This is a genomic window from Bacillus pfraonensis (assembly GCF_050768835.1).
GTDB classification, from domain to species: domain Bacteria; phylum Bacillota; class Bacilli; order Bacillales; family Bacillaceae_G; genus Bacillus_A; species Bacillus_A pfraonensis.
The window spans coordinates 1-44918 of sequence record NZ_JAHCDO010000038.1 but is presented as its reverse complement, the minus strand read 5'-3'; the positions used below and the strand labels follow the sequence as shown (position 1 = coordinate 44918).

Genomic DNA, 44918 nt, shown 5'->3' with positions numbered 1-44918 from the left:
TATAGGGAAATATCCACTTATAGAAATAGGGATATTTCCCTATAATGTAAAGGAAGTTATAGCGGTAATATTTAGTATATGCAATAGAATTAGTAATTTATATTACTCCAGTAATTTTTCAAAAGCGCTCCCTGTACTTCCATTTTTGATAACAAAAGTAGGACTATAGGGAAATATCCACTTATAGAAATAGGGATATTTCCTTATATTATAAAGGAAGTTATAGCGGTGATATGTGGTACATGCAATAGAATTAGTAATTTATATTACTCCAGTAATTTTTCAAAAGCGCCCCTTGTACTTCCATTTTTGATAACAAAAGTAGGACTGTAGGGAAATATCCACTTATAGAAATAGGGATATTTCTATATTATAAAGGAAGTTATAGTAATGACATCAGGACTATTTCATTGTAAATGAGACGATCTTTAAGATCTTTTGCATTAGCAAAGTTCATTTCAGTATCCATGTTATCCAATTTTAGGGTGCTATTTTTTGAATAAAATCTAGATTGTCAAACGAATTTATTATCATTTGACAGATGTTCCGAATGAGAAAGCTCACTACGGTGCGACAGGCCCTTCTTTAGGGATGGGAGTGTCAAATATATCACTCTAGTTATTTTCTAAAAGAATCCCTATATCGGTTCTGGTGCAAAAATGTTAGTTAGAAGCATAGAATAGCAATTTTCTCTACATTTCTATCCTATGAAGCTAAGCAAAACAATTTATGAATAAGTTCCTTCTGTTTTTGGACGGACTTGTCCGGTAAAACCACTTGTCCTTTCTTCATCATATGCATGGCTTCAACACCACACAATATAGAGATTGCTGTTTTAAATGATTTTAATCCTAACATAGAACGAACTCGCCTTTTAATAAACCGGTGGTCTTGTTCCACTATTATTGAGATATTTAACTTGCCTTAGTTGCATGCCTTCAGGCATAGGTTTTTCTTCTTTCAACTCTTGAATCGCTACAGGATAGGCTGGGTTCTTATCTACTGTTATCACGCGAGGTTTAGAAACATACGAAAAAGCTAAGGCTTTCTTGAAAAAGCGCTTGGCTGCTTGTTTATCTCTTGATTTACTTAGATAAAAATCAATGGTATTCCCCTCTGAATCGACTGCACGATATAAGTACACCCATTGCCCTTTTACTTTAATATAAGTTTCATCGACTCTCCACGAGTCATTTGTTGATTTAAGATGATGGCGTACTTTCTCTTCTAATTGAGATCCATATTGATGAACCCAACGCATAATGCTTGTATAAACCAGGGATAATCCCCGTTTCTCCATCATTTCCACCAAATCACGAAAACTTAAGTTGTACCGCAGGTACCATCTTACTGTTAATAAGATTAGTTTAGGCTGATAATGCTTCCATTTGAACAAATTTTCTTTTTCTATACCAATCACCCACCCTGTCTAGAGTAATAGTATCAGTATATCCAAGTTTTATAGATTTATTGTAATTATCTTGAAGTTTTTGCCCCAGAACCCCTATATCAATATTTAAGTTCACGAAATTAATAATATAGGGAAATATCCACCTATAGAAATAGGGAAATTTCTATATTACAAAGGGATTTATAGCGGTGATATTTAGTACATACAATAGAATCAGCAACTTATATCACGCCAATAATTTTTCAAAAAATGCTCCTATACCTCTGTTTCTGATAACAAGATCAGGATATAGGGAAATATCGACTTATAGAAATAGGGAAATTTCTATATTGTAAAGAAATTTATAGCGGTGGTATGTGGTACATGCAATAGAATCAGTAGCTTATATCACGCTAGTAATTTTTCAAAAAATGCTCCTATACCTCTGTTTCTGATAACAAGATCAGATATAGGGAAATATCTACTTATAGAAATAGGGAAATACCCATATTGTAAAGAGGTTTATAGCGGTGATATGTGGTACATGCAATAGAATCAGCAGCTTATATCACGCTAGTAATTTTTCAAAAAATGCTCCTATACCTCTGTTTCTGATAACAAGATCAGATATAGGGAAATATCTATATTATAAAGAAATTTATAGCGGTGATATGTGGTACATGCAATAGAATCAGCTGTGGATTTGAAATAAAGTCGCATCGAATAGAAAAAAAGATGTACCGTTTTGAAAAAAGATTAACTATTTATAAAAATTGCACCGTTGTATCCTTTTGTTTTACACATACCAGGAATAACAAGCATTAATCTCAATGGCTGCTTAGTCTTTTTAATACTGTCTACTTGACAGGGATAAGACCACCTAAAGGTCTTTTTTGTTAAGTGACAATAAAGTTGTTACATTTACAATAAAGTCGTTTAAAAACAAATAAAGTTTCTTTAAAAGACGGGATTGAATTGGGACTTTATTCCGTATTTTATTTTTTGATGTATAATAAAATTACAATATTACGATGTTTTATTAGTACAATGAAGGGCAGAAAGGGAGTGTGAATTTACTAATGGAGTTAAAACAAAATGTTGAAAAATGTGTGATTTTACTTCACGAAATTTACGGAATCAATCAACATATTCGATATTATGCAGATTATTTTTTTCAAAATGGTTATGATGTATACATACCAAATCTATTAGGGAAAGATGTACCATATTCTTATGAAAATGAAGAAGTAGCCTATCATAATTTTAATCAAAATATTGGATTTGATGCTGTACTTCAACAAATAAAGAAACTCATACGTGATGTTGAACAGTCTTATAATAAAATTCAGATTGTTGGTTTTAGTATAGGGGCAACTGTTGGTTGGCTATGTAGTGATGAGCCATCAATTCAAAAGGTAATTGGTTTTTATGGTTCTCGTATTAGACAATATATAGAAATTGAACCAAAAGCTGAAGTTGTTTTATTGTATGGCGATAAAGAAAAGTCCTTTGAACCAAAAGAATTGAAAAAAGTGTTAGAACAAAAAAGTAATGTGTTTATTGAAATTGTAGAAGCAGAGCATGGTTTTGCAGACCCTTTTTCTAGTAAGTATCAAGAAGAAATAACAAAACAAATTATTGAACGTTATTTATTATAAATGGGGGCTATGTTAAACGATGCGCTTTCCGAAATGAAACAACTTTATTATTCATTTAAATGAACGACAGCAACAAATAAAACGTATTTTTTATCAACTTTAAAACCACCTACTAAATTAACTTGTAGGTGGTTTTTGCATCTCTAAGTATATAATTAAACAATTTTAATATCTTTTCACATTTTTATTAATTAGAAATCAATCTCTTCGTTATCTTCTTCAGAAATACCACCAAGTACCACCTTAGCGTCAATAATTTTACCTTCTTGGGGTACAGGCTCTTCCATCTTTAAATCTTCCTGTTTCTGTGCGGGAACAAATCCATTAGTAAGTAGAAGATCCAATTTATTTTCAACTGTATCTAAGAGATTTAATCTCTGTTCTACAGTATCTAATTTCTGCAGTAGTTGCTCATAACGTTTTTTATTTTGTACCAGTTCAACAACAAATGTTGTTAATTGTCTACTATTAGCTTTTTCATTAAGAATCCTATATACATCTTCAGGCATATTATCAGCATGTAATGCCATTTTTCTACTTTTAGCCATTATCAGCACGTCCCTTTATTCTATGCTAATTGTCCCTTCATTTCATCAATTACTTTTAATTCTAATGCAGCTAGATTAATTGTACGTGAAGTTGGAGCAAATACCTCTTTTTCGCTATTTTGAATAATATCGTTCAAGAAGAAGTGATTGTTTTTAGCAGCCATTTCAGACATATGATTCAATAAAGCGAGACGGATGTATGGTTCTAAAACAGGTGCTTCGCCTCCGATATAAATGAATTTCAATACTGTATTCGTACTAGTTGGGATGAATATATCAAGAATTTTAGCAACTAAAATCCTTGCATATTCTTTCAATGCCTCTACAATTTCATTTGTAAAATCATATTGTTCACCAGTATTTTCATTCGATAGTACGTACTTTTGTACTTTATAATTATTGACTATAAATTTCTCTAATGTTCTTAGATCCTTAAAGTATTGAATCAATTTTTCTTTTCTAAAGCGTTCTAGGTATCCTAAGAATGGCTCAATATCGATAACTTGGAAAGAATCTCTGTGCTTAGGTGTAGTAAGTCCTTTACCTAATCGCACAGCATCTGTAGAACCGCCGCCAATGTCAGTTAAAACTACTTCATAATCATCAAACCTCTCAGATTCATATCGCTTTTCAATACTGATTACATTTGTATTCTGATCTTTTGAAACCATTTTATATTTTAAAGAATGTCTAGCAACTTCTGATTCATTTCTACATTTGGCTGAATTGACTTTAATAGTTAGTTCTTTCTCCATTCCTGGCGTTAACACTTTAACTTTATGTTCACCGATAAATCTTTCTTCCATTTTTTTATGGGCAATGCTAAATTTCTCTTCGCGTTTTAAAAGCCAAATTGGAAGCATCATACTCATGTGTTCAATTTCAACTTCATTATCTTCTTGCTCAGCGTTAAGGGCATGATAATATGCAATTGCTCCTAAAAAGCTTACGTATGGGATAGGACTATTAATTTTATCGTGCATCTTATTTACATGCGAGTTTGCCAACTGATTATCTTCAGCTAATTGCCCAACTAAATAGAAAGACTCTTCACCTTCGATTTCAGTGGAAATTAGTAATCTATCTAGTAAATCCTCTGGTCTAGAAATACGATCAACAAGTAAATCCTCAGATTGTTTCTTTGAAATTTTAACTACATTCGTTGCAAGTTCAATATAATAACCATCAACCATGAAATTATTAAAACTATTTCCGAAATCCGCTACTTTTCTTCCAATTTTCATTTATAATTCCTCCTTTATACATTAGGTACGACTTAAGTGCTACTTTTGATCATGCTTTAGCACATTTCATCAAAAATAAAAACATTTTAAATAATAAGTACGACTTGAATCGTACTTATTATTTAATGAACCCATATACTTAAAAAATTCAAAATAAACAAGGAAATACCTTCTTTCAAACGAATAAGACACATAACAGTTAGACGCCGACATGTCGGACATAAATGATGATGAATAACAGTAAAGCAACAACATGACCGACATAAATGATGATCAATAACAATGTAATGACAACATGACCGACATACATGATAATCAATAACAATGCAATGACAACATGTCGGACATCGATAATAACAAATAACGATGAGGGAGGACGATGGAATGGATAGGGAAGAACCGTATAAGAAGACATATTCCCTTGCAGATATAGCAAGAATGCTTGGGAAGCCACGGACAACTCTTCAGGCCTGGCGGGATCAATTTAAACCATATTTACCAACTGTCGCTGGGACGAAGGGGCGAACACTGAGATATGAACAGGAAGCATTAGAGTTGTTTAAATTAATTGCTAATATGAAGGATGCACAAGAGCCACCGGAAATAATAGAACAGATGTTAAAACAAAATGTTGATTATATTGTAGTAGAAGAGAGTGATGAAGACGACGAAATAACGAAGCCAATTATTCAGACGATGTATGAAAGTATGAAAGAGGTTTCTCTATATTTTCAAGAACAAAAAGCTATGAATATGGAACTTTTAAAGCGTATAGACCATTTAGAACAAACTAATCAAATGTTACTGAATAAGGTTGATGAACAACAAAAGAATATTGATGGGAAAATAAATAACAGAGATCAACAGCTATTAGAAGTAATTCGTGAAATACAAGAAACTAAGAAGTTAGTTGCATCTACTCAACAAGAAAAATCATGGTTTGCTAAATTATTTAAAAAATAACTTGAATAATACGTAAAAAGGTAGGGAAGCTTGTATGTTTTTGCAAGCTTCCCTACTTTTTTTATAAATTTGATATGTTTCCCCTTTAGGATAGAATACTATATTTATTAAATCTTGTTTAAAAAATAAAACCATTATAAACATTAGAATCTATTTTAGAGGTGTTAGGCTAACTGTATCAAGTGATTTAAGATTTTACCTTAGTAAATTACAAGGTTAATTTATGAGTAAATGATGAAATTTTCAGTTTTATATAAGTGGAAATTTCACACCTAAATATTTTAGAAAAAGAGAAATAATTATAAGATCTGAGAGATGTTTTGAATTTCTTTTTGGGGAAAAATAGTACGTTGCTTGGGGATTATAAGAATACATGACAAATAGCCTTGCTAATTAACTTTTTTTTGAGCAAGGCTAAGTTCTAGATGTTTTTTAGGACTTTAGAACGCCCATTTTTTGTAAGACCGAATCCATTTTCTTGCTATTAAGCCAGTCTATAATTGGAAGTTTGCTTTTAGATTTTTGTGCATGTTCCATATTGGTTAAGGCTTCTTTTGCTTCAAAATTTTTACGCTCTTTTCTTTGTTTAGATTTTTCAGCGAACATTTTAGCTCCAGCAGATGTTGCGAACGGACAAAAATTAAAAGCAGTGTTAACTGATATTTTAAATATATTTATTGCTACCATCATGGTATTCCTTTCTCTGAAACTATACATGATTGGAACTGTATTTATTAATGACAAGTTAGATGGCGTGGCATATGTTCTTGCATTAGTTTCATTTAGTATGGCTGTCATAGATGGACCAAATGTGGTAGAACGGTTATTTGGAATAGATATTGGATTAAAGAGTAGTTGGGGCGTATTAGCTGGTGGTTTCGCATTTGGCAAAGGACTTGGCAGTATCGCAAATTCTAAGCCAATGAAAGGTCTTGCAAATATGCTTGGCAAGGGGGCTACAAGTGCAGCAAAAGGCACCGCACAAGGAGCAGTGAAAACAGCGAATGCAGCAGCTATGACAGTAGGAGGTATGGCTGGTATTATTAGCGGTTTAAAAAAAGATAACAATGATGGGAAGAATGAGTCCTTACAAAATGAAATGAAGAAAGCGGAACAAAAGAAAGGGCAAGGGAATCCTTCAGAGAATAAACAACAAAATCAATTGAAGAAGGAAGAAGAGAAAAAGAATGGTGCAAATGCATCTACTCAAGAAGGCGTGAATCAAGAAGGAAATGCAAAACCTGAAGTAGCAAGTACTCAAGAACCTGGAATGACAAGCCTTCAAGATGAAATAAAGGAGGCTGGTATAAAACCTGAAGGAAACCAGGGAACAGCAGGAACAGAAAAACCTGGTGCAACTGAGGGAAGTCCAACATCAAAAGGAAAGCCGGAAATGAATCATGGTAGCCAGTTATCGACAAGTACAGAAAAACAAGGAACAGATCAAGGTAACTTAGTAACGGCAGGAACAATTAAGGGAGGAAGTAGCCAGGCAGGAATGGAATCGCCAAGTTCTACAACAAATAATGAAGGTAGATCTTCAGTAGAAAGTTATAGACCAATAGCAAGTGAAAGTAGTTCGACAGTAGCAGAACTTTCAAGATTAGCAACAAGTGAGGGAAGTGCATCTTCGGTAGAAAGTTATAGTTCGGTGATGGGAGGATATAGCGAGGTATCGGTGGCATCGGCTAGAACAGTGAGTAGTGAAGGACGTACATCATCAGAAGAAAACTACAGACCAGTAGCAAGTGGAGGAAGCGAGGCATCTATGGAATCGCCAAGAACCGTAACGGCAGGAGATGGTACACCTTCAGAAGAAAATTATAGAACCATAACAACGGGAGGGAGTCCGGCACCTATCGAATCATCAAGATCAGCGGTGAGCGTGGGAAGTACATCATCAGAAGAGAGTTACAGACCAGTAGCAAGTGGAAGAAGCGAGACATCTATAGAATCGCCAAGAACTGTGACAACAGGAGGAAGTTCAGTACCTACAGAATCGTCAAGATCAATGGTAAGCGTGGGAAGCACATCTTCGGAAGAAAGTGCCAGACCAATAGCAAGTGAAAGTAATCCAGCACCTATCCAGCATGAGACACGTACATTAGGACAATATACGACAGAGAAGGTGAAACAAGGTGTTTCGTCTACTACATCGTCCGTCAAACAATCAGCAATCGGAATGAAAGAAAAGATTAGTAATTCTCAAACGGTCATTAACACAAAACGTTTTTATGAAATGGGTCAAAATACAGGAAAGGGTTGGAGAGAGATTGTAAGCAAAAATAGGAATAAGAAAGGTGAAAAATAAGCGTAAAAACATACGCTTATTTTTTATGTTCAAAAGGGAGGAAATACAAATGAGAAGTTATCGTATCCCAAAAGAAATTAGCACGGAACTAAGGATTAATAAGGTGTTGTACCTATTAGATTTCTTTTTATTGATTGGATTATTAGTTGTGACAATGATTCTAAGGAATTTTGTACATGATTCTTTACAGCTCCCCTTTTGGCTGTTCATGGGGAGTATCGCAATTCTCATGATTTGGAGACCAGGTACAAACCCTGGGAAGCGAATGTATGAAGTACTACTTATCACATTACTAAGAAGAAAAGGTGTATATTGCGCTATTGATAAGGATCAATAAGGGAGGGGTTATATATGGCACTTTTCAATGAAAAAGAGTTAGAACAACAAGAAATCACAAAGAAAGAGGAACCAAGAATCAAAAAGAAAACATTTCGTTTTAATGAGAGAGAATTAGAGCAGTCATCTCTCTCTAAGCCAAAAGAAATTGTTAAAGTGATTCGGGAAGAAGAAAAAAAGGAAAAGAAGTCAAAAGCAAAACAAAAACAAAAGAAAAAAACAGTATCAGAAAAGCAACCCATACAAAAGAAAAACGCTAAGTTCGTAAGCTTTTTCTCTAGAAAAAAGAAAGAGGCACCACCAAAAGTGAAAAAAAGTATTGCGGAAATTATGCAAGTTGTAGACATGACAGAGGATGGCATTTTTGAACTAAGAAATGAAGAATTCTTAGAGATTTTACAGGTTGAAGGAGAGGATATGTACTCTAAAAATAACGAAGAACAAGCATTTGTTATTTTTTCTCATGCTTATTTCTATCAAGCATATAAACATGCGATTAAACTTGTCTTTTTAAACTTTCCATGCCAAACAACGGAACAACAAAAATATATCAATAAGAAAATTAGAGAATGTGACAATCCCTTATATGAAAGAATCCTAGTTCAAAAGTTAAAAGAACTGAAATTTTTAGAATGGGGAAGAACCAATCGTGAAGCCTTACTTTTCATTTATGGAGACAGTGAATTAATTGTAAAAGAGCGTGTAGATGCAGCAAAACGCTATATAAAACGTTCTACGGAACTATTAGATATTGACGAAGACAAAAAGCTAGAAGTTCTGTTCAAGTTGTTTAATCAAAATGCAAAATTGGGTACCAAAAACATTTAAAAGTGAGGGGGAAGTCATTATGTTTGGACTCAAAAAGAAACCAGCAAAATCAAAAGAGGAAAAGCAAAAAGAATTAAAAATGAAAAAAGGGTATAACCCTTATTTATTAGCGAGAATCCAGCCCCAAGGGGGCGTGGATTTTAAAGATAGTTTTGTCCGAACAGGTGATGGATATGGAACATGTATACATGTATATGACTATCCAACAGAAGTAAATGACTTTTGGTTAGAACAAATTATGAATATGCCAAACGTTATTACAACACTAGATGTAATGAGTGATAACCGAAATGAAGTTGTTCAATCTATAAATAAATCCATGAGTGAACAGAGTGTAAGGCATAGTACAGCAAAAGATAATATAGATCGGATTGATGCACAAAATGAATTTTTAGAGCTGGAAGCTCTCTATAAGGATTTAAAGCAAGGGGAAGTTATGAAACGGATTCACTTACGTATCTATGTATCTTCTAGAACGATAGATGAATTAGAAAAACAAGTGAAAGAAATCATGGAAACATTAGAATCCTACAACTTTAGAGGGGCTGTTTTCTTAAACGAACAAGAATATGAATGGGATGCATTAGTCACGAGCTTTGATGTACAAAAAAACTATGTAAATCGAAGAAAAGGAAAAGAAATTCCGGCTGTCAGTTTAGCTGGTGGGTGTCCATTTCACTTTTCGTATTTGCATGATCCATATGGTACGTATTATGGAACAACTAAAACAAAAGGGAACGTCATCTTCGATATTTTTCATAAAGACAAACAAAGGAAAAGTTACAACGGGGTAATGATCGGAAAGCCTGGTGCTGGAAAATCAACATTACTAAAAAAGAAAGCAGTAGATAATGCAAGTAAAGGACATTTTATTCGCATTTTTGATGTGGTAGAAGAATTTACAGATACAGTAAATGAATTAGGTGGAAAAACGATTGCATTAGATGGTTCGCAAGGACAAATTAACCCACTTCAAGTATATAAGACGGCTGAAAGTGAAGAGGTTAGTTTCATTCAGCATTTATCTAAATTGACAACTTTTTATCGTTTTATTGCACCTGAAGCGAAAGATGATGAGATTAAAGAGTATGAAAACTTACTTAGAAAATTATATATCCGTATGGGTTTGTGGGATGAGAAAAGGGAAATAAAAATGAAATTACAACAAAAAAACCAAAGGAGTATCCAATATTTACAGACTATTTAAAGTACGTTCGTGATGAATTGTATGAAGACTTTTCATCGAAAAAACATCATGAAAACTTAGGTGAGAGTAGAAAACATCGCTTGGAATTAATTGAATTAAATATCGTAAATTTAGTGGAAGCATATGCACAATTATTTAATGGTCATTCTTCCATTGAGGACTTTAAAAAGGAACAAGTTGTATCCTTTTCCTTACGGAATATTTCAAGCTTTAAACCAGAAGTGTTCCAGGCGCAAATATTTAATGTATTAAATCTACTTTGGGATGAAATGATTTCAAATGGCGCACCTCAATTAAAAGCGTTTAATAAAAAACAAATTGACTTTGAAGATGTTGTTCGCTATTTCATTATTATTGACGAAGCACATCATATCATAGTGCGCCCGTAAGGGACTTATACGATTGCCTGAATAAGGCTAGAGAAGACGACTCTCTATTGTCAACCACCTTATCCTAAGGGGAAACCCAAGGGGGAGTGTAGCATGGTGTGTAAAGGCACAAGTCAGGTAAACCATACATCCTGCGACTGAGTGTCGAGACGAAAAGATTGAGAAAGAATAAAGCTGGATTGCCTGAACCCCAGTGCAAGGAGAGTAATGGTGTTCCATTACCTATTATGGTTAAGAGGTAATGTTGATAGGGTTAGCGTATTTAATGATTGCGTCTAACAAAAGTGCAGAGTATTTGGTTATTGCTCTGCATGTCGTCCAATATATCAATCCACGCTCAATATAGAGTGAACGCACGAACGGGGGTTCCTAACTCAATCGCAAGTATCGGTAAGTTGCTAAACGGGGATTACCTAAGTCGGAAAGCCTGAATAAGGCTATGGTACAACTGGTATCTGAATATCCGATATGGTAACGGAGTTCTCGTAGTAGTCTGAGCTAGGGAAAGCCTAGTACATGGCGAAGGGGAACAGTTTATCCTATCTAAAAAATAAAGGAAGGTTATGGTGGATGCCATGAGAAGACCTGAATTGATTTTAGACGTCCTAAGTAAAAAAGCCAGAAACAAGGATTATGTATTTGAAGGCTTATACAAGAATCTCTATAATCCTGACTTCTTCCTAAAAGCATATGGAAATATCTATGCAAAAGAAGGGAACATGACAGAGGGTACTGACGGCAAGACTATAGACGGCTTTAATCTCGAACTTGTTGAAAAGTTAATCGAATCGCTCAAAAAGGAATCTTACAAACCTAAACCTGCAAGAAGAAAATATATTCCTAAGAAAGATGGTAAGCAAAGACCGTTAGGGATACCATCTTTTAATGATAAATTAGTCCAAGAAGTTGTGAGACAAATCTTAGGAAGTATCTATGAAGTACGCTTCTTAGACTCGTCACATGGTTTCAGACCTAAGAGAAGCTGCCATACTGCTTTGATGGCAGTAAAGGGAAAATGCTCAGGTGTGAAATGGTGGATAGAAGGAGATATTAAAGGCTTCTTCGACAATATCAATCATCAAACATTGATAAATTTACTAAGAAGGACAATAAAGGATGAAAAATTTATCAATCTAATATGGAAATTCTTAAAAGCAGGGTACATGGAGGATTGGGTATTCAATAAAACTTATAGTGGAACACCTCAAGGAGGGATTGTAAGCCCAATACTAGCCAACATATATCTCCACGAATTAGACTCTTTCATGGAGATATTGAAATTCAGCTTCAACAAAGGCAAAAGAAGGCGAAACAATCCCGAATACAGCAGCCTAAATAATAAGGTTTGGAACCGTAACAAAAAAATACGGGAACAAAAATTGAGCGAAGAAGAAATAAAACAAGTTGAAAAAGAAATTAAAGAACTGTCAATGGCAAGAGAAAAAATATCGTCAGAGGATCCAATGGATGAAAACTTTAAACGATTGCAATATATACGATACGCAGATGATTTCGTTGTTGCAGTTATAGGAACAAAAGAAGAAGCTAAGGAAATTAGAGATAAAATCGCCAGATTTTTAGATAATACTTTGCAATTGGAACTTTCAATGGAAAAGACTCTTATAACCCATGCGAAATCAAAGCGAATGTCTTTTCTAGGATATGAAGTTAGTGTAGGAGGGAACAAAAAAGTCACTTCTTCAAGTGGAATTACACGAAGAAGTCTTAGTGGCATTCCTATGCTACATCTACCGCATGAAAAGATGAGAGACTTTTTATTTAATAAAAAGTACATGGTAGAAAAAAACGGAAACTGGAAAGCTACCCATCGCAAGGATTTGATAGGGAATGATAATTTAGAAATTATAGCGACCTGCAATGCGGAAATAAGAGGATTCTACGAGTACTATAAATTGGCGGTAGATGTGAGAAAGCTAGATGGTGCATATCACATTATGAAAACGAGTTGTGCCATGACACTAGCCAACAAATACAAAACTTCTTGTCACAAGATTTATAGAAAGTTTAGCCAAAAGGGAATCTTTGGAGTCTCTTACGAGACAAAAAAAGGAACAAAATTTCGTCCCTTCTACAATGAGGGTTTTAAAACAATTAAAACTCCTACATTAAAAAGCATAAGATTATTTGACTACGAAATAGATTCTAAGCCCAACGAAATGGAATATAAAGGACGCACTTCTCTAGAAGAAAGGTTACTTGCAGACAAATGCGAGTACTGCGGAAAAGAGGAACCATGCGAAGTTCATCATGTGAGGAAATTAAAAGACCTCAAAGGTAAGAAAAAATGGGAAGAATTTATGATAGCTAGGAGACGAAAAACATTAGTTCTTTGTAAAGATTGCCATGTTAAACTTCACGCTGGCAAAATGGATTAGGGCGAATCTAGGATAAATGGCGAGCCGTATACTCTGAGAGGAGTACGTACGGTTCCGAGAGGAGTTCTTGAAAACCTACTTCTGCGAAGAAGGAAAGGCGTCGGGTTCTTACTCTACAATACAAAAAAAGAAAGTGCTCATGCACTACGATTTTTAATTAAGTTTAGCCGGGAAGACCGAAAATATTTCGCAGGTCTTTTATATGCGAGTCATAGTATTCGAGATTTTGTACCGGATGGATCGTCACAAGAAATGGTAGATGAAATTAAAGTATTATTCGAGCTTACACAATACAAATTTATTATGCAGCAAGATAACAACAGCTTAGATATGTTACGAAGAGTATTTGCAGGACAGCTAAGTGAAAGTGAAATTGCAGCCATTCCACATTTACCAACTGGTGATGTCATTCTCAGTATCGGGGCTGTAAAAAATATTCACTTCCATGTAGAAGTAACGGACGAAGAATTGATGTTATTTGGTGGAGGTGCTTAATACCATGCATATTGTTTTAAAGTTAATACCGAAAAAATGGCTTATCACTTTAGGGTTACTTGTGGTGGGTCTTTTTGCACTTCTTTTAATGGGAGTCATGAGTATTTTTATAACCGCAATGGGGAGTGATAGTGGTACGGAAAGCGGTGAGATTACGTACACAGGTGAAGGGCAAGTGATGAATGTTTCACCTGAAGTTTTGAAATGGGAACCAACAATAAGAAAGTACGCAAAAGAGTTTGGAGTGGAGGCTTTTGTTCCCTTAATGTTAGCTCAAATGATGCAAGAGAGTGGTGGGCGTGGCAATGATCCTATGCAATCATCTGGTGCGACACGTTTCTCTATAAGTACGCAAGTACGAAATGAGAGTGTTGCTTAATTAAAAAGCAATAACAACTAATATATCGAGAATTGGAATGAAAGCCTTCATGTTGAGCTGAAACAATTCCATTAATACTCCTACATGCATGAGGAATTAGTAGATGAGTCATGTATGAAGCTAGGTGAAGTCGCCTGAACCGGCCTAAGTGACTATTTCCAGTCATATGGCTTGGGATAGGGCGGATGGCTGAAAAGATAACTATGGTGAGAATGTCCAAATAGATGGACTGACGAATTTGCGAATGTACGGGTCTAAAATTGCACTATATTGAAAGATATAGCATACGACAGTATGGTGAAATACCGAAAAGTAAATATCTGATGGGTTGAAATTCGGAGTAGAAAACAATGATTCTACAATTTCACAGGCTCATAGTAAACACCTAAGGTTATCATGGATAGCTAGATATATTGGAACGTGGTAAACAAGAAACAGCCAAATCAAACAGCTACTACTGGGCAGGTGGATATAAGGTGAATCCGAAATTCCTTTATTCTTGTGAAAGTAGGGGCACAGTACCGATGAAGCGGTGATAACAAGTCGTGGAGGGATAGCCCCAAGTCTAATTTTTACATGTTTTGATTTGTAGAAAAATGAAGTTCAACGGTCTGGTATGAATGTGGGCAAAACACCAAGGAGGTGTCCACAGTTGAACGCAACAATGAGATATTGGGAATATTACAACATGCAAGAAACGTTTGATAAGTTATATGAAGACAGCCAAGCTGGAAAATCATTTCACGGATTATATGAAAAGATAATTTCAGAAGCTAATATTCTACTAGCTTATCGAGCCATTAAATCGAATAAAGGTTCAAAAACAGCAGGCACAGATTCATTTACAATTGATAATTACAAGCCAATGGATAAAACAACCTTTTTAAATATGGTTCGTAATCATCTGAATCAATACAAGCCTAAAGCTATAAAAAGAGTATTCATTCCCAAACCAAATGGTGACAAAAGACCTTTAGGAATTCCAACCATGTTTGACCGACTCATTCAACAAATGATTCGGCAAATATTAGAACCGATTTGTGAAGCAAAGTTCTATGAACATAGCTATGGATTTCGACCTTTAAGAGGTACACGACATGCTATTTCAAGAGTGATGTATCTAATTAGCCGAAACACCTTTCATTACGCTGTCGACATTGATATCAAAGGGTTCTTTGACAATGTGAATCATACGTTGTTATTAAAACAACTATGGAATATGGGAATTAAAGATAAAAGAGTGCTTAAGCTGATTTATTTGATTCTAAAAGCGCCGATAAAAGGCGAAGGAATTCCGCAAAAAGGCACACCACAAGGAGGAATACTCTCGCCGCTACTATCAAACGTGGTTTTGAATGACTTAGACCAATGGATAGCACGACAATGGCATCATTTTCAATCTGACTATGAATACACAGAGCCTGCCAATCGAAGTCGTGCGCTGAAAAGAACAAAGTTAAAGCAAGGATACATTGTGCGTTATGCTGATGATTTTAAAATCATGGCAAAAGATTTCCGAACAGCGCAAAAATGGTTTATCGCTACAAAATTGTACCTAAGAGACCGATTAAAACTTGATATTTCAAAAGAAAAATCAAGAATCATCAACCTTAGAAAAAATAAATCTGAATTTCTTGGGTATTCATTATATGTCGTCCCTAAAAGGAACAAATGGGTCTGTAATTCCAGAATTTCAGAGAAAAAGAAGAAACAAATAAAATCTGAAATAAGAAGGCGAATTAAAGCCATTCAGCGATCAACAACTCGGAAAAATGTACAATTGTATAATTCTTATGTTCTAGGTCTGCGTAACTACTTTAGATATGCAACACATATAAACATTGATATGAAAAAACTCGCATTCAATGTATCCTTAAATATTTTCAATCGTTTAAAAAATATCGGGAAGTATGGATTACCTATTAATGCACCACCAATATACAAGAAATTCTTCAAAAATAATTATCGAACATTCAATGTTTGTGGAATCTACCTATACCCATTATCAGATATCCAAACGGCAACTATTTGGAATTACACCCAAAGCCAAACTCCTTATTCTAAAGAAGGTAGGCGTATTGCCAATCATAAAGAACTAGATAGAGGTGTATTGAGTGAGATAACTAAATTGCTTACTGTAGATATCATGGATAGAAGCCTAGAATATTTTGATAATCGTATATCAAGATACTCTATGGTAATGGGGAAATGTGAGATATTAAAAGAATTTTTAATGGCAAGTGAAGTGCAATGCCATCATTATGTTCCATTAGAATTAGGAGGAACAGATGAATATAAAAACCTGAGAATTATCCGAAATGATATTCATAGGTTAATCCATGCGATTGAAAGAAAAACGATTGAGAAATATTTAAAAGGACTACTTTTGACTGATGAACAGCTCAAAAGAATAAACCAATATCGAAGAGCTTGTAATTTAGGAGAAATCAAACATGTAATAAATTAGATGGAACGCCGTATGAGGTGAAAGTCTCACGTACGGTGTGGTGCGGGGGAAAAGTTGGAGATAACTTCAAAGACTTACCTATCGCAATAAGGAGCGTATAACACTAAGTACTGTAAAGCACCAAACTGTATTACGGATCCTGATTATTCCATTTGGGCGGGAGTACAAGAATTTAAACATGCAATTGAGCGAGCGGGTGTAACGGGACCAGGTGATATGGATCACATTAAAACCGCCTTGCAAGCCTACAACTTTGGAACAGGATTCTTTGATTTTATTGCAAAAAACGGTGGAAAATACACAAAAGAATTAGCGATTCAGTTCTCCGCAGAAACCTATCAGAAAGTAAAACATACGGGTATATATCGTTGTGTAAGACCTGAGATGATACCCTATGGGGCATGCTACGGCGACGCCGTGCGCCCGTAGAGGGAGCAAGAGAACATGGTGATTGCAAACCATTAGGTCTTCCCTAAATGACCTAGCATCACTTGACTAACCTTGGAGGGAAACTGAAGAGGGACAATAGCATGTCAAGAAAGCCGTAAGTTGATTAATCATCGAATCACGACTGAACGGCAAGATGTGAAGTATGGATAAGGATGAAAGCTAAACTGCTTGAACGATAGCACAAGGAAGGCTACCGTAACTCATTTCGGAAGATGGTTATATACGGAATGTGGTAGATGACATAGCGATAAGTGTGTCGTCGCTATGTTTAGGGACATTTACCATCCTCCACTATACGTGGAAACGTGTGAAAATCGCATCCGAAACCATATGTGCAAGTCTCTTGTCTTCTAAACGGGGATTACCTAAGTTGGAATGCCGAAAGGCTATTGAGGATGACTTCAAGGCTCTGCCAAGAAGTGTGGCTCATGAATATCTAATAGGGTAACGGAGCCTTCATAGTAGTCCGAGCTAGGGAAAGCCTGGCACATGGCGAAGGAAGGCAGTCTGTCCGCTTAAAAATGAAATTGGGGAGGTGCGAAAGGCATCATGCAAAGTCCAAAAGTAGTGTTAAGCAACCTGCAAAAACAGAGTCAAAAGAAAGAATATAAATTCCGAAGACTCTATCGAAATTTGTACAATCCAGAGTTTTATCTCACTGCATATGACAATCTAAGTAAAAATGATGGAGCACTCACAATGGGTGTAGATAAACGTTCTATTGATGGTTTTTCAATAGAAGTTATTGAAGGACTTATAGGAACTCTTAAACAACGGACATACCAACCGTTTCCATCAAAAAGAGTATATATCCCTAAGAAAAACGGAAAGAAAAGACCATTGGGTATACCTAGTTTTGCGGATAAATTGGTGCAAGAGGTTGTGAGAATGATATTGGAAGCTATATATGAACCTACATTCTCTATATCATCACATGCTTATCGAAAAGGAAAAAGTTGTCACACGGCACTTCAAGAGATCCAAAGAACGTTCACTGGTAGCAAGTGGTTCATTGAAGGGGATATTAAAGGTTTTTTCGATAATATCAATCATCATACCCTGATTGGCATTCTAAGAAAACGTATCGAAGATGAGGCATTTATTGAACTGATATGGAAATTTCTTCGTGCTGGATACATGGAAGAATGGAGATTTCATAATACCTTCAGCGGTGCACCACAAGGAGGTATTATCAGTCCACTTCTTTCTAATATCTACTTGAATGAGTTAGACCAATACATGATGGATTTTATACAACAATTCAATAAAGGTAAAAAGCGGAAGAAAAATCCTGACTATGAACGAAAATATACTCAAATGAGAAGCTTGATTCGGAAGTATAAAAATGCATTAGAAGAAGAACAAATGGAAGAAGCACAACAACATTTAGAACAGGCTAAAGCGTTAAAGAAAGAATTACGAACAATTCCATATAGTAATCCAATGGATTCAAATTATAAGCGTCTTACTTATGTTAGATACGCTGATGATTTTCTAATTGGTGTAATTGGCTCGAAGTACGATGCAAGAAATATTAAGGAAACATTGACTGAATATCTAATGGAAACACTTCAATTGGAATTGTCACAAGAAAAAACGCTTATTACCCATGCTTCCGAAAAACATGCAGGATTTCTCGGTTACAACATTCGTATTTTCAGAGGAAGTGAACCTCGAAAAGATGCGATTGGAAGAGTATGTAGATACCTTAATGGAAAAGTTCAATTGAAAATGCCTCACGAAGCTTGGGTCAACAAGTTAAAGAAATACCAAGCTATTAAAATGAGTGCCGATGGCACTTGGATGCCAAAAGAAAGAGGATACTTCATTCATAATGAAGATTTAGAGATTGTCGCTCAATATAACAGTGAAATAAGAGGATTGTACAACTATTATCGGCTAGCAGAAAACGTGAGCAATCATATGCATCGTTTTGCTTACTTTATGTATTACTCTATGCTAAAAACATTTGCATCTAAGTATAGAGTTAAAACAAAAGAGATTCGAAAACGCTATGAGAAAAATAGACGATTTACTGTCACATATAAAACACCTCGAGGAGAAAAGCAAACCTACTTTATTGAACGTAGTTTTCCCCGAGAGAAACAGTCAAAAGAAGCGAACTTGGATTTAATTCCAGATACAAAATATGTGCTAAGTGAAACGAAACTCTCTGATCGAATCAAAGCAGAACAATGTGAATTGTGTGGGAAAACGAATACCACAATTCATATGCATCACGTAAAGAGATTGCAAGACATTAAAAATAAGCCGAACAAATCCTTTCTAGAGAAACGCATGGTTTCAAGGAATCGTAAAACCATAGCGTTATGTAAAGAGTGCCACGTTAAAAGGCACAAAGGAAAAGTCTAGCAGGAGACAGATGGAGAGCCGGATACATTGAGAGATGTAAGTCCGGTTCGGGGAGGAGCACTTGAAAACCTACTACAGTAATGTAGCAAGGCGTTGGGTGCTTACTCTACTTATATGTTGATGCCGTGTTGAAATATTATATACCTGGCGTACCAGTAAATGGTGGTGGAGGAAGCGCAGGAGGCGGTTCTTCAGGTTCACAAGTTGCTGATGTGGGACGTCAATGGATTGGACGTTCTACCTATGTATTTGGTGGTGGACGAAAACAATCTGAAATTGCTGTAGGTATATTTGATTGTTCAAGTTTTGTCCGCTGGGCATTTGAACAAGTGGGGATGAATGTGGGTTCTGTGGGACTGGTGAGTACAGAAACTTTGAATAAAATTGGTACACAAATTTCACCAATGGAAATGAAAGCTGGTGATGTTATTTTCTTTGATACGTATAAACACGATGGTCATGTTGGGATTGTCATTGACCAGAATACATTCATCGGTTGTCAAACAAATAAAGGAGTTTCAATCGAAAATCTATCGGATGCATATTGGAGTCGAGTCTTTAAAGGACATGTGAGACGTTACTAAGACTATAACAAAACTGGATAAGAGATTACAAGTTAAGGAGGCGGAATGAGTGAGTGAAACGAATGAAAAAGATAAAAGAAAAGTCTGGTTTGTAACGCTTGCAATTGTTATTGCAGGCGTTACTTTTTTGAACATCTTTTTGTATTCTCGTAACGATGAAACGGGTGATGTAAAGCAATTAAAAGTTCGTAACCAGATGTTACAAACTGAAAATGAAGAACTGAAAAAGAAAGTAAAAGAAACACTTCCTTCGGAACAGGAACAAGAACGACAATCGTATCTTTCGGCAGTAGAGAAGTTTATTCAGTTATCCTTTCATCGAGAAAAGCAGGGGTATGAAGGACGAAGAGAACAAGCAAAAAAATTAATGAAGGATGAAGTGTTTCAGCTCTTTTATCCAACGGATACATTTGAAATGGAGGACACATACGTATCTAAGCCATCTGATATGAAGTTATATTTACAAGACTATAAAATTGGTGCTTCTCAGGTAGAAGTGATCGCAGAATTTCAAAATACTGTGACGATTGGTGCGAATGGAACAACAGATAAAACGAAAAATGTGATGAAAGTAACGGTGCAAAAAAATCAAGAGAGTTGGCAAATAACCAATGTAGAAGAACTAGCAGTTCAAATCGTTACATCTTAAAAAAAGTGAGGTGTTGAGTAAATGGAAGTTGTAAACAATGGTGTGAATTTAAGACGTAAAAAATCATGGATATATGGATTGATTGTAGGATTTATGTTTTTTGGTTTTTTTGGCTTTTTTACTTCGAAATTATATTTACCCTATGAAGAACCAGTCTATCATACAGAGCTGAAAAAGCCGGTTACGTTATTTGGAAATCGAATCATGACGATAGAGAAAAGAGCGTATGATCCAGCTTCTCATACGATAGAAATGTTTCTTCATGTAGAGGGAGGAGATGGAGAAAAGTATCAGTTCCAGGCACAAGAAAAAGCAAATCCGAATCTTCAATTACCAGTAAAAGTGGTGTACCAAGATGATGAAAATATGGTTGTACAAGTGAAAGAACTATCTCCAAAATGGCAAGCAGTTGCGCTCGATGTATTTGAAAAAAATAATCGAGATGTAACAGTAGAGACAAAGCAAAAGGCTGAAGGAGAAAATGAAACTTCAAAAGAAGATGAAAAGCAAACATTCTTAAAATCATTCTTCGCTGACCAAAAGAAAACAGAAATAGAAGAGGGTATTTCACAAAAGAGTAAAGGTAAGTATGCAAAAGTATTTATCGGTATGGAACAAAAAATCTTAAAAGAAAAAGTAAAACAATATGATGAAGCTATGAAACAAGAAACATCTAAACAAACAGAATGGCAAAAGCAAATCACAGAATGGAAGAACGATTCTAAGTACCAAACTGAAACGGAAAAAATGGAAACGGATGCGAAAATCAATTCAAAAGAAACGAATATTAGCCAGTCAAAAGAGAAGGTTGAACTATATAAATGGGAGCAAGGGCAAGTGAAAGAAAAGATTAAAAAATTAGATGAGAAAGCAAAAGATGTAGAGCGTTTGTGAAAAAAGTGTAGTGTACCTTGAATGTACTTTCAGGGTTTTTAGGTGTACCTTGAGTGCACTTTTAATAGATTTTCAGTGTACCTTGACTAAACTTTGGAAGATATTTACTGTACCTTGAGTGTACTTTTGGTTGCTTTTCTTGTTCCCACGGTTTCGCTAGGCTTTGCCTAGCTTCACACCCTAGGTGGGAACAAAAACCCCTTATGCTCTTCTCACTATTTTTAGTGGAGATCCCAAATTTAGAGGAGGAAACGAAAATGGAGGTCAGAGTTCGAAATATGAACCCGGTTGCCGTGAAACGTATTGATGAAATTGCAAAGGCGAAAGGGTTATCCAGAGATAAATTTTTGAAAGGGCAACTTGAGACATTGGCGTTTTATCGTGAACAACAAAATCGTGAATTGTATCTTCAACAGTTGCTAGAAAAAAATATCTATGCAATGGAGAAATGTTTTGAAGCAGTCGAGAAGATGAATGCCTTTTTAGAAGTCATGACACAGGATGATGAGTTATGAGTCCGGTGACAAGTCCTACACAAACAAAGGTAACACCGGGCGTAGTGACTGTGTCTAAGTTTGTTACAGCGGATGGAGAAAGTTTTCAAGATTATGTAGAGTATATCGACAGAGAAGAAGCAAAAAAAGAAGGGCAAGCACACAAAAGAATGTTTTCTCTATATCAAGATTACATGGGGAATTCTGAGAAGACCTCTGCTCTTTTTACAGAGCAAAGTAACTGTTTAAGTAAAAAGGAAAAGAAAGACCTTAAAAAGATGTTTCAGCTTGCTCAAAAGAATAAGAGTATCATGTGGCAAGATGTGATTACGTTTGATAACCAATGGCTTGCAGAACATGGCATATATGATCCGAAAACACGTACAGTAGATGATAAAAAATTGATGGATGTTACTCGGTTAGCAATGAAAGAAATGTTGAAAAGAGAGAAGTTAGAACATACAACGGTTTGGTCGGGAGCGATTCATTATAATACGGATAACATCCATATTCATATCGCAACAGTGGAGACATTTCCAACGAGAGACCGTGGCAAGCGAAAACAAACAACATTAGATGCAATGAAAGCGAAAGTGGCTCAAAATATTATGGATCGTGGGCAAGAACAAAAACAGATAAACGATTTGATTCGCAAGAACATGGTGGCAAAAAAGAAAGAAAATTCTACATTAAAATGGCGCAATCGAGAACTAAAGCCATTGTTTAAATTTATTTATCAGCGTTTACCAGAAGACAAAAGGCAATGGCAATATAGCTACAATACATTGCGTCCTTTACGCCCTCATTTGGATGCCTTAACGCAAAAATATGTTGAGAAGCATCATAAGGAAGATTATAAACAGTTTCTTCAAAAGTTAGATGAAGAAGTGGAGGTATTAAAGAGAGCGTATGGAGAAGGCCCTAGTGATAAGAAACGATATGAAAATTATAAGGAGAATAAAATAGAAGAGCTTCATAAGCGAATGGGTAACGCATTTTTGCAAGAGATGAAAGTATACGATAAAGAACGTCAGCGTATCGATAAAATGTTAGAACGAAAACCCAGAGAGCGAAGAAACTTTCAGCAAAATGTTTCGATGCAGTATGCGCTAAGAAAAATGGAAGGTGCGTTCAAAAGTGAATATGAAAGTTGGAAAAATCAACGTTACTATGAACGTCTTGAGAGAGAAATTCAACAACAAAATGAGAGGGGATATGAACGATGAGTAAGGTAAGGCGTGTACTAAAGTTAGAAAAAGAAACTGATGATTATCTTATGGCATTTAAAGAAGAGCATAAAATTAGATATAACGGAGTTGCTTTGGCGCAAATCTTTAAAGAGCATAAAGAAGCGAAACAACAAGAATGGTCGCTTCGATATATTACAGAAGTCGTGACAAAACACCTTCATGAAGTATTAAAGGAAGAGTTAACAAAAATTCGACTTGGTACGAATAGTGCTGATAAAAATACACAAATGTTAATTGAGTTTATGAATGGCATCTATGAGCATGAACAGTATCAAGGGGTTTGTACAACTGATATTGCAGAAACTGAAGCAACAAAACATATAAGAGAAGTAGTAGAGGAAAGAATTGCACATAAAAGACAAAAGAAAATGGATTATCAAGCTTCGAGGGGGCAAACAAAAGAAGTGTTTGTTCCAATTGAGGAGGTGAACCTATAGAGCTACTTGAAGAGATTGTGAGGAAGAAAGGTCAATACAATGAAAAGGAAAAGGGGAAAAAGAAATGTTACTATTTCATGAAGATATTGAACTTGGAATTATAAAATTTATTGGCGAAAGAGAAGTTACTTTTCACGTCGCAAATCAAGAAGTAACAATCCCATTAACAGAAGAGGAAGAACAAGAGTTATTCGATTATATTGAGCTTCCAGAAAATGATTTATTGATTCCCATCAACATGAAAACTCATAAAATATGTGTTCCAACAGACTTAGAAACTTGGAATGAAGAAACGATGGATGAATTAATAGAAGCTTCATCAAAGGGAGCGGAAAACAATGAGTAAAAAGCGTTCCCCTGTTTCATTTGAAGAGAAAAAACAAAAGGTAGTAGCACTAACAAAAAAGATGGAAAAGAGCATAGAAGGTTATTTTCGTTCACCAGAAGATTTAAAGGAGTATTTGTCATTTATGGCAAAGTTTTATCGTTATTCACCATCCAATATTGCATTAATACAGAATCAATTTAAGGGATCCAGAGCCGTGGGTTCCTTTTCTTTTTGGAAAGAAAAAGGTTTCTCCGTTAAAAAAGGTGAGAAAGGCATTCAGATTCTAGTTCCGAACCAGACGACAACAAAATTCAAAGGTAAAGATGGTACTTGGAAACCCGTTGCGAAGGCAAATGAAGAAGAGAAGAAGCAAATTGAATCTAAAAGTGTAGAAGTGAAACCAGGTCGCTTATATTTTTCTGTCGGCTATGTATTCGATGTGTCACAAACGAACGCGAAAGCGGAAGATTTACCTCGTATTTTTCCAAATCGTTGGCTAGAAGGAACTGTGAAAGATTATAAGAGTTTGTACAAAGGAATGGAAGCTATTGCAGAAAAGAACGGTGTGAAAATTATTGAACTGAAACATGAGCTTGGGGTTGCAAAGGGGGTGAGCTATACCCTAACAAAAGAAGTTGCTTTAAATCCACGAAATAGTGAATTACAGAATGTAAAAACGCTCCTTCATGAGCTAGCGCATGCCAAACTTCATACAGCCGAAACACACATGAATTACACGGCACCTGAAAAAGAGTTTCAAGCAGAAATGACAGCTTATACGGTTTCTTCGTATTTCGGAATTGATACCAGCGAGTATTCGTTAGGATACTTAGTCAACTGGACACAAGGAAAAGAATTAAAAGAGAAATCAAAATTACTAAAAGAAGTACATGAAACTTCTACTGAATTTATTGAAACCATTGAAAACATTTTGGAAAAAGAGAAAGAACAAATACAAGAAAAAGAGGTGGAAAGTATGGGAAATGTAAAAGAAACACCTGTTCATTTGGTAACGATTGAAGTCTTGGATAAGGATAAACAAGATGAGGAAGTTGCAAGAATACACATGATGGATGCCGTGACAAAAGAAATCAACTACTTATCAGTATGGAATCCTGATAAGTCTGATCGAGGCGACTTATATGTTTCTTTAATGGAGAAAAGCGGTAGTCGAGAAAATGTCTATTTAGACAACATTTTGAAACCAGATGTATATGAAAAAGTTCAGAATTCCATCTTCGACAGAAAAGGCAATCAATCGTTTCTTCTACATGAAAAGGATGCAATCATGAGCCTAGATGAAATAGTAAAGGATGAACGATATGGTGTTTTGGTAGATAAAGCAGAGGAACAAAAAAATCCATCATTTAGTGAAAAAGAAGTGGAATTGTATAAAGAGATGAAGAAAGAAGGATATGCGCCCATTGGCTTTCTTGAACAAAAATTAAATCCACTTCCTCACACAGCTAAACATGTTACGGCTTCGATGGAAAAAGAATTAAGTGAAAAATATGAAGCATTTAAGCGGGCTCAATCTAATGAAACGGTGAACGATATTGACAGTATTATAAGCCGTGTACAAGTGGAAGAGCGTTATTTTGCAACCAAAAATGTAGCAATTGATAATGAACTCATTACCCAAGAATCTGTTAATCAGTTAGAAAGTAAAGTACAGGAAAAGTTGAACAAAGAAGGAGTTATGGTTACAAAGCAGACCGAATCGAAAGTGGTTGATCGGGAAAAGCAGTTTGAACCATTCTCGAATTTTGCACAATTCCAAAATGTTGCAAAGAAAAAGAAACAAGAGGTGGAATTAGAACGATAGATGGCTTGTGTACACAATTTAATATAGAAACAATATCATCACTTATCGTTGAGAACGAGAAGTGATTTTTTATTATAAAGGAGGAAGTGAAAAGTGAATATACAAGAACAACTGAAGCAGGATGAAATCAGAGAAGCCTTATATGAACAAGCACTTAAGATGACTGGTAAATCAAAAGAAAGGTTTCCTGAAGGAAATATGCATGAAAAACAAAGAGGAGTGGAACCAGGTGTTACTCGTTTTGCAATTCCATCTGTGACAAGCGCAATGGACTGGGGACAAGGAGATATCACAATTGATATTCATCATGATACGGGGAAAGTAAAAGTATATGAACAAGAAATAGATGGTGAGAATTGGTCAAAATCCTCTCTTCGACTTACAGGAGAGAAGCAGTTGTCTGATGTGGTGAAAAATTTGATAAAACAAAGAGCGATTGAGCGGCAAAGAATGGATGAAACAGCCAATCAAAAGATGGAAAATCAAGTAGAACAGTCTTTTCAACCACTAGAGCCATTAGACGAAAAAAATCATGTGGTGGTGATACCTAAAGAAATGTCCAAAGAGTCTTATAAGGATTCATATAAGGAACACGTTTTAGAAGAGCTTGCTCCTTCCCAAGAAGAGAAACAATACAAAGAACAGTATAAGATTGAAGTACTAGTAATGCTAGGAAGTGAGAAAGAAAAGGCACCTCATCCAAAAGAAGAGAAAAAAGAAGCCCGCCTAGAACACCAAGAAGAAAGACATACGTAAAGTCGGGAAGAGCGTGTTAAAGAAATGAAAGAGTTTGAGAAGACACATTCATATCCTGAAGTATACCGGTTGAAAAAGGAAGCTCTTCAGGAGTTAAAAGGAATGAATCTAACAGATTCTCAGCGGGAAAAGTTGTCCAGCATTGAAAAAGCCTTAGATCAAGAAAAACAGGAATATGATAAAAACAGTAAAAAAGAATCGAGCCAGGAGAAAGAACCGAAAAACCAAAATAAATTCGCACAGCTTTTTCATCGGTTTAAAGGTGTGAAAAAGAACGAACAGCCAAAAGAGGCGGAAATGGAACATGCTAGATAGATATAGGTTGAGGAGAGTACTGTGAAACAGTGCTCTTCTTCTTTTTAAAAGCGAAAGGAGAGAAAAGAATGGTAAACATTGTTGAAATTGTAGACATCGACTATACGGGTGTATGGGCGGAAACAAAAAATGCTGAAGAATTGATTTTTATTTCTTTTCCAAAAGAAAAAATTCAAATGGCACGTGAAATATTGTCAGAGAAAAAGCAAATGTATGTGTTTTTGCAGAAAGATTGGGAATGGAGAAAGATGTCATGAATCCATGGATATTTGCTGGTTGTATGTTGCTTGTAGTCGTGGCATTGAACATTTGTTTATGGATGGGGCAATGTGTGATGAAACGCTTCAAAATGCGGAGAATCAAGCGTCAAAATTAAAGATGTTACATACATGGGGAGGAATGGGTAATGGGAAAAACATTATTTATTGCGGAAAAGCCGAAAGTTGCATACGAATTATTGAAATCACCACGTTTTCGAAATGCAGAGAAGCATATGGGAAGTAAGCCGTATTTTGGTTACTTTGAGAACCATCAGTACATTATTAGTTGGTGTTCCGGTCATTTATTGGAGCTGAAGCATCCAGAAGAAATAGATGAAAAGTACCAAGAATTTAAGTTTGAGCATTTACCGATTTTAGTAGAACCAGAGTATAAGGTGAAACCGGATTATATCGAACAAATCAATATTCTAGTAGATTTATTGCAACGCCAGGATGTAGATCATGTGGTCAACGCGTGTGATGGAGACCGTGAGGGCGAGCTGATTTATCGTGAAATGTATGAATATGCGGGCGTAAATAAACGACAATCTCGCCTCTGGCTTGCTTCGTATGAGCCAGCAGAATTAGAGGCGGGGTTGAACCGATTAGAGCCAGGGGAACACTATGACGGACTTGCAAATTCCGCTAAAGCGAGGCAATACCTAGACTATCTTCTCGGAATCAATGTGACAAGAGGATGTACAACGAAACTTGCTAAAAATCAATTCTTATTGGCAACGGGGCGTGTGCAAATGTGCCTGTTACATGAGATTTGGCAACGTGAGGTAGCCATAGAGAATTATAAGGAACAAATCTACTACAATCTAAAACTCATCACAGAGAATGGATTAGAAGCGGTTATGAAGACAGAAGATCAGTTATTAGATCCAGCTCCCTTACAAAAGCTTGGTGAAAAATTAGTTGGTACAGCACTAACAGTAACAGAGTTTAAAGAGAATACGAGAAAAAAGAAACCAAAATTGTTATATAACCTGACGGATTTGTATAAAGATGCTCATGCGAAATTAAAGGTAAGTGCAGAAACCGCTAAAAAACATATTCAGAGTTTATATGAGGAAGGATGGATTTCCTATCCTCGTTCATCGTCCAGGCATTTGCCAACAGAAAAGGTAGGTAGAGTACAAGAAGTATTCCAAGCTTTGCAGTCTACCAATTATGCGGAGTTGGTGCAACTTGTAGATACGCATACCATTACAGAAAAACATGCCACATTTAACGATGAGCTTGTAGATAGTCACTTTGCCATCATCCCGACAACAAAACCATATGACGGGACCAACAGAAAACCATTAGAAATTCAATTATATAATCTTATTGTAAAGCGGTTTATTGGAAACTTTATGTCACCGGCTGTTTATTTGGTACGTGAGGCACAGTTTATGGATCTTGACGAAAATATATACAGTACGAAAGAGAAAGTTTTACAGGAAAAGGGATTTTTAAGCGTATTTCATGAGGACATGGAAGAAGGTTCTGTGGAAAGCTTTCAAATCCCTTTTTTGTATGAAGGGGACTCATTTCAAATCGTAAAACATGACTTAATGCAGTCGAAAACAAAGAAACCAGCATTCCATACAGAGAGCTCCATTCTAACGTTTATGGAGACCGCCGGTCGTAAATTGGACGATGCCCATTTAAAAGAGTTAATGAAAGGAAAACGGATTGGGACTGTTGCGACAGAAGAAACCTTTATTCCAAAACTTGCAACGAGAAATTACATCACAGTTACCAATGGCCAAATTCGTACTACGAAAATTGGTCGTGCATTTGTAGAGACATTTCCGGTAGATGAAATCAAAAATCCAGCGTATACGGCTGAAATGGAAGGGATGATTCATATGATCGAAAAGAAAGAAATGCCATACGGTGAGTTTGTAGAACAAACGAATACATTTGTAAAAGATACAGTTGAAAAATTAGGAGAAACGGGTGAAAAAGTAGCGGACGAAATGATTCGGAATTGGAATCAACAAATTGAAGTGTGTCGTTGCTCATGTAAAAAGGGGAAAATCCTTCATAAAGGAAATTTCTATGGATGTAGTAATTATCCAGAGTGTGAGATCCGTATGCCAAAGAAAATTAAAGAGAAAGCGATTCCTGAAGCACAAATAAAAAAGCTATTTGAAGGTAAGAAAACGGATCTATTAAAAGGTTTTAAATCTGGTGAGAAAGAGTTTTCGGCATATTTAGTATTCCGAGAAGGCAAAGTACAATTCCAGTTTCCAACGACGGAGGAGTTGTCTCTTGGTAAGTGTCCAGCCTGTAAAAAAGGAGATATTCTTCACCGAAAAACATTTTTTGGGTGCTCAGAATATAAAAATGGTTGTCAGTTCATGTTGCCAGCAAAAATCAAAGAAAAAGCGATTCCTCCTTCGCAATTAAAAAAGATTTTGAAGGGACAATGTTCAGACTTCATTCAAGGATTTAAAGGAGAAAAGGGTGAATTTACGGCGGCACTCTATTTGGATAAGGAGGGGCTAAAGTTTCGATTTCCAACGATAGAAGATCGTACACTAGGGAAATGTCCGCTATGCAAGAGCCGAGTCCTTGTAGGGAAATCTCATTACTTATGTGAGCAATATAAAAAGACTTGTGAATTCATTATTCCAGGGGTCGTGTCTGGAAAGAAAATTAGTAGTAACAATGTGATCAAAATATTAGAAAAGAACATGACCGATCAAATCAAAGGGTTTGAGTCCAAAAATAATGGGAAGAAATTTGATGCTCGGTTGTCTTATAGCACACAAGAGAAACGATTAAAATTCTTATTTGGAAAATAAACGATGTAGAGAACTGATACAAACAGTTCTCTTTTTTATTCTTAACATTATGCACAACAAGGGGGGCTAACATGACATATCGACTAGCAGAGGAGGAAGTCATGAAAGCAAAAGATGTGGATCTGTTATCGTATCTAGAGGCCAAAGGGGAGAAATTTCAAAAGGAAGGCAATTATTATCGTCATACCGAGCATGACAGCCTAATTATTCGAGAGAATATGTTTGCATGGAATAGCCGAGGAGAGAAGGGGTATGGGGCGATTAGCTTTGCCAGGATGTACTATGGTATGACTTTTCAAGAAGCTGTTCGAGACGTGAATCTTGGTGATTATCCTACTTTTACATCTTCTAAGGAGGAAGAAGCAAAACAAGACGAACCATTTCGGTATCCAGGACACTTAGAAGTTCAGGATAAACAAGCTATTAAGCACTATTTAACCGATGAGCGGAAAATTGACGCTCGTTTAGTAAATTGGCTGATTGGACAGGATTTGATTGCACAGGACAAAAAGAAGAATGTTGTATTCAAATGGCGAGAACAAGGTGGGACAGGAAATATAGTAGGGGCAGAGCGTCAAGGGACGGTTAAGATGGCAAATAAACGAGGTTCCTTTAAACAAATTTTGCCGAATGGAAAACCACATACTGGATTTATGGTGGATGTTGGAAAACCAACATCCATTTATTATTTTGAGAGTCCAATTGACCTTCTTTCCTATTGGACGCTACAACAAAACCGACTACAAAATGCAAGGTTAGTCAGTATGAATGGACTGAAGATGAAAACTGTTTTACGTACATTTAAAGAGGCAAAAGATGAAGGATTTCCCGTGAATCGTATTGTCCTGGCGGTAGATAATGATAAAGCGGGGAAAGAATTCACAGAAAAGATAGGAGCTTTAACAATCAATCCACGTGTCCAAATGCACCTTCCTTCCCAAGAAAAAGATTGGAATGATGTACTGAAGAAGGTCATACAATCAACAGAAAAACAGCAACAATCTCATATACAATCGCAAGGACAGCAAAAGAAACAAGTAGTATCAATACAGAGAAAGGAGATGGAACGAAGTGTCTAAATCAATTGAGCCATTAATACCAGTTGTGCCTCTTTCCAATATAATACAGGTTTTAATTTATGGTTTTGTTTTGTATGTTCTCTTTCGTATTTATATGTTTGTTCATCGAATCATTCGAGAAAAAAAAATGCTGAAGCATATGGCGAAGTCGGGCATTTATTTTATAGACAAAATGGATGGGTTTCAGTTTGAGGTCTACCTAAAAGCTCTCTTTCAAGAACTTGGATACCGTCCAGAGGTCACCAAACGTTCTTGTGACTACGGAGTCGACGTCGTATTAAAAGGAAAAAATCGTATTGTGATCCAGGCGAAACGATATGGGATAAAGAATCGAGTAGGGATCCGAGCTGTACAAGAAGTATATGCAGGGAAAGCATATTATAAGGCAGAAGAAGCATGGGTTGTAACCAACAGTTTGTTCACGAAACAAGCTGAAGAATTAGCAAATGCTTGTAAAGTGAAACTAATCAACCGTCATGAGTTGCAGGCATTGATTTTTAAAGTGAATCCAGAACAAAAAGCAGAAGCTGTGTATCAGCAAGTTGAACCAGCAGAACGAAAATGTCCCATTTGTAAAAATCAATTAGTCATTCGATACTCAAAAAAAAATGATCATAAGTTTTTTGGTTGTACTCAATTTCCATCTTGTACGCATACGGAAGCAATTAATAGATGAGCTGAAAGGAAGAAATTCAGCTCTTTTTTTATTTTATTCAAAAAATGAAGTTCTTATCAAAAAACGAACTCTCAAATTCCTTTGTATCGAGTTTTATTATTAGATCTAATGTAATAAGTACTAGACAAGTTAAAACCTCATTTAAAGGGCTTAATAATCCTTAAACGAAATTTAGAAGTATTCTTTGTTAATTTATATAAATTTGAACTCATGTCACATAACAAAAAGATAAAATTCAGAAAATTTAACAATTAGACCTTGCAAGGGCGTGGAGGAAGAGTTGCAATGACCTTATAAGAGCGAAAATGATTAGGGGTGGTTCCAATGAGAAAGGTATCAACGGAAGTAATCCAAGACTTAAGGTATTTTCGTAAAAAAGGGCAAATTGGTTTCGATCTTAGCAACTTTAAGTATTATCAAATGTTTTGCAATGCATTAGAAGCAACGGGTACTTCGTATCACTTGGAGGTCAATGAATTAGAAGGAAATATAATCGTAATTAAAATGATATAAGGAAAGGAGAATGGAGGATGAAAATCAATACGCCAGAATGGTTATTCCTAAGTAAGGAAATTAAGGTGAAACTGATTCGTTTAGCTATTTTAGAATTAAGATTTAAGTATCAAAAATAAAAACCCTCTGTTGCAAAAGCAAACAAAGGGCATTTGAATGAGTATCGTACGATGAAGGGAATCTAGCACATTCCCTTCATTAACAGTATAGCATAAAAGGAAAACAACAAAGGAGATATTCATGAAAGAGATTGAAAAGTACATGACGCCAAGTGAAGCATCATTTCTTTGGGGGATTCCTCGTGAGACATTAAAACATAAATTTAGCCCTTCAGGAATGAACGAAAAAAAAGTAACAGAATTACAACGCATGTTAGATGAAGGGTTAATTAAGTATTTTTTACAACCAGGAGGGAAGCGGAAGGAATGGATCATTAGTCGTCAAGCTATGTATGAATGGTTTGGTGAACCAAAAAGATAAATTGAATTAAGGGAGGAAATAAATATATGTCTTTAAATCGTACAATTTTAGTTGGTCGTCTCACAAAGGATCCTGATTTACGTTACACGCCAAATGGGGTTGCGGTCGCAACATTTACGCTAGCTGTGAATAGACCGTTCACAAACCAGGGACAAAGAGAAGCTGACTTCATTTCAGTGGTTGTTTGGCGTAAACAAGCTGAGAATGTAGCAAACTATCTAAAAAAAGGTAGTTTAGCTGGTGTAGATGGTCGTCTTCAAACACGTAATTATGATGGGCAAGATGGGAAGCGCGTATATGTGACAGAGGTTGTTGCAGAGAGCGTACAATTTTTAGAGCCACGTAATAGTGGTGGCGGAGAACGTAATTCATTTAATCAACAGCCAGTAGGAGCTTGTTTTGGTAATCAAGGTTCGAACTCATTTAATCAATCTAGTAATTCTGGATTTAAAAAGAATGATGATCCATTCTCTAATTCAGGTCAACCAATTGATATTTCGGACGACGATTTACCCTTCTAACGTTAAGTAGATCTTTGTACAAAAGGAGGAAGCAATAGATGGAAGATACAAAGAATCCCTTTTCACAAAGGTGTAAAGGGATTCTTATTATGATTGTAAGCTTTTGAATCATAATGTTTTTCATGTACGGAGAAATCCTGTTACAATAAAAAAATGGCATAGGGTATGAGAAATATAGAGCTATAGAATATATTAGGGAGAGATTTCATGAAATCAACAGGAGTAACTCGAAAATTAGATAATTTAGGACGTATCGTTATACCAATGGAGTTAAGACGCACGCTGGAAATTGAAGATAAGGCACCATTAGAGATTTATGTAGAAGATGAAAAGATTATCTTGAAAAAATATGAAGCTAATGGTGCTTGTGCAATAACAGGTGAAGTATCTGATAAAAATATTGCTTTAGCAGACGGAAAGATTACGCTAAGCCCGACAGGTGCAGAGCTTATAATAGAGGAATTACAGAAGAATCTTGTAAAATAATTGGCTCCTTTCAGAGGAGCTTTTTCAAGACAATCACAAATAATTTCACGTACCGTATCTATTAATAAACAAAATAAAGATTTTTACCAAGGGATTCTTGCTCTCCTCTGAAGTCGATGTGCTACGATAGTTCTATATTCTCATTTTGACAGTAATAGGAGGCGTGTCTATGAAAAATCATATAAAAGTGAATGGACAGATTCGTCAAACAAATAAGAAATGGTCGCATCTCAGACAACAACAAAAAGAACGCATTTCTAATTGGCTTCGTAGGGAATATACAAAATTTGTACAACTGAATCATAGAAGACCTAAAAAATACGAGCATGATGAAATTCTTGGTAAAGTAATGGATCGAATCGAAGAACGTGAAATTTGGATTCCATATGGGGAAGTAAAAAGATATTATTTAAGTAAAAATGGTAAATGGTTTCGAAAAATAGAAAAAGAATGGGATGAACAAACATCCAATAATCAAGAGCAGAAAACACTAGAAAAGAAGAATCCTTAAAATCGGAGTTCTTCTTTTTATTTTTTATAAAAAACTTTTGTTCCCATAATTTTTTAAATTTCTCTTGTAACCCTTATCTCTATTACTTTCGTGCATTTCATAAAAATGTTCCCAAAATCTTTAGTTAAAAAAATATTCTGAAAATACATTTACACTTGCGACACTTGTAATATATGATATTGATGCGAGGTGAATTTCCAATTTTTTTCACAATAGGAGGATGATGGGATGAAAAAGAATTTTCTAGCTAAGGCTGGTATATTTGCGTTAGCAGCCGGAATAATTTTGCCTTCAACGGTTGCACATGGTGAAAGTTTCTCTTCTTCTATATCAGCATCTACAGAAAGTATAAACATTAATGAAGTGAGTAGTGAAACACCGATTTTTGATGTTTACGACAAAGACAAAAATCTGATTAAAACCTATACTAAGGGGGAAATAGATAAACTAAATCAGTCTCTTGTACTTAATCCATTAGTTGATTCTAATGATAATAAACTTAAAGAGGAGACACTTGTAACTCCTTTAGCTATGAATGTTTATAATTTTCAACCAACTAGTTTTAGTTCATATAGATGGATCAACAGTGGAATGTCATTTTATCGACCTCAAAGTGTACATGTAGTAGCATCAAATACCGTCAAATTAGGAGTAGAAGTATATAGAAATGATGTATATGAAGGAGACGTAGTCCCTAGAGGTTCTTTTAGTGGTGGGCTAAACATTCCTATTTCCCACCTTACAGATGGATGGCATAATTATTACAAACTTTTACTTAGAAATCATGGTGGAGGAACAGTTAAATTATCAGGTGGACAAGTATATTATAAGTAATTTTTTTATCAAATATAGAAATAAATAGTATAAGTTAAAAAGACTAGGATTTATTTTCCTAGTCTTTTTAATTTAGTAGCGTCTCTTTTTATTTAAGGTATCCGTATTAACATATTAGTTGAGTTTTTGTTTATCTTGACTAAAAATTTCAATAGTATATGAGTCATTTTCAATCCATTGTTTTACTTTCTTTGTTTTAAGTAAATCAGATATCTGTTTTTCAATTTTCTTTCCCAACTCTTTAGCCTGTGGATCAGAACTGTGTATAGTAGAATTTATAGCAAGGATAAATGGTTGGTTCGATTCGAAATTAATTGACCGAATTCCAAAACCTTTGTATTCATTTTTGGTAAACACTTCATCAAAAATAGAACTATAAACTTTGCTCCATCGCCTCTCTTTCTTTACAATGTCCATATTTCTCTGACTCACATTAATTGTATATGGTCTAACATCTTGATTCTTTAATTGAGTGTTAATCGCTTTTTCTAACTTATTTGTATTTACAGTATCAGCTATTTCTAAGTCTACTGTTCTTGGTGTATCGCCCATAGAGGCACTAAGAAAGTCCTTTTCATCTACCGTTTCCACAATGGTGTCCATAACTTTTTCTTCTTCACTTTTTGCTTCTTCTTTATCGTTCTGTTGACATGCCCCTAATAAAATAGCTAATACAAGAGGAAGAATTACCCCTTTTCTTTTTTTCATTTCAATCTCCTTTCTCATAAATGCTTTATTATATATTTGAGTCCTAGATGGTAAAAACATAATAAAAGTGTAATCAATCTAATTTCCATATTTGGTTAGATATTCTTCAAAGCAAACGAAAAACCTTCACTTAATTTTTACAGGTATGAAAAACAATGTACATAGCAATACCGCACTCGCTAATTTGTATTGGGGCTGTTATTCATTTCATTTTAGAGGGGTATTTCCAATCATGTTTTTTCTTAGAAACAGTTGAAGGAGTTTCTCTTTTTTGATTTTGCTTTTCGATATTTTTTAAAGACGTATGCATTTGCTCCACTTGCTCTTTTACTTCTTTTAGTTCCAGTTTCATTTCCATGAGTAAGCGGAAAATGGCATCTACTTTATTCATTACAACATACTCCCTTCGTTTTCTGTCATTTCTTTTTTATAAGCTGAATTTGAAAAATATCCGATTCCTTTATACCTAGAACCCGCATTTCATCTTTAAACGTTCTCCAGGATTCAACATAAATGGATTTTGTACTTCTATCCCTTAATGTGTACACTCTCATGTACTGTAGCTTCTGTTTCTTATTTCTTTCCACACGGTCTTCCCCCGTTATTTTTGATTGATGTAATCATAATATCTTTTTAACGAAAGCTTAGATTTAAAGCCTACTTGGTTTATAATTTCATCTTCTGATAATTGCTGTCTAATTAGATTTAGAATGAAAGTATTACGTAAATGCTGTGATGAAATTCCTTTGCGTAAGTTAGCCCTTGCCACTTCAAGTCGGATCATTTTTTGGACAGCAATTTCTGTTAAAGCTTTTGGTGCATCATTTTCATATACCCAACGAAATGTATTTCGAGTATAATCGAATGCCACAAATAGTGGATCGGTACTATGATATTTTGGACGAACAGGTTCTGGAATGATTTTATAATAGCTAAATAATCGCTTTTTATCATCTTCACTTAATACAATCGTTCTTTCTATTCCTGTTATTCCTGGAACTGTGATTGTATTGTTCTCAAAATGAACATGCTTCATTTGTAATCCCACAAGTTCTTGTAGTGATAGTCCATAGTCCAAAAGGAAATGTACAATAGAAATGTTTCGATCCTGAAGTATAGGACGAACGGCACTTTGTCTCTCGGTTAATCCATCCAATGTGGTTAACATATACTTTAGCCTTTTTTCTTCCTTATTCGAGATAAAGTCATCATCACGTAACGCACGATTTGGTTGAATACTCAATTGCATCTCATCTAACGGATTTGGCAGTTGTAAATACTTATACAGTCTATTTAAGACAATATAGACACGATGCATTGTTTTATCAGAGTACTGTCGTTGCTGTTTTAAATCATAGAAATACGCTTCAAAATCCTTTGTACCAAGCGTCGTCCATATATTGCATGTAGGGAGTTTTTTAGATTTTTGCAACCAATGACCAAAGTCTTCAATATCATAAACATATCGTTTAATTGTGGAAGGCTTTCTCCCTTTATTTAATAAAAAGGAAGCAAAATGTTGTACTGTATCTTGGAATTCTGTTGTTGGCATAACCCTATCATCCTAATTTTTCTTTTAGTATATCAAATTTTACACATATTCCACCTACCTATTCATCCACTAAAAAATATGCAAAAAAAAGATAAGACCAGAACTCGGTCTTATCTATGCTATAAGGGGTCACCATACATGCCCATCAATTTAAGGGTATTAACTATCCCCGAGTGTAAAAATATGAAGTGACAATAAAGTTGTTTAATTTTCAATAAAAATAGATATTTCCTTCTTTTATTTTTGGCATGTATTCGCTACCTCTAATTATCTATATGGTGTTATTGTATCTACTATTCTATTTTGACACACTGCACAGAAACTAGCTCCAAGGTTTCTCATCTTACAATCATATTCAGGACGGTATAGCCCACAATGGTAATAACCTGCACCTTCAAATGTACCAACCGTTCCCTTAGATACTGGACTAGGCTGTATATTACACTGTGTACAATCTGGGTTTGGCATTGTAGGCATAGGTGTAGTCGGAAGAATTAAGTTTTTCCATTTATTTGTCGTAATATTGGTGTCAATTGTAATATTAGGTTGACAAGGTTCAGCCCCTGAATAATAATCTTGATTCTTATATTCGGTACAGTCATATTCATCAGCAAGTCCAAAAACAGTATGGCCCATTTCATGGATCAGGATTTCTGCTGCTTGTGGAGCTGTAGATGCAATTGCTATCTCTCCACCTGAACCACCATACTTGCTAGTATTAACCAGCATCATCACAGCATGATATTCTGGTACTTGATCATTTGCAACTGAGAGAGCAGTAGAAACGTTTGCTGTTAATAGATAAGAAAGATTATTTGTACAAAAAGTAGCATCAAAATAGGTCTTAACAGATGAGCCTGAACCTCCTCTACATCTTGCTGGGTCGTCAGCTCCGCTATCTGTTGATACAATGTCAACCCGATAGATATTGATGCCATCCCAAACTTTGAAAAAGGGTGGTGTCGCATAAAGTTTATCTACACACTCTTGAACGTCTATTTGAAATCGATCAATCTCACTTTCCCTGTATCCTTCGGAAAGAATTACGAGGTTAAAACGCTGATTCGGTGAACCATGGTCAATGATTTTGGTAGTACCAATAATATATCCATCTGAAGTACTCATTTTTTCACCTCAGTTTTATCAGAATCAGAATGGAAAGTAAAACGTGCAAGCTCAGTAGCAGGTTGTAGCTCAAGCATGTTATTTTTTTCCGTTGGACTACTAAATAGAGCGACACTGCATCCTTCACTAATATCTGGGACTAAAAAAACAAAGATACCACTATTGTGTTTTTCTTCTCGTCGATGGATTGAATTTTCAGATTCATTAGAAAAGACTTTAATTTCTTCATGTGACCGCTGGTGTACTATTCTGCGATAAAGCGAATGACCATTAATATCGTCTAGGGAGTACCATGAACCTGAATATTCATTACTTTTAAGAAAATCATCAGATGGTGGTGGAATTATATTAACTTTTTGTGATGAAATTAATTTCAAATTATGATTCTCGTAGGAAAAAATAAGGCGTAGTGACTTATTATATTTTGGTTCTATTAAAACATCTAATGTATGTGACAATTTGATTTCTCCTTTTTAATACATTAAGAATAAATTCATCTTAAGTTTTAGCGTTTTAATGAATTTTATGCGTAAATTACAACATAAGTTTGTTCGGGATTCCGGCATATAGCCATTTCTTGATGACAGTAATGGGCGTAGTGAATCAATTAGAACGTGACTTAATTCGTATGCGTCAGCGTGAGGGGATTGACCTTGCAAAAAAGAAGGAAAGTATCGAGGAAGAGTTAAAAAGTATCATGAAAAGCATGCTGGAATGAATTATGCACTTAAGGCTATATGAAGAAGGAAATATGACAGTAAAACAAATTTGTGAAATTATCAATGTTTCAAGATCAGCTTTATATAGGAAACTGCAAGATAAAATATAAGAAAAAGCACCCGCCTAAATTGGAAAAACTTTCAGTTGTGGCGGGTTATTCTTTGAATCGTTTCCGTACCCCAACAAGTCTTACTCTAGTTGAATTTTCACACCAGCTTTATGACTACATCCTCCGGCACTTGAAATGTTGTAGAATCAAGGATAAGAATACGCTTAAAGTGAGCAGAAAGAGCATGAGAAATCTTAGATACTCCCCAAGAAGTGTAGTAAATACAGTTCGAAAGAAGACTACAGAAGCCGAGTTAAATCGCCGATTAAGTCCCTCAGGACTTAATAAAACTCCTGTTGAAGTTTCTAATTGACTACAAAGTTGAGTAAGAGAGGTAGTAGCGAATTGTTGATTTAACCATACACACAAAGATAAAAAATGGTGCCCATGGCACTTACGTTTTCGTTTCATTCCGCCTGCTTCTATAGCTAATTGATTAAGTGTAGCGGGAGACATATAACGATATAACTCTTCGGCAAATAAAGACAACTCTTGTTTTTGATGCATATTCATAAAAAGCACGTCACCCTTTCTCATTAACATAAGAGAATAGTAACGTGCTTTTAACTTCAAGAATAGTCTAAATCCTTAAGTTGATGGATGTGGGGTGGTACCCCCAACAGAATCGAAAGAATATCTCTTATAGATGTTCCAAGAAGTTCGTAATATTTTGCACTGTCATGATAAACATGTACATTATTAGTTACATCTAAATCATATGCAATTTCCCGTAACTGACCTGCTCCTGTTTGTCCCATAGCTAAACATCCTTTATTTGCTAAAAAGTAATGAGAAGTTAGTATCGAATCAAATTTAGAGTACCAGACCGTGGTTGTTTCGTATTCATGACCAGTTCTTCTTCTAATTATTCCTGGAGCGTATCGGAATTTTCCAATGGGTGTAAACGCATCTGAAGGTAAAGTTGGTGCCATACAAAACCAAGAAATAAAAGCGTCTAGTAATCGTTGATTTTCTCTAAGTTGATGAGCAGCATGTGCTAATACATGACATCCTAAAGAATGTGTGATAGCTATTGCACCTTCAATTTCTGAATTTGATAATTTTTCTAAAAAAGGTTTGATGTATTCGCCTGCTTTTTCTGCTCGTCTCACTAGTTCTTTCCACATTACTATGAAAAATAAAAACGTGGATTCTCCTGTAACCTTCTCACCTGATGCAGTTGCAAACGCATCTATTAATAACTTTTTTTTGTCGTCTTCTAAAGAGGTATCATAACTTACCAGATAAATGTCTATTGGTGGATTGCTCTCGTCTTTAAACAGCCATGCTGCATATTTCTCAAACAGTTTATAAAAATTGAACGCATTATTATGATTATTTTCGGGTTTACTTAGCTCTTCATATTGTGGTCCATGGACAAATACGAAAGGGGTACGTCCTTGTGGAAAAGTCACAGTATTGAGGTCAATTGGATCCCAACTTGGCTCTATGCCTTCTTTCCATGGAAATTCTTTAGGATTATTAAGCTTTAAAATCTCTGTTTTAGGGTTTTGCTCAATGCTATCGGCAATGATTTCCCGTACTTTATTAATAAGTTCAGTAGGATAAACTTCTTGATCCATAAGCATTTTATTAACTATTGTCTGATGCAGAGATTCTCTGTCAATAACAATATTATTAATATCAGTAAGATGATCAAGACAACTAGTATTTCCTAATATTTCACTGATGTCTGTGTATACAAGTTTCACAATATCTGTTGATGAATTACGTACACTTGTTATTATACTTTTGGTTTGTTTTCCTAGCTGATCAAGATCCATAAACATTACTCCTTTTTCTAGTTATTCCAAAATATATAGCGAAGATAAACAGTGAATTGTATTTTCTAGAATTAATCAAATGTAAATTCTTCTGTTTCTCAATCAACGCAGCATCCATGATATCCGTCATTCTGTCTACAAAGGATACACGAATCAATCTCCTGGAATTTTTAGTTATTGTATAACGGGTAGCATGCACATTTTAACCTTTTTATACGCTAAGAGATTCTCAAAACTCAATATTACCTATTTCAATTGAGACTTTGATTTAGAGATGAGTTTTAAGATGTATTTTAAGCTATTTTGAGCTTAATTTCATTCGTCTCAAATACCCTCGTTTTTGAGATTGGATAAATCGCTTGGAGTAGTAAAATCAACGTTTTTATGTCGAATTTTACTTAACGTATATTTTCGTTAAAATGTTGGTGGTACGCCATATATAAGAGACTCATAATTCATAATAATTAATTAGATAAAATTGGGAAAATATTTTTGATCAAATTGGAAAAAATACTGTTATTCCATATAAAGTGAGTGATTTATTTTCTTACATCAGCACCATTAAGAATTCGTGTAAAGGATGTGTACACACTTCCAAGAAATAATCTTTTGAATAAATTCATAAAATTCTGAATATCGAAATATTGAAGGGAAGATTAAACAAATGTGGATTCAGAGCACTGATAAAAGCACAATTATTAAAATGAAAAAAATTCAGGCGAAACCCATAAATGTGGGACCAATTGACAGTGCTTTCGAAATATTAGTTAATGATGTAGTCATGGCCCATACGAAAAATCATGATGCTACAAGAATACTTATGTCTGGAATAGTAAACGCAATAAATATCAATGAGAATGATGGAAATGTGTATTCTTTAAAGGATCACATATAAAAGTATTATTAAACAATGTTAATTTAGATCGCCCATCTTTATCATATGATAAATGGGTAGGAGTTTTTCAAAAAATATTAATATTATAGGAGTAAATATGAACGGATTATTGAAGGTTTTTCTTTTTAAAACTGGTGAACAGTATCCTTTGACGATTAAATATATGCCTTTTTCAGATTTTAAAGTTTATCATGAGTACGTACTACAATATGGACTAAACTATGATAATTTACCTCAATCAGATATTAGAGAAAAATATGTTCTAAAAGATGTGGATTTTGTTTTGGTAAAACAACTTAATGAATCAGAACCTAATTTTGAAGTATATTTAACTTTTCAAAATAGAATTCAATAGTATTTCTATTTTAAATGTAAAATAATACCACGAGAGAAGGTCATAAACTTGTAAGGCAACATTTTTCCAAATCTACAGGATTTCAAAGTCTTCATCATGCTTCATGTACCACAAAATAGAGAGAAATTTATTCCTTATATAAACAAAAACGAAGTCTGGTCCAAGACTTCGTTTTTTGACCTTCAATGAATTACGGAAGGTTATTAACAATCACATTAAATATAAAAATTTTTGTTGAAGTAGTATATTTTTTTAAAAACTTTTCAACAGAACCTTTATGAATATATCCTTTGTACCAAAATAAACTCAAGTACTACTGAATCTTTGGGATGGAAGTTATAGAACTCTAATTCCCAATTGTTCTCATCCATATATGTTTTTCTAATAAGAGTAAAGTCGTATATATTATTAACACTTTTAAAAAAAATATCATAAATAACGTAATTTAATTTGGTGCTAGTAAATTTCATGGAATTACTTGATCCTGAATTTATAGTTAATCTATCTTGAATATATATAGGTTCTGCAGATGATGACCTGTTATTATTCACTGTTTTAACACCTCTAATTTCATCTAATTTTCTTCTTTCCATGACACATAAACTTTTCCTACTTTTACTAATCGTGTATAGTATACTTCCTTTAACATAGTTGGATCAGTTCCATTGTTGTAGAATGTAAAGCTTACTAGTTTCATTTTTATATTCCGCCATTTATTGGTTAATACAACTGACGTATTTGTTGAATTCCAATAAATCTCTGTAATTTCCTCGCCTTCAAAGGTATTTGGTATATCTATAGTTACTTTTTCCCCTGGATATATATCTTTTTCATATGGATAACTATATAACCGTCTATCATAAAAATCGTATTCAATTTCCATAAACTGTTCCACCTTTAATTGTCCTAATTCGAGTGATTCCCATAAAACACAGATATTATACATTTTCTACATCTTTTCGGGTTCTGTTGCGAAGTTTGCAAAACCATGATTAAACTTTTGCAAAGTGTCTCCTCATCCCTAGAATCGTTTCTGTACTCCTTTTTGAATTGTTTTATTTTAAGGGGTCACCATACATGCCCATCAATTTAATAATTTTATAACGCCCTATGAATGAAAAAATACGCTATTCTTTCTGTAGAATCTTAGGAAAGAATAGCGTATTTTTAATTTTAGGTGAATTTTGTTTTGCTTGATAGCGATGTGGTGAGCCCCTAATATATAATATTGCATATAAAAATATATTGATATATTTGTAAGCGCTTACTATAATAAAGGCATAAAGATTAACCATATCTTAATACGAAAAAAGAGGAGGAAATAATATGACAATCGCAATGGCAGTTTTATCATTCTTAGGTGGAGCAATTCCATTAGTTCAAGAACTTTTAAAAGCAGTAATGTAAGTTCATTATTCAGCAATTATTTATAAAAATTATCATACAAATGATCTGTTTATCAAAAGTAATTTGATATGCAGATCATTTGTGTGAGTCTACATATGATAAAAAGGCTTTATCCCTCATAAGGATTAAGTCTTTTTTTTGTTATTTACGAAACACGACAAAATAATAAGCTAACAATAGCAAGAAAAAATTCAAAATAATAATTAGAATTATATTGTGATATATGTTAACGGTAGATTCCAAAGAGATTTCCGTGTCTCTTCCATCTGCTTTTTTCCTTGTTATATAAAATCTATATAATAAACATGAAATTGAACAAATTAAACGTAGCCAATGTCTTAAACAAGTGTTTGTTTAATTTCTCCATCATATAAGTAAAAAAGAGATAAGAACACTTTTTCAAGTGCATTATCTCTTTTCGAATATGCATTTCATATCCCATGTAAATTTACCACATATTTGAATGGGACTTACAAATTGCTCTTCAATAATAATTATATCTTGTTTTTGTAAAAAATATACAATTCCAAGCCTTTTCAAAAATACATGGCCAGAATGTCCGTGCTTTACATGTTTTTAAGAATTATAGTCGGTTGTAACATGAAATTCATATTATTTTAATTTATTAAACATGAATATAAATATAGTATGTTAGGTAATAATCATACATTCTTCTCTATTAAACTATATCTATATTTTCACTAATTTATTATGATATCGACGTTGATTTAAAGTGATTTGTGCGAAATGTATAAATGGAATTTTCTAGTAATTAAACACAATAAATTGTTCTGTTTTCTTAATTCACAAAAATTTCAAAATTAAAATCTTCAAATGTTAATATTTGTTATATAATGAAATTGTCACACCAGTCATTAAGTAGTTCCCGATTGTGTCTATTGAAATATGTTTTATTACCCTTGCTTTCATTAAAACAAAAAGAACTTGTAGTGATTCCTACAAGTTCTTTTTGTTTTTCTTATTGAATTGGAACAGAAACTTTCAAACATCCATTTACCATAAAAAGGAATAATTATTTTTCCATGTTTCGTAGCATATTAAAACCGTAGGAGGTGATACATATGGTTAAAAAGAATAACAGAAATAATAATGAAGTATTGGTTCAAGGTGCTGAG

General features: G+C 34.7%; 42 protein-coding genes and 5 pseudogenes. 36 read left to right on the top strand and 11 right to left on the bottom strand.

The genetic code is table 11. From position 1 onward, the window contains the following. Positions 1-705: 705 nt before the first annotated feature. A protein-coding gene (locus KFD70_RS25400) for an IS6 family transposase (RefSeq protein ID WP_420792381.1) occupies positions 706-1411 on the bottom strand; the annotation gives its coding sequence in 2 pieces (ribosomal slippage) (positions 706-901 and positions 900-1411; 708 coding nt in all). 1058 nt (positions 1412-2469) lie between these two features. Between KFD70_RS25400 and KFD70_RS25395 the strand changes: the two genes are divergently transcribed. Beyond that, a complete protein-coding gene (locus KFD70_RS25395) occupies positions 2470-3048 on the top strand; it encodes a dienelactone hydrolase family protein (RefSeq protein ID WP_336454079.1) in 579 nt (192 codons plus the stop codon). A 191-nt stretch (positions 3049-3239) separates the two neighbouring features. Here KFD70_RS25395 and KFD70_RS25390 read toward each other — a convergent pair whose 3' ends face one another. Together KFD70_RS25390 and KFD70_RS25385 are read right to left on the bottom strand one after the other, a co-directional pair. Then, entirely contained in the window at positions 3240-3596 is a 357-nt protein-coding gene (locus KFD70_RS25390; RefSeq protein WP_336454080.1) for a hypothetical protein, read from the bottom strand. 20 nt (positions 3597-3616) lie between these two features. Then, complete coding sequence (locus tag KFD70_RS25385; protein ID WP_336454081.1) at positions 3617-4840, bottom strand: Alp7A family actin-like protein; 1224 nt, start codon at positions 4838-4840, stop codon at positions 3617-3619. 384 nt (positions 4841-5224) lie between these two features. Here KFD70_RS25385 and KFD70_RS25380 point away from each other — a divergent pair, with 384 nt between their 5' ends. The 32 genes and pseudogenes from KFD70_RS25380 to KFD70_RS25225 all read left to right on the top strand — a co-directional run bounded on the left by KFD70_RS25380 (position 5225) and on the right by KFD70_RS25225 (position 35127). Beyond that, positions 5225-5803: a DUF3967 domain-containing protein gene (locus KFD70_RS25380; protein ID WP_336454082.1), complete on the top strand. Its 579-nt coding sequence runs from the start codon at positions 5225-5227 to the stop codon at positions 5801-5803. Positions 5804-6341: 538 nt separating this feature from the next. Next, positions 6342-8114: a DUF8208 domain-containing protein gene (locus KFD70_RS25375; RefSeq protein ID WP_336454083.1), complete on the top strand. Its 1773-nt coding sequence runs from the start codon at positions 6342-6344 to the stop codon at positions 8112-8114. Positions 8115-8163: 49 nt separating this feature from the next. Next, the gene (locus KFD70_RS25370; protein ID WP_016133029.1) at positions 8164-8451 is read left to right on the top strand and encodes a DUF5592 family protein; all 288 of its coding nucleotides are present in this window, start codon (positions 8164-8166) and stop codon (positions 8449-8451) included. A gap of 14 nt (positions 8452-8465) precedes the next feature. Further along, positions 8466-9278 carry a TraC-like domain-containing protein gene (locus KFD70_RS25365; RefSeq protein ID WP_336454084.1) on the top strand — a complete coding sequence of 271 codons (813 nt, stop codon included), beginning with the start codon at positions 8466-8468 and terminating at the stop codon, positions 9276-9278. 19 nt (positions 9279-9297) lie between these two features. Further along, positions 9298-10874 (top strand): annotated as a pseudogene (locus KFD70_RS25360) (VirB4 family type IV secretion system protein). A gap of 575 nt (positions 10875-11449) precedes the next feature. Beyond that, positions 11450-13270, top strand: a complete 1821-nt coding sequence (locus KFD70_RS25355) for a reverse transcriptase/maturase family protein (protein ID WP_336454113.1) — start codon at positions 11450-11452, stop codon at positions 13268-13270. A 111-nt stretch (positions 13271-13381) separates the two neighbouring features. Further along, positions 13382-13765 (top strand): annotated as a pseudogene (locus tag KFD70_RS25350) (VirB4 family type IV secretion system protein); the annotation flags it as partial. Positions 13766-13769: 4 nt separating this feature from the next. Continuing rightward, on the top strand, positions 13770-14144 hold the full coding sequence (locus KFD70_RS25345) for a lysozyme family protein (RefSeq protein ID WP_336454085.1): 375 nt from the start codon (positions 13770-13772) through the stop codon (positions 14142-14144). Between the two features lie 652 nt (positions 14145-14796). Then, positions 14797-16611 (top strand): group II intron reverse transcriptase/maturase, encoded by a 1815-nt coding sequence (ltrA, locus tag KFD70_RS25340; RefSeq protein WP_336454086.1) that lies wholly within the window; start codon positions 14797-14799, stop codon positions 16609-16611. A 90-nt stretch (positions 16612-16701) separates the two neighbouring features. Continuing rightward, a pseudogene (locus KFD70_RS25335) lies at positions 16702-17025 on the top strand (lysozyme family protein); the annotation flags it as partial. Between the two features lie 585 nt (positions 17026-17610). After that, entirely contained in the window at positions 17611-19434 is a 1824-nt protein-coding gene (locus KFD70_RS25330) for a reverse transcriptase domain-containing protein (RefSeq protein ID WP_336454087.1), read from the top strand. A gap of 110 nt (positions 19435-19544) precedes the next feature. Continuing rightward, positions 19545-20018 (top strand): annotated as a pseudogene (locus tag KFD70_RS25325) (C40 family peptidase); the annotation flags it as partial. 49 nt (positions 20019-20067) lie between these two features. Beyond that, positions 20068-20667 (top strand): MerR family transcriptional regulator, encoded by a 600-nt coding sequence (locus KFD70_RS25320; RefSeq protein ID WP_336454088.1) that lies wholly within the window; start codon positions 20068-20070, stop codon positions 20665-20667. A 21-nt stretch (positions 20668-20688) separates the two neighbouring features. After that, on the top strand, positions 20689-21561 hold the full coding sequence (locus tag KFD70_RS25315) for a hypothetical protein (protein WP_336454089.1): 873 nt from the start codon (positions 20689-20691) through the stop codon (positions 21559-21561). A 257-nt stretch (positions 21562-21818) separates the two neighbouring features. Then, positions 21819-22076, top strand: coding sequence for a hypothetical protein (locus KFD70_RS25310; protein WP_336454090.1), 258 nt, complete (start codon positions 21819-21821; stop codon positions 22074-22076). Then, positions 22073-23281 (top strand): MobP2 family relaxase, encoded by a 1209-nt coding sequence (mobP2, locus tag KFD70_RS25305; protein WP_336454091.1) that lies wholly within the window; start codon positions 22073-22075, stop codon positions 23279-23281. The genes KFD70_RS25310 and mobP2 overlap by 4 nt, the downstream gene beginning before the upstream one ends. Further along, on the top strand, positions 23278-23742 hold the full coding sequence (locus KFD70_RS25300; protein WP_336454092.1) for a hypothetical protein: 465 nt from the start codon (positions 23278-23280) through the stop codon (positions 23740-23742). The genes mobP2 and KFD70_RS25300 overlap by 4 nt, the downstream gene beginning before the upstream one ends. A gap of 64 nt (positions 23743-23806) precedes the next feature. Beyond that, positions 23807-24088 (top strand): hypothetical protein, encoded by a 282-nt coding sequence (locus KFD70_RS25295; RefSeq protein WP_336454093.1) that lies wholly within the window; start codon positions 23807-23809, stop codon positions 24086-24088. Continuing rightward, positions 24081-25895, top strand: coding sequence for an ImmA/IrrE family metallo-endopeptidase (locus tag KFD70_RS25290; RefSeq protein ID WP_336454094.1), 1815 nt, complete (start codon positions 24081-24083; stop codon positions 25893-25895). The genes KFD70_RS25295 and KFD70_RS25290 overlap by 8 nt, the downstream gene beginning before the upstream one ends. A gap of 93 nt (positions 25896-25988) precedes the next feature. After that, on the top strand, positions 25989-26651 hold the full coding sequence (locus KFD70_RS25285; protein WP_336454095.1) for a hypothetical protein: 663 nt from the start codon (positions 25989-25991) through the stop codon (positions 26649-26651). Between the two features lie 102 nt (positions 26652-26753). Continuing rightward, positions 26754-26966 carry a hypothetical protein gene (locus KFD70_RS25280; protein ID WP_336454096.1) on the top strand — a complete coding sequence of 71 codons (213 nt, stop codon included), beginning with the start codon at positions 26754-26756 and terminating at the stop codon, positions 26964-26966. A 68-nt stretch (positions 26967-27034) separates the two neighbouring features. Continuing rightward, positions 27035-27223, top strand: a complete 189-nt coding sequence (locus tag KFD70_RS25275; RefSeq protein WP_187427796.1) for a hypothetical protein — start codon at positions 27035-27037, stop codon at positions 27221-27223. Further along, positions 27220-27342 (top strand): hypothetical protein, encoded by a 123-nt coding sequence (locus KFD70_RS25270; RefSeq protein WP_336454097.1) that lies wholly within the window; start codon positions 27220-27222, stop codon positions 27340-27342. Before KFD70_RS25275 ends, KFD70_RS25270 begins: the two co-directional genes overlap by 4 nt. 30 nt (positions 27343-27372) lie before the next feature. Next, on the top strand, positions 27373-30027 hold the full coding sequence (locus tag KFD70_RS25265; protein WP_336454098.1) for a type IA DNA topoisomerase: 2655 nt from the start codon (positions 27373-27375) through the stop codon (positions 30025-30027). A 71-nt stretch (positions 30028-30098) separates the two neighbouring features. Further along, on the top strand, positions 30099-31106 hold the full coding sequence (locus tag KFD70_RS25260; protein WP_336454099.1) for a DUF3991 and toprim domain-containing protein: 1008 nt from the start codon (positions 30099-30101) through the stop codon (positions 31104-31106). A gap of 16 nt (positions 31107-31122) precedes the next feature. Further along, entirely contained in the window at positions 31123-31782 is a 660-nt protein-coding gene (locus tag KFD70_RS25255) for a restriction endonuclease (protein WP_420792382.1), read from the top strand. A 324-nt stretch (positions 31783-32106) separates the two neighbouring features. Further along, positions 32107-32295 (top strand): hypothetical protein, encoded by a 189-nt coding sequence (locus KFD70_RS25250; protein WP_336454100.1) that lies wholly within the window; start codon positions 32107-32109, stop codon positions 32293-32295. Between the two features lie 240 nt (positions 32296-32535). Next, positions 32536-32775: a helix-turn-helix domain-containing protein gene (locus KFD70_RS25245; RefSeq protein ID WP_336454101.1), complete on the top strand. Its 240-nt coding sequence runs from the start codon at positions 32536-32538 to the stop codon at positions 32773-32775. Positions 32776-32801: 26 nt separating this feature from the next. Beyond that, positions 32802-33296: a single-stranded DNA-binding protein gene (ssb, locus tag KFD70_RS25240; RefSeq protein ID WP_336454102.1), complete on the top strand. Its 495-nt coding sequence runs from the start codon at positions 32802-32804 to the stop codon at positions 33294-33296. Positions 33297-33503: 207 nt separating this feature from the next. Further along, positions 33504-33782, top strand: coding sequence for an AbrB/MazE/SpoVT family DNA-binding domain-containing protein (locus KFD70_RS25235; RefSeq protein WP_336454103.1), 279 nt, complete (start codon positions 33504-33506; stop codon positions 33780-33782). Positions 33783-33951: 169 nt separating this feature from the next. After that, a complete protein-coding gene (locus KFD70_RS25230; protein WP_336454104.1) occupies positions 33952-34293 on the top strand; it encodes a transposase in 342 nt (113 codons plus the stop codon). A gap of 228 nt (positions 34294-34521) precedes the next feature. After that, a complete protein-coding gene (locus tag KFD70_RS25225; RefSeq protein WP_336454105.1) occupies positions 34522-35127 on the top strand; it encodes a hypothetical protein in 606 nt (201 codons plus the stop codon). Between the two features lie 114 nt (positions 35128-35241). Here the strand turns inward: KFD70_RS25225 and KFD70_RS25220 are convergent, their stop codons facing one another. The 5 genes from KFD70_RS25220 to KFD70_RS25200 all read right to left on the bottom strand — a co-directional run bounded on the left by KFD70_RS25220 (position 35242) and on the right by KFD70_RS25200 (position 38970). After that, positions 35242-35835 carry a DUF4030 domain-containing protein gene (locus tag KFD70_RS25220; RefSeq protein WP_221783277.1) on the bottom strand — a complete coding sequence of 198 codons (594 nt, stop codon included), beginning with the start codon at positions 35833-35835 and terminating at the stop codon, positions 35242-35244. Positions 35836-36037: 202 nt separating this feature from the next. Further along, entirely contained in the window at positions 36038-36226 is a 189-nt protein-coding gene (locus KFD70_RS25215) for a hypothetical protein (RefSeq protein ID WP_336454106.1), read from the bottom strand. Positions 36227-36436: 210 nt separating this feature from the next. Continuing rightward, positions 36437-37387 (bottom strand): tyrosine-type recombinase/integrase, encoded by a 951-nt coding sequence (locus KFD70_RS25210; protein WP_336454107.1) that lies wholly within the window; start codon positions 37385-37387, stop codon positions 36437-36439. Positions 37388-37654: 267 nt separating this feature from the next. After that, entirely contained in the window at positions 37655-38512 is an 858-nt protein-coding gene (locus KFD70_RS25205) for a M64 family metallopeptidase (RefSeq protein WP_336454108.1), read from the bottom strand. After that, positions 38509-38970, bottom strand: a complete 462-nt coding sequence (locus KFD70_RS25200) for a hypothetical protein (protein WP_336454109.1) — start codon at positions 38968-38970, stop codon at positions 38509-38511. Before KFD70_RS25200 ends, KFD70_RS25205 begins: the two co-directional genes overlap by 4 nt. Positions 38971-39092: 122 nt before the next feature. Here KFD70_RS25200 and KFD70_RS25195 point away from each other — a divergent pair, with 122 nt between their 5' ends. Together KFD70_RS25195 and KFD70_RS25190 are read left to right on the top strand one after the other, a co-directional pair. Next, complete coding sequence (locus tag KFD70_RS25195) at positions 39093-39230, top strand: recombinase family protein (RefSeq protein WP_336454115.1); 138 nt, start codon at positions 39093-39095, stop codon at positions 39228-39230. A gap of 3 nt (positions 39231-39233) precedes the next feature. After that, positions 39234-39341, top strand: coding sequence for a helix-turn-helix domain-containing protein (locus KFD70_RS25190; RefSeq protein WP_431613457.1), 108 nt, complete (start codon positions 39234-39236; stop codon positions 39339-39341). Between the two features lie 83 nt (positions 39342-39424). On the opposite strand, the pseudogene KFD70_RS25185 reads toward KFD70_RS25190, so the two are convergent. Both KFD70_RS25185 and KFD70_RS25180 read right to left on the bottom strand, forming a co-directional pair. Continuing rightward, positions 39425-39854 (bottom strand): annotated as a pseudogene (locus KFD70_RS25185) (transposase); the annotation flags it as partial. 56 nt (positions 39855-39910) lie between these two features. Then, a complete protein-coding gene (locus KFD70_RS25180) occupies positions 39911-41125 on the bottom strand; it encodes a hypothetical protein (RefSeq protein WP_336454110.1) in 1215 nt (404 codons plus the stop codon). Positions 41126-42117: 992 nt separating this feature from the next. Here KFD70_RS25180 and KFD70_RS25175 point away from each other — a divergent pair. After that, a complete protein-coding gene (locus tag KFD70_RS25175; RefSeq protein ID WP_336454111.1) occupies positions 42118-42375 on the top strand; it encodes a hypothetical protein in 258 nt (85 codons plus the stop codon). Positions 42376-42949: 574 nt separating this feature from the next. Here KFD70_RS25175 and KFD70_RS25170 read toward each other — a convergent pair. After that, the gene (locus KFD70_RS25170; RefSeq protein ID WP_336454112.1) at positions 42950-43258 is read right to left on the bottom strand and encodes a hypothetical protein; all 309 of its coding nucleotides are present in this window, start codon (positions 43256-43258) and stop codon (positions 42950-42952) included. Positions 43259-44918: the final 1660 nt, after the last annotated feature.

Coding starts and splice junctions, on each gene's coding strand:
- KFD70_RS25175 (WP_336454111.1), top strand. CDS start 42,118: ATGAACGGATTATTGAAGGTTTTTCTTTTTAAAACTGGTGAACAGTAT.
- KFD70_RS25225 (WP_336454105.1), top strand. CDS start 34,522: ATGAAAAAGAATTTTCTAGCTAAGGCTGGTATATTTGCGTTAGCAGCC.
- KFD70_RS25215 (WP_336454106.1), bottom strand. CDS start 36,226: ATGAATAAAGTAGATGCCATTTTCCGCTTACTCATGGAAATGAAACTG.
- KFD70_RS25245 (WP_336454101.1), top strand. CDS start 32,536: ATGAAAGAGATTGAAAAGTACATGACGCCAAGTGAAGCATCATTTCTT.
- KFD70_RS25370 (WP_016133029.1), top strand. CDS start 8,164: ATGAGAAGTTATCGTATCCCAAAAGAAATTAGCACGGAACTAAGGATT.
- KFD70_RS25295 (WP_336454093.1), top strand. CDS start 23,807: ATGTTACTATTTCATGAAGATATTGAACTTGGAATTATAAAATTTATT.
- KFD70_RS25195 (WP_336454115.1), top strand. CDS start 39,093: ATGACAGTAATGGGCGTAGTGAATCAATTAGAACGTGACTTAATTCGT.
- KFD70_RS25190 (WP_431613457.1), top strand. CDS start 39,234: ATGCACTTAAGGCTATATGAAGAAGGAAATATGACAGTAAAACAAATT.
- KFD70_RS25180 (WP_336454110.1), bottom strand. CDS start 41,125: ATGGATCTTGATCAGCTAGGAAAACAAACCAAAAGTATAATAACAAGT.
- KFD70_RS25345 (WP_336454085.1), top strand. CDS start 13,770: ATGCATATTGTTTTAAAGTTAATACCGAAAAAATGGCTTATCACTTTA.
- KFD70_RS25230 (WP_336454104.1), top strand. CDS start 33,952: ATGAAAAATCATATAAAAGTGAATGGACAGATTCGTCAAACAAATAAG.
- KFD70_RS25260 (WP_336454099.1), top strand. CDS start 30,099: ATGACATATCGACTAGCAGAGGAGGAAGTCATGAAAGCAAAAGATGTG.
- ssb (WP_336454102.1), top strand. CDS start 32,802: ATGTCTTTAAATCGTACAATTTTAGTTGGTCGTCTCACAAAGGATCCT.
- KFD70_RS25220 (WP_221783277.1), bottom strand. CDS start 35,835: ATGAAAAAAAGAAAAGGGGTAATTCTTCCTCTTGTATTAGCTATTTTA.
- KFD70_RS25330 (WP_336454087.1), top strand. CDS start 17,611: ATGCAAAGTCCAAAAGTAGTGTTAAGCAACCTGCAAAAACAGAGTCAA.
- KFD70_RS25170 (WP_336454112.1), bottom strand. CDS start 43,258: ATGGAAATTGAATACGATTTTTATGATAGACGGTTATATAGTTATCCA.
- KFD70_RS25210 (WP_336454107.1), bottom strand. CDS start 37,387: ATGCCAACAACAGAATTCCAAGATACAGTACAACATTTTGCTTCCTTT.
- mobP2 (WP_336454091.1), top strand. CDS start 22,073: ATGAGTCCGGTGACAAGTCCTACACAAACAAAGGTAACACCGGGCGTA.
- KFD70_RS25310 (WP_336454090.1), top strand. CDS start 21,819: ATGGAGGTCAGAGTTCGAAATATGAACCCGGTTGCCGTGAAACGTATT.
- KFD70_RS25355 (WP_336454113.1), top strand. CDS start 11,450: ATGAGAAGACCTGAATTGATTTTAGACGTCCTAAGTAAAAAAGCCAGA.
- KFD70_RS25390 (WP_336454080.1), bottom strand. CDS start 3,596: ATGGCTAAAAGTAGAAAAATGGCATTACATGCTGATAATATGCCTGAA.
- KFD70_RS25275 (WP_187427796.1), top strand. CDS start 27,035: ATGGTAAACATTGTTGAAATTGTAGACATCGACTATACGGGTGTATGG.
- KFD70_RS25315 (WP_336454089.1), top strand. CDS start 20,689: ATGGAAGTTGTAAACAATGGTGTGAATTTAAGACGTAAAAAATCATGG.
- KFD70_RS25380 (WP_336454082.1), top strand. CDS start 5,225: ATGGATAGGGAAGAACCGTATAAGAAGACATATTCCCTTGCAGATATA.
- KFD70_RS25300 (WP_336454092.1), top strand. CDS start 23,278: ATGAGTAAGGTAAGGCGTGTACTAAAGTTAGAAAAAGAAACTGATGAT.
- KFD70_RS25235 (WP_336454103.1), top strand. CDS start 33,504: ATGAAATCAACAGGAGTAACTCGAAAATTAGATAATTTAGGACGTATC.
- KFD70_RS25365 (WP_336454084.1), top strand. CDS start 8,466: ATGGCACTTTTCAATGAAAAAGAGTTAGAACAACAAGAAATCACAAAG.
- KFD70_RS25250 (WP_336454100.1), top strand. CDS start 32,107: ATGAGAAAGGTATCAACGGAAGTAATCCAAGACTTAAGGTATTTTCGT.
- KFD70_RS25280 (WP_336454096.1), top strand. CDS start 26,754: ATGAATCTAACAGATTCTCAGCGGGAAAAGTTGTCCAGCATTGAAAAA.
- KFD70_RS25270 (WP_336454097.1), top strand. CDS start 27,220: ATGAATCCATGGATATTTGCTGGTTGTATGTTGCTTGTAGTCGTGGCA.
- KFD70_RS25265 (WP_336454098.1), top strand. CDS start 27,373: ATGGGAAAAACATTATTTATTGCGGAAAAGCCGAAAGTTGCATACGAA.
- KFD70_RS25205 (WP_336454108.1), bottom strand. CDS start 38,512: ATGAGTACTTCAGATGGATATATTATTGGTACTACCAAAATCATTGAC.
- KFD70_RS25290 (WP_336454094.1), top strand. CDS start 24,081: ATGAGTAAAAAGCGTTCCCCTGTTTCATTTGAAGAGAAAAAACAAAAG.
- KFD70_RS25385 (WP_336454081.1), bottom strand. CDS start 4,840: ATGAAAATTGGAAGAAAAGTAGCGGATTTCGGAAATAGTTTTAATAAT.
- KFD70_RS25395 (WP_336454079.1), top strand. CDS start 2,470: ATGGAGTTAAAACAAAATGTTGAAAAATGTGTGATTTTACTTCACGAA.